This is a genomic window from Apilactobacillus kunkeei (genome assembly GCF_001421115.1).
Classification (GTDB): Bacteria; Bacillota; Bacilli; order Lactobacillales; family Lactobacillaceae; genus Apilactobacillus; species Apilactobacillus kunkeei_F.
On sequence record NZ_JXCW01000004.1, the window covers coordinates 230,686 to 288,356 of the forward strand.

A 57,671-nucleotide genomic window follows, 5' to 3' on the forward strand; every position below is an offset into this window, starting at 1 on the left:
CGCATGATAATCCCTCCGCAAACTTTAATAACTGAATAAAAAAAGCCCCTGTCTAAATAAAATCATTTAGACAAGGGCGCAAAAGCACGGTACCACCTTTTTTTAACTCTTATGTAACGTATAATTACGAATGGCTTAGCCATTAGCCTCAAAAGTGTCTTTCCAGGATTTCTTTCGTCGTTATTTCACCAAACTAACGCTCTCTTATACCTAAGAAAATTCCGTACTCTTCTTTTTTCATCAGCGAGTATTCTATTCATGTTTTAGATTAATGTAATTTACTTAAAAAGTCAAGAACTCACATATTTTGCTTCATTCTAAATCCATTGTAGAATGGAATAGAGGTGATATATATGAAGCAATTAACACAAGAATGGCTTGAACAATTACCAATTAAAAACGTAACTAAACTAACCCCTGTTTCAGGTGGTGATATCAATGATTCATATGAAATCATTGCTGATAACCAAAAATACTTTATGAAAGTCCAACCCAATAAAGGAAAGGAATTCTTCGAACACGAAGTCGAAGGAATCAAACTTATCGGTCAATATGCGACCGTCCCAACCATTATTGACTATGGTGAAATTGATGGCGACGGCTTTCTAATTCAAAAATGGATGAACCTATCACCATTTGGTGATCAATATCAATTAGGTCAAATGTTAGCCAACGTTCACAAGCACCACAATGACCGTTTTGGTCTAGACAAGGACTTTAAGCTAGGTCGCGTGCCAAAGACAAACACATGGCAGGATAATTGGACCGATTTCTTTATCAAACAACGTCTAAATCCACTAATGGATATGGCAATTAAAAATCGTGAAATCTCCAAAGAAGATTTAAACCACTTTGAAAACCTAAAGGAAGCTTTCAAAAAGGATATGGATAATCATCATAGTGATGCATCCCTTCTTCACGGTGACCTATGGAGTGGTAACTTCTCATTTCTAGAAGACGGCAATCCAATCTTGATTGACCCGGATGTCTACTACGGTGACCGTGAATTCGACATTGGTGTAACAACCGTATTTGGTGGTTTCAATGCCGACTTTTACGAAGGTTACAACGATACCTATCCACTAGACACCGGATGGAAGAGAAGAATTCAATACTATCAATTCTTCTATCTACTTGCCCACTACGTCATGTTTGGTGGCGGCTATGGATTAGAAGTAAAGAGTATTCTTAGTCAATACTAGTCATTACGATGTAAGAAATCATAATAGTTGTTGATTGTCATTTCGGGGTTACCAGTGGAATTTATCATTCCATCTGGATTAAATAAGCAGGCTTTGATTCCGGCATTATGAGCGGCATCAACGTCTAGCTTTCTGTCCCCCATGAATATGCAATCGTCACGATTAATATCATTATTTTTAATTAAATAATTAACAGATTCTGGATCAGGTTTTCTCTTGAAAGCCTGATTTTTTGTTACCATTTCGGTGAAGTAATCCTTTAATCCGGCATCTTCCAACATTGCAATGGCGTCATCATCACGGTGAGTTAGCAAAAAGTTTCTCCCGCCATCATCGACATTTTGCGCTAACACCTTATCTACATTCATAAAGATGTGAGCGTCTTTGACATTTTGTTTTTCATATTGACGATACTTATCATTAATTGTGTCGGCATCAATATTGAAATGAGCAGAGTACTTTTGCACGCATGTTGCTAGAGAGTGGCGACGCATCACTTGATTGATTTCATAATCATCAATCTCAAACTCATCAATTCTCATATCAACTAAAGCATCAACAAATGCATCAACCATAATTGGATATGTATCCATAATCGTTCCATCAAAATCCCAAATTAAATCCATGTCTTTCTCCCCTAATTAAAAAAGAGCTTTCACAAGCTCTTTTTATTTGTTTTCTGTATCAAAAATAATTGTAAACGGACCATCATTTTGCAAATCCACTTGCATATCGGCGCCAAAACGTCCAGTTTCAACGTGATTACCAGCATCCCTTAAAGACTGGTTAAACTGGTCATACATATCTGATGCAAAATCTGGTTTTCCCGCCTTGGTGAATGAAGGACGGTTTCCCTTCTTGGTATCAGCATACAAAGTAAATTGAGATACTGATAAAATTTCACCGTTAATTGATTGTAAGCTCAAATTAGTCTTACCATCTTCGTCAGCGAAAATGCGTAAGTTACTAATCTTTCGAACTAAGTAATCAATATCGTCTTTGGTGTCGCCATCTTTAATACCAACTAATAGCAAGAAACCTTGGTTAATTTTACCAACTTGTTTTTTATCAATTGATACGCTCGCATGACTGACTCTTTGAAGTACAACTCGCATAATTAGCTCCTTACATAAATGGTCTTTTTACTACGTAAACATCAGGAATATTCTTCAAGTGGTCAATAATCATATCCAATTGTTCTAGGTTACGAACTCCCACCTTCAATGAAATAACGGCTGTCTTATCATGATCCACTTTTCCTTCAATTGAATTGATTTGTTTGCAAATGGTGCTGACCTTCTTGATAACATCGTTTAACAAGTTATTACGGTTGTATCCTTGAACTTCGATGTTTGCACTGAAGGAAGCATGATTATCTGAAGCAATGTTCCAAGTAACACTTACCAAACGTTCGTCATTATCGTTAATGTTTGGACAGTCCTTACGGTGAACAGATACCCCACGTCCTTTGGTGATGTATCCGACCACTTCATCGCCTGGAACAGGTGAACAACAGTGACTCAAACGAACTAATAGGTTGTCGACTCCTTCGATTACAATTCCATCTGAAGGTTTCTTATTCTTATTAGTCTTGTTAACCTCATCGGTTGTCTTTTCAATTGTTTGGTGGTTTTCCAAAATATCTTTTTGTTGTTGTTCAATTCTCTTCTTTTCAGCTTCATCTCTGATGCTGGCAGTTAGAATGTTAACAATTCCGTTTGGCTGTTTATTACCAAACCCGATTTCAGCAAACATATCATTAACTTGATTGTAATATGTGCCCTTGATTGCATCTTCAAGATGTTCTTTGGTCATGATTTCATTAACATCATAACCGGCATCCTTAACAGCCTTGGTCAAGATTTCTCTTCCGGCGTTAACGTTCTTTTCACGATCACGTGTCTTGAAGTATTGACGAATCTTGTGTTTAGCACGGCTTGTTGATACCAGACTAATCCAGTCTTGGCTAGGCCCAGCAGAGCTAGAAGATGTCATGATTTCAACAATGTCACCGGTTTTAATTTGGTAATCCAATGGTTCAATTTTTCCGTTAACACGAGACCCAACGGTATGATTACCGATATCAGTATGAATTAGGTATGCCATATCAAGTGGTCCGGCACCCTTTGGTAATTCCAAAACATCCCCTTGAGGAGTAAATGCATATACGTGGTCCCCGAATAGGTCACCCTTTACGCCGTCCATAAAGTCAGAGGCGCTATCGGTATCTTCTTGTAATTCAATAATGCGCTTAAACCAGTTCAAACGGTTGTTGTCTGAAGATTCCTTAACTTCATCTGTAGCTCCTTCTTTGTAAGCCCAGTGAGCAGCAACCCCATATTCAGCGATTTGATGCATTTCCTTAGTTCTGATTTGAACTTCTAATGGACGTCCACCAGGTCCAACAACAGTCGTATGCAACGATTGGTACATGTTAGCCTTAGGCATTGCAATGTAGTCCTTAAAACGACCAGGCATTGGTGACCACTTCGTATGGATAGCACCTAAAACTGCATAACAGTCCTTAATAGAATCAACAATACATCTAACGGCCAAGAGGTCATAGATTTGTTCGAATTGCTTCTTTTTAATAACCATCTTGTGATAAACGGAGTATAAGTGCTTTGGTCTACCGTAGACTTCCACATTCTTAAGTCCCATTTGTTTAACCTGTTGGTTAACCTCTTTAACGGCTTCGTTAATGTATGAAACACGTTCGTCTCGCTTAGAGTTCATTAAGTGAACAATGCGGTAGTATTGTTGTGGGTTAAGGTATCTAAGTGAGATATCTTCTAGTTCCCACTTAATTGTCCCAATCCCCAAACGATCGGCAAGTGGTGCGTAGATTTCCAATGTTTCATTAGAAATACGACGTTGCTTTTCTGGTTTTAAATGCTTTAGTGTACGCATGTTATGCAAACGGTCAGCCAATTTGACAATCATGACACGAATATCCTTACACATTGCTAACAATAGCTTACGGTGGTTTTCGGCCAATTGTTCTTGGTTAGACTTGTACTTGATCTTACCAAGCTTGGTAACACCGTCTACGATTAGTTCGATATCGTTTCCGAATAATTCAGCGATATCAGATAATTCTGCTCCGGTATCTTCAACAACATCGTGCAATAGGCCCGCACTAACGGTTTCTGGGTCCATTTTTAATGTTGCTAAAATACTAGCTACTTGAATTGGATGAACAATATAAGGTTCTCCGGATTGTCTAAATTGGTCTTTATGACAAATTGACGAAAATTCGTATGCTTTTTTAACAATTCCTACATGTTGTTCATTCATGTAACTGGAAATTTCTTTAAATAAGTCTTCTTTAGACCAAATCTTATGTTCAGACATTTCCAAAACCTTCTTCCAATCATTTATTTTCTATATTCTATCATTAATTTAATGAGTTTAATTCCATATGAACTGATAAAGCTGATAAAAAGTAAAATGGTGCTGTTTCAGTTCTTAAAATTCTAGGACCTAATCCACAAGTCAAGTATCCCATTGATTGTAAAGTTTCAACTTCCTTAGGAGATATGCCTCCTTCAGGTCCAAAGAACATTGCGACACTTTCACCCGGTTTGGTCTGATCTAGTGTCTTAATTAAATCAGATTTTTCTCCATGCTTAGCTGATTCTTCGTAAGCAATTAAACGATGGTCAAAATCATAGTTAGCTAGTTCCTTGATTGAATTAATATATTCAACTTCTGGAATCACATTTCGGTGTGATTGTTCAGCAGCACTTCTAGCGATTTTTCTAAAACGTTGTAACTTCTTTTCTGCTTTATTGTTCCATTTAGCAATGGCCCAATCTGTTGGGGTAAAGATAATCTTTTTTACCCCTAACTCAGTGGCTTTTTGGACCACTAATTCGGCCTTTTCCTTCTTTGGCAAACCGCAAATGATAACAGCATCAGCTGGTAGTTCAACATTCTTATCAGATACTTCCACTACTTTAGCTAGATTGTTTTCATTATCGGTTAATTCAGCAACAAAAAGTTGGTGAATTCCATCAACGATTTCGAAACGATTACCTTCTGTGGAACGTAAAACACCCATAAAGTGATGAGCGATATCAGCACTAACCTCAAATTCAGTATCATTACTCAATATTTGGTCTGTAAAGTAGTGTTGCATCTATTCATCATCCCTTCTTAAATGTGCTGTAATTCCGCACCAATCACCTAACATTGATACTTGATCAATCACGAAATCGTTGTCCTTAAGTGTTTGATTGGTAATATCTAGTTTTTCCTTAATAATACCGGAAATGATAATTTGTCCGCCAGGATTTAGATTATTAACTGCTTGTGGAATTAATGGTAATACCGCTTCTGGAAGCATGTTCGCAAAAATGATATCTACCTTTTTAGTAATGCCATCTAGCAAACTGTTCTTGCCAACCTTAATGTCGTCAGCAAAGCCATTTAAGTCCACGTTTTGTTTGGCAGATGTAACGGCATCGTCATCATAGTCATAGGCTTCAATATCGGAAGCACCTAATAATTTGGCACCGATACTTAAGACCCCAGAACCAGTTCCAATATCTAAAATGCTTTGACCTTCTCTAATGATGTTTTCAATTGCTTGAAGACATAAAACAGTGGTTGGATGTACCCCTGTACCAAAGGCCTTCTTTGGATCTAGTTTGATTACCAATTCATCATCTGATTCTTTCTTATAATCTTCCCATACTGGTGAAATTGTTAAGAACTTGGTAATACGTTTTGCATGGTAGTACTTTTCCCATTCAGTGTTCCACTTGTCATCATTTAAGTCCTTGGTAACGACCTTACCCATCCCTGGATTTAGTCCAAAGCTCTTTAATTGATCTACTCTTTCTTGGATTGCTGGCACCTTTGATTTAATGTCAAAGTCTTCTGGGAAATATGAGTTAATACTCAATACTCCATCGTCTCTTGAATCTAATTCCACACCTAGAGATCCAAATTCCATCAAGATGTTAATAACCGCATCTTGAGATTCATCATTTGTTAATACTGATATTTCAGTCCATTCCATTTCAAACACCCCTGTTAACTTTTACAAAAAAGGTGCATCCCTCTTATAGGACACACCCCCCGATTAATTTAGCGTACTATTTAGATTCTGTCTTTTCTTTTTCTTGAATCTTTAGCTGCTTAAGTTTTTCCTCATGTTGTTGCAAGTGAGATTCCAAATAAAGCATCAATGAATTTTCATCCTTAAAAATTCGTGGATGTTTTTGTTTATGAAGTCTTAAATCAATTTCATTAATTTTTTGTCTACCTGTCCATTTGTGACCGTATCTGATAATCAAACGGTTATCTAAATGTTTCTTTCCGAATCTAAACACGTAAACATTATCTGGAGTAAGCAATGGTCTAATGTAAGTCTTTTTGTAGTAGTATCCATTATCTCTTAAAAACTTTTTAGTTCGATTAAGCATTGTTTGTACACCTCCATTTTTAATATTTTGCAATTGCTTTTTAATAAAGCATAATCTGTCCATAAATCATTCTATATAAATTTTATATTAAGTTTGCTAAATTGTCTACCTATATTAGACATAAATAAAAACGCCAAATATCTGTTGTTTACACAGAAATTAGGCGTTTAAGATTTATTATTTTACTTCTCCAACATCAAGAGCTTGATGCTTTAGCTTGGTAAAGACATGCTTATCAGCAATTCCTGTGATTCCTCCTTGGAAGAAGAATGCGAACAAGGTTCCTAATCCAAAGTTATTGAATTGGTGAGTAATTACAATAGCGATAATTGCCATGATAGTTGGTGGAATGTATGAGAACCACATTGCCTTTGAGGCATTTCCATCACAGTATTTAAATCTTAAAATTTGCATTAAATCATCAGCAGGATGTAGTGCAATGTTAACTCTTTGGTAAATTGAAATTGCGATTGCAATAAATGAAACACCAACGAAGTTAAGTAATACGTATGCTAATGTCATTCCAATTCCGTGTGCTTCTGGTAACCAGTTACTTACAACACCGTTGAAATAGTTAATCAATAATGAGAATGGTCCTAAGAAAGCAGCGTTACCAATAACTCTGCTCCAGCTCCATTTTCCAACTAGAATTGAGTTAAGAACTGTAATTAACATTCCTAGTCCAAAGAATGCCCAGAATAAAACCCATTTACCATCACCTAAAACGGCGTATCCTAGGTTGTTTTCAGCAGCTGTCCAGTATGCTGATCCTAGAAATGATGGATGAATTTTGGCACTAGTTACTAGTGTTAAAACATTCCCCAATGAGTTAATAACTAGTGAGATTAAAAAGTAAATAATAGAGCTTGTCCAAGAAATGGTTCTTTTTGACTTAGTAGCACTTGCACTAATTTGCATGATAGAAATACCCCTTACCTGTAAATTTTAATATTATTTTTAATTGTGAAAAATTTATCTAGCATTTGAAAGCTAACAAGCTATCAAAGACTTAGTGCAATAAAGCACAAACTTAATTAACAAATAAATAATAACATGAAATATTATAAAATCAAGTTAATCGCCTCGCATATCGATTGGCTTGATATGTCTTCGCAAATGATTTTTGTAATAATCATCACTTGTTTTTGTTTGTGAACTTTATAACAAAATAAATTATAAACCATTTTAAAAATAAAATAAACCCCTTTCATAAAAAAGCTCAATCTTTTTTTCAGCAAAAAAAGAAGCACCAACGATAAACCGTTGATGCTTCAATCTTATTTGCTTAATTCTTCTGTATTAATCCAGTAATTATGATTGTCTAAACTTACTAATGCGTATTTAGCACCTAAAAATTCTTTGAATTCTCTATCACATAATTGAGCTGTCTTAATTACTTTCACTTCTCTATCACCATCGAGATACTTAACAAAATGATTATCACGATAGTTAGCGAAGTCCTTATCTTTTGCCCAAAGGGTTGCACAGTCTTTGGCAATCATTTGATCACTTAATCCTTGTGTTGATAAATCATCACTGTAGAATGTTTCAAGACTATGATCACTTAGCATCTTTTCAACAGAACGTTTAGATGCATTCCCATCCATCCAAGATGAATACTTCTTGTAGAATGCTTCATACTTATCATCAGGAGTCCATCCGTTGTTGAATATATCATCAAGGCTTTCGATTACTTCATCATTAGTCTTAACGATTGGACCTGGAGCTTCCTTAATGAAGTCAAAGTAGAATCCACGAATGGCATTCGCATAATCTTCTAAATCATAGGTAAAGAAGATCATTGGACGTTTTAATGTTGCGTAATCAAACATTACTGATGAGTAGTCGGTAATCAAGACATCACTGATTAGATACAATTCAGCAATATCTGGATAGTTGCTTACGTTTAGTGCAAAACCTTCGTAATAACTTAAGTCTAGATTGTTAGATATTAAGTAATGAGTTCTAACTAATACGTATGCTTTACCTTCATAACGTTCGCGTAGCTTTTGTAAATCAAGGTGTAGCTTGGCGGTAAATTCATCGTTTTTAATGTATTCATTATCACGCCAAGTTGGAGCATATAAAATAACCTTCTTGTTGTCTTCAATGCCCAAGTCTTCCTTGATTTCTCTGATATCGTTAGAAGTATAGTTTACTAAGATGTCATTTCTTGGGTATCCATCCAATTGAATTTGACTGGCTTGCATTCTAAAGCAGCGTTGCATGATTTCTGCTGAATACATGTTAGGTGCAATCAATCTAGTCCATCTTCTGTTATCCTTAAAGACTTCTTCGTGATACTTAGCAACGTTTACACCAGGCATTGTTACCTTCATAACGTCGGCACCAATGGTCTTTAGTGGTGTCCCATGCCAAGTTTGTAATACGACAGTGTCCTTACTTGGGTGCCATCTGAATGGACGACGTGAATTGGTTACCCAGTACTTAGCTCTAGCTTGTTTTAAGATTCCCTTGAAGCCGAATCTGGTTACATAAGGAATTTGGTTTAATTCAAATATTTCACAATCTTCCTTGTTTACATTCCAGTAAAGTTTAAAGCCAGGATAGTTTTCTTTCATGTATTCATAAATCGCCTTAGGATTGTCTGAATATTGAGTTCCAAAGAAACTATCGAATATTACGATATCCTTCTTAGCAAGGCGTTTTGATAGTTCGTTTAACAACTTAGCTTGGAAGAAGTTAGTATCCCAGAAATGACCAATCTTCTTAAATAGCAAACTCTTGGCTGGTTCTTGGTCTAAATCTTCTCTTTGGGTGTTCAATACTGTTTCAACAACTTGTTGAGTGGCATTCCCATTACGACCGTATTGAGCAAACTCATCACAGAATGTTTTCATTTGGTCTGCATAATTGTCAGCGACTGAATCGATATGTCTGATGCGATCAATCAATTCGTCTTCAGTCTTAACAATTGGTCCAGGCATTTGCTTGTAGTAATCTAGGTAGACACCACGGTTAGCTTCGTCTAGATACCAGTCAGCATCGTATGCGTAGAAAATCATTGGACGTTTTAGATGTGCGTAGTCAAACATTACTGATGAGTAGTCGGTGATCATTGCATCACTGATTAGGTATAAATCATTAATGTTGTCGTAGTCACTAACATCGTATACGAATCCAGGATTGTTGTAGAAACTATTTGAGTGAGCTACAAAGTAATGCAAACGAACAAGTAGCACGTAACCATCTGATAGTTTTTCTTGTAACTTGTCTAAATCAAGTTTGAAATCAAAACCACCATCTGCTCTAAATGTTGGTGCATATAAAATCACACGCTTATTTAGCGGAATACCAAGTTTGTTCTTAATTGAATTAATGTAATCAGTATTGTTGTGAGTGTATAGCTCATCATTTCTAGGGAAACCTGATTTAATAATCTTTTGACTGTAGTTAAATGCGTGCTTAGCAGTCTTTTCCATGTAATCAGAAGGTACAACCAAGTAGTCCCAACGACGGTTTCTCATTGCAAAACGATTTTGTAACTTGTTGGATCCAAACTTAAAGTGTGGTTCATCAAATCCCATGTGCTTTAAGAATGTTCCGTGAAGTGTTTCTACTTCGATTTGGCCCTTACGTTTAGCGTAACGGTTAGGCATGTTGGTGTTTTGAATAATGTATCTAGCAACAGCTAAGTAGTACCAGTACTTAAATGTGTTTACTCGAACCTTTTCACCGTCTCCGGTAATCTTGGTTTCGATGTTGTTGAAAATCCATACTGGTTTAATTTCAGGATGATTTTCTTCAACGTATTGGTACATCAACTTTTCGTTACTATCAAACTTACTTGACCAATAAGAGTCAAAGACCATCACGTTTCTAAGTGGTAATAATCTCATCAATGGATATAAAACAGAGTAAGAAATGGCACGTAAGCCCTTCTTAGCATCCATTGCACCAAAGAATGGTTGATCTACCTTGAAGATAAGATTCATGCTCTTATCCTTCTTTACAGCGTAGAAAATTTGAGATTTACCATTGAAAGGCAATTCAGTAGTCTTAATACGACACTTCTTGGCGTACTTGATGCGGTAAGTATGCGCCTTACCAGCAACTTGAAGATAAATCTTAAATTGATAGTCACCTTCAAGTAAGTCTAGTTGTTCATTGTTGTTTGAAGTTAGTGCAAAGTCAAATTCGAAGCTATCACCATTAATTTGGAAATGGTTAGATACTGGATTTAATACCTTTCTAGTTGCCTTGTCAGCACTAATTAATTCAACGTGAGCTTGTGATACCAAGACACTGCTTGGATCAGCTGCTTTGTTCATTTTGGCAGAAACATGTAGAACGTTGTTGGCATCCACAGTGACCTTCTTAGCCTCAAACGGTGCTTCTTCAATCATTAGTTGCACGTTTTTGATATCACCATAGAACAATGAAATGGCATCCCCATCGTCTAGATTAATTTGTTGATTAATCTTGTTTGAAGAGAATGAGTAGTTCATTTCAGCATGGGTAAAGTTATCCAAGATAATTAACTTAAGTTCTTGGTTACGAGCTTTATCGTTAATTTCCTTAACGTTAAACGCAAAACTGTTTTCATTTTGGTCAATTGAATGAATGGCAGTACCATTTGCAGCCATTAAAACGGCATTGTAACCAGATACATCCATGTTATCAACGTTAAAACTTAGTTCTTGTTTATCGTCGCTGACGGTTGGATAGCTAACTACCGGTCTTCTTTCAGAATCTGAGTTTAAATCAATTACTTCAAAGACTAGTGAACCAACACTGTTAAATCTAGTAATCACTTTTACCCCATTGTATTCAAACGGTAAAATGGCTTTTTGAGTTAGCTTTTCAATTGGATCAGTAGCAAAATCCTTTACCATGATGTGGTTATCCACGGTGTTTTTGATTTGGACCTTCCAAGTTCCAACACCTAAAGTGTCGATAGCTTGTTTAATATTAAACTTAACCTCGTAATCAGCATTGTTGTACTTAGCATTTGGCTTTAAAGTTCTTCTAACAAAAGGACTTTCTACCCTCTTGATTTGAACCTTAATGGTCTTTTGATTTTTAACGTTAATCAAGCTGGCTTGTAGTGATTCGTTCTTGTTTCCGTCACCAAATGTTTGTTTAACAAGGTGAAGCTTATTAATCTTGAATGCTCCATCGATTCTAATATCACCGTTATCAACATTGGTAAATTCAACGTCTCTAATATTTTGGTTAAAACGACTGTTGTTATCGTTTAAATTAACATTATTAACTAGTTGCTTTTTATCACCTAATTCAGGTGCAATTAGTCGGTAGTTTGATCCACCAATTGAATGCTTAAATTCACCAATTTGCTTTTTATAAGAAATGTCGTTAATGACATCGACATCGTTATATCTAATTGCTGAATATAGGATTTGTTGTTTGACTGGCAAACGATAGAAGATTTCTGAATCCCATAAGTGCCAATCTCTTAGAAACTTGTAAACCATTTCTTGAGCTTGGTAGATATAGTCACTGCTATTATCACCTAGACTTTGGGTAAAGATAAATAGATCTAGGAACAATGCCTTATATTTAAAGTCTTGAACAAATGAATCTTCCTCACTAAAGCCATTATTCAAAATGATTTGCAGAGTTCTTCTAAGTGAACTTAATCGACTTTCAAAGTTAGAAAGCGCACTTCTGGTTTGTGTGATGGAATCGGCACTTTCACGCCATCTCCATTCATAAACGTCATCTTCTACAACTGAGGTCTTATTTGACTTCAAGTGTGCTTCCATTGAGAATGGAATATCTTCGTAGATGATGCCTTCCACAAACTTGATGCTGTTATCAAGTAGGAAGGAACGCTTGTATAGTTTATTCCAACTGGTTGTGTCGTAAATCAAGTCATGGTTGGTTGTAATGTGCGTATTATCGTAATCATCATGCACAGCAAAAGAATGTAGATATGAGTTTTCATAACGATCCTTATCAAATCGTTTAACAAAACCTACAACTAAGTCTGAGTCGTTTTGACGTGCTTTAAACGCCATTGAAGGATAAGCATTAGCAGGAACAATGTCATCACCATCAACGAAGGCAATGTACTTTCCTCTAGCGTGCTTCATCCCATAATTTCTGGTGTTACTTAAACCACCATTTTCTTTATGTAGTGCTCTAAAACTATTATATTTATTTGCAAATTCATCAATAATTTTGCTTGTATTATCAGTTGATCCGTCATCAATCATCAATACTTCAAGGCTTTCCATAGGGAAATTAGTATTAGCAATGGATGACAAACATTTTTCAATGTAATCTTGTACGTTATAGCAGGCCACTATCACGGATAGATATGGTTCATTCATATTTAAGTGCCTCTCTCATAATATTTTCCAATAAAAATACCAATTAAAACTTGGTATATCAGTCTAATAATGCGGCAAACTCTCTCTAATTTACCTATCTGCATTATATCACTAAAAGCACTGTTTTTAATTGGTATTTATTAATCTTTACTAATTTTTAGGTAATACAATATTCAATAAAATTCCTAGGATTACGGACACAGCTAGTCCATTTAATGGCAATGTTCCAATTTTAATCATGAAACCACCGACTCCAATTACCAAAATGGTGGAAACAATCATCAAATTACGCTTATTTGCTAAATCAATTTGATTTTCAATCATGATTTTAATCCCGCTAGAAGCAATTGTTCCAAATAATAGGAAACTGATACCACCGATTACAGGTAGTGGCATTTGCATAATTAGCACATTTAACTTGTTCACAAATGAGAATAAAATGGCAAACACTGCGGCACCAATCAATACATAGACACTGTGAATCTTAGTAATTGCCATCACTCCGATGTTTTCACCATAACTAGTTACGGCTGGACCACCGACTAATCCAGCAAACATTGAAGCTAGACCGTCACCTGTTAGGGTTCTGTTCAAACCAGGATCCTTAAAGTAGTTTCTGCCTGTTAATTCATCTAGTACCATCAAGTGACCTAAATGTTCTGTAATGGTAACGAAGGCAATTGGCGCGATGGCGATGATTGCACCCCATTCAAATTTCACATTGTATGAAACGAACGGAATTTCAAACTTAGGCATTGAAAACCATGGTGCATTGGCGATTGTACTTAGATTAACTAATCCCATTGCAATTGATATAACATATCCGCAAACGATGGCTAATAGAATTGGCATAAAGCCTAGAAAGCCCTTTAGGTACATGTTAAAGAAGATTGCTAATAGTAGCGTTATCAATGCGACAAACACGTATTTGTAGTCATAATTTCCCTTGTTTAGCATCGCATCATTGGCAGCACTAGATGCTAATGATAAACCAATTACGATTACAACCGGACCAACCACGACTGCTGGAAGTAACTTATCAATCCATTCTGAACCAATCATGGCAACAATCAGTGCAACAATTAAATAAATTACACCAACCGCGATGACCCCTTGGGCAATTCCCGGATAGCCAGTCACTTGCATTAAATACTTCATAGGTACGATGAACGCGAAACTAGATCCCATGTAAGCCGGAATCTTCTTTTGTGTTACTAGAATGTGAATTAAAGTCCCCACTCCTGAAGTAAACAAAGCGATGCTTGGGCTCAATCCTACCAATAGCGGTACGATTACTGTACTTCCAAACATTGAAAACATATGTTGTAATGATAAACCGACCCAAAGCCAGAATCCTGGTTTATCGTTAACATCTAAAATGGTGTCTGAATTTTTATTCATAACCAATCCCCCTAAATGATTTCAGAGCTTTAATCTAGCAAAAAAGGTCCATTCATCCCTAGACGAATAGACCTTCACAAATTTTTATTAAATTCGCTAATCTTATCAGCCTCACGGGACTAAATTAAAGACTCTATATTTTTAATATATCATACTGATAATTTCTTATGAAGTCAATTACTTTTTATCGCTTTCTTCTTCATCAGTTTGTAGAACAGCCATGAATGCGGCTTGTGGAATCTCCACCTTACCAACGGCCTTCATACGTTTCTTACCAGCTTTTTGCTTTTCTAATAGCTTCATTCTTCTGGTTCTGTCACCACCGTATAGGTGAGCGGTAACATCCTTACGGTATGCCTTGATGTTAGTTCTAGCAATTACCTTAGCACCAATTGCGGCTTGGACAGGAATTTCGAAGTTTTGACGTGGAATAATCTTCTTAAGTTTTTCAACGATTACTCGAGCACGGCTAGCTGAGAATTGACGGTGAGAAATAAAACTCAATGCATCGACTTTTTCACCGTTCAATAGGATATCAATCTTAACTAGATCAGAAGGCTTGTAGTCCCCTAATTCGTAATCAAGTGATGCATATCCTCTAGTGGTTGACTTCAACTTATCGAAGAAGTCAAAGATGATTTCTGACAATGGAATTGAGTACATGATGTTAACACGGTAATCATCAATATATTCCATCGTTTCGAATTGACCACGACGTGATTGGCAAAGTTCCATCACGGCACCAACGTAATCATTAGGCACCATTACAGTTGCTTTTACGTATGGTTCTTCAACCGCTTTGATTTCTGAAGCATCTGGCATTTCAGATGGGTTTTCCACATCTTTTCTTTGACCATCGGTAGTAAAGACGTGGTAAGTAACGGATGGAGCAGTAGTGATTAAATCTAGATTGAATTCTCTTTCTAGACGTTCTTGCACAACATCCATGTGTAGCATTCCTAAGAATCCACATCTAAAACCAAATCCAAGTGCTTGTGATGATTCAGGTTCGAATTCCAAGGCAGCATCGTTTAGCTTAAGTTTTTCAAGTGATTCTCGTAAGTCACCAAACTTAGCATTGTCGGTTGGGTATAAACCAGAATATACCATTGGTTCCATTTCACGGTAACCTGGTAATGGTTCATCAGCTGGATCATCCGCATTAGTAACAGTATCCCCAACACGGGTTTGGTTGATATCCTTAATACTTGCAGTGATGTAACCAACGTCTCCTGCCATTAGGTATTCTCTTTGAACAGGATGTGGTGAGTTCACACCCACTTCGGTAACTTCGTATTCACTACCACTGTTCATTAAGCGAATCTTATCTCCTGGTTTAACAACACCATCACGTAAACGAACACTCAAAACAACTCCACGATAATCATCGTAAACAGAGTCAAAGACAAGTGCCTTTAGTGGTGCATCTAAATCACCTTGAGGTGCAGGTACTTCTTCTACGATTCTTTCCAATAAGTCTTCAATTCCGATTCCCTTTTTAGCACTAGCTAAAACGGCGTTTTCGGCATCGATACCAATGATATCTTCAACTTCTTTTTTAACCATATCTGGTTGTGCAGAAGGTAAATCAATCTTATTAATTACAGGAACAATTTCCAAGTCATCATCGATTGCCAAGTAAACATTGGCTAGAGTTTGGGCTTCAACACCTTGAGCAGCATCGACAACTAAAACGGCCCCTTCACAGGCAGCCAAACTTCTTGATACTTCGTATGAGAAATCGACATGTCCCGGTGTATCGATAAGATGAAATTCATAGTCATGACCATCCTTAGAATGGTACTTTAGCTCAACTGCATTCAACTTAATTGTGATTCCACGTTCTCTTTCTAGTTCCATGTCATCCAATAATTGGTTTTGCATATCTCTTTTTGCGACAGTATCTGTCATTTCTAAAATTCGATCGGCTAAAGTAGATTTACCATGATCAATATGAGCAACAATCGAAAAGTTACGAATGTATTTTTGATGTTCCTTCATTTTTGCTATGTCCATGTTTATTCCTACTTTCAACGTAATGTATTAATACAATTATAACAACCAAAAAGACAATGCACAAACTAAATCATGCTATCAGAATTCTTTTCGGCAACAAAAAAGAGTCGCATAAGCGACCCTTAATTTATTTCTTGCCGTTCATAGCATCTTTCATCTTTTCGAAGAATCCACCATTCTTGTATTCTTCTTCACCAGATGCTTCAGCAAAAGCTTTTAGAGCTTGTTTTTGTTGTTTGTTTAAACTCTTAGGAGTGACAATCTTAACAGTAACTAGTTCATCACCTTTTGAACTGCTGTTAATCTTAGGCATTCCCTTACCTCTTAGTCTGAAAGTAGTGTTTGATTGAGTTCCAGCTGGAACCTTCATTTCAACATCACCATATACGGTCTTAACCTTGATGGTGCTACCTAGAGTAGCTTGAGTAAATGAGATGTTTTGTGAGTAATGTAAATCAGCGCCATCACGTTCAAAGTCACGACTAGGTTTTACTCTAAATACGATGAATAAGTCACCGTAAGGTCCACCGTTTTCACCGGCTTCACCTTGACCTTGTAATCTCATTTGTTGTCCATCATCAACACCGGCAGGAATGTTTACTTCTACCTTGTGACTTTCGTGCATGTGACCTGAGCCACCACACTTAGGACACTTGTCCTTAATTTCTTTACCAGTTCCACCACAAGTAGGACATGGATGTTGAGTTTGCATTTGACCTAATGGTGTATTTTGAACTGATGTTACGTAACCACTACCGTTACATTGGTGACAAGTTTCTGGATGAGTCCCTGGTTTTGCACCTGATCCATCACAGGTATCACACTTAGCTTCACGGTCGTATCTGATAGTAGTCTTCTTACCGAAAACGGCATCTTCAAAATTGATTGTCATTTGGTATTGAAGATCTCTACCCTTAACAGGAGCATTTGGGTCTCTTTGAGCACCTCTTGCACCACCACCAAAGAATTGGCTGAAGATGTCGTCGAAACCGCCGCCACCGAAACCAGAGAATCCTCCAGCTCCGCCACCGAAGCCGCCGGCACCTCCGCCGAATCCACCGGCTGGGCCATCAGCTGAACCAAATTGGTCGTAATTACGACGTTTTTGTTCATCACTTAGTACTTCGTAAGATTCGTTAATTTCCTTAAACTTCTTTTCAGCACCGGGTTCTTTGTTGATATCAGGATGATACTTCTTAGACATTTTACGGTAAGCGTGCTTAATGTCATCTTGACTGGCGTCTTTTGATATTCCCAGAATTGAATAGTAATCCTTATCTGCCATTTTTATCCCCCATAACCTTCATTTTGAAATAAAAGGCCAAAGCCCAACAAGTCAGACTTTGACCCTTTTTAAAGTAATCTAATTACTTATTGTTTTTGTCATCATCATGAACTTCATGGAAATCGCCGTCAACAGTGTTGTCGTCTTTACCCTTGTTGTCTGATGAATCGTTTGCGTTACCTTGTTGATCTGAACCTTGTTCTTGTTGTTGTTGGTATAACTTAACAGCAAGTGCTTGAACTTGTTGGCTCAAATCATCCTTCTTAGCCTTCATTTCGTCTAAGTTGTTGTCTTCTTTAGCCTTCTTCAATGCATCTTCAGCTTCTTTAGCCTTCTTGATTTCATCTTCAGAAACCTTACCTTCAACATCCTTTAGAGTCTTGTCAGTTTGGAAGATTAATTGATCTACTTCGTTCTTCAAATCAACTTCTTCTTTACGCTTCTTGTCTTGTTCTTCGTTCTTCTTAGCTTCATCCATCATACGGTTGATTTCATCATCTGATAGACCGTTTGAATCCTTGATGGTAATCTTTTGTTCCTTACCGGTACCTTTGTCCTTAGCAGAAACGTTTACAATACCATTCTTATCGATATCAAACTTAACTTCGATTTGAGGAACACCACGAGGTGCAGCAGGAATGTCAGTTAATTGGAATTGACCTAAAGTCTTGTTGTCAGCTGCCATTGGACGTTCACCTTGTAGTACGTGAATATCTACGGCTGGTTGGTTATCAGCGGCAGTTGAGAATACTTGTGACTTAGAAGTTGGGATAGTTGTGTTTCTATCAATTAACTTAGTGAATACACCACCCATAGTTTCGATACCTAATGATAGTGGAGTAACATCAAGTAATACAACGTCCTTAACATCACCAGTTAGAACACCACCTTGAACAGCAGCACCTAAAGCAACAGCTTCGTCAGGGTTGATTGAGTGGTTTGGTTCCTTACCAGTCCAGCTCTTAACAGCTTCTTGAACGGCTGGGATACGAGTTGAACCACCATTTAGGATAACTTCATCAATATCTGAAGTGCTTAGACCAGCATCCTTTAGAGCATTGTCAAAAGCAACCTTAGTCTTGTCAACTAAGTCAGAAGTTAATTCGTTAAACTTAGCACGTGATAGTGTAGTTTGTAAGTGAAGTGGACCATTTTCACCTGATGAGATGAATGGAAGACTGATTTCAGTTTCAGAAACACCTGATAGATCCTTCTTAGCCTTTTCAGCAGCATCCTTTAGTCTTTGTAATGCCATCTTGTCTTGTGATAAGTCGATGCCATTTTCGTTCTTAAATTGTTCTACTAGGTAGTCCATAACTCTCTTATCAAAGTCATCCCCACCTAAGTGAGTATCACCATTAGTTGATAGTACTTGGAATACACCGTCACCTAATTCAAGAACGGAAACATCAAAAGTACCACCACCAAGGTCATATACAAGAACTTTTTCGTCTTTGTCTTGCTTGTCTAGACCGTAAGCTAATGATGCAGCAGTTGGTTCGTTGATGATACGTTTTACATCTAAACCAGCAATCTTACCAGCATCCTTAGTTGCTTGTCTTTGTGAGTCATTGAAGTATGCAGGAACAGTGATAACAGCTTCGCTAACAGTGTCACCTAAGTAGTCTTCAGCGAATCCCTTGATGTATTGTAGGATCATTGCTGAGATTTGTTGTGGAGTGTACTTCTTACCATCAACATCTACAGTGTAACCTTCTTCACCCATGTGACTCTTAATTGAAGCAATGGTGTTTGGGTTAGTGATCATTTGACGCTTAGCAACTTCACCAACTTGTGGTTCACCATCTTTAAATGCAACAACAGATGGAGTTGTACGTGAACCTTCTGGGTTAGTAATGATTTTTGGTTCTTTACCTTCAAGAACAGCAACAGCTGAGTTAGTAGTACCTAAATCGATACCGATAATTTTATTACTTGCCATAATTTATTATCTCCTTGATTATTTTTTATTGAGCAACTACAACCATGCATGGTCGAATAACACGATCAGCTAGTTTGTAGCCTTTTTGTAAAATTTCTACAACAGTGTCTGCTGGATGATTATCATCTGCAGGAACTGTTTGAACCGCTTGACACTCGCTTGGGTCAAATGGTTTGTTTAAGACATCAATTTCTTCAATGCCATTTTCAGATAATGCTTTGTTGAAATGCTTTAGAACAAGTTCAACACCTTGTTTTAATTGCTTTCCACTATCATCTGAAACTTCAACACCCAAAGCACGTTCCAAGTTATCCATTGCAGGTAAGATACTAGTTGCTAGTTTTTGACCATCATACTTGTAGATATCTGCACGTTCACGCTTGAATCGTGTTTGCATGTTTTGCATTTCTGCTTCAGCACGAAGATACTTGTCAGAGAAATCTTCAACTTGTTGTTGAAGTTCTTCAACTTGCTTTTCTAATGAATCTTTTTTATCTTTCTTAGCGTCCTTCTTTTTGTCGGCGCCTTTGCCCTTAGCAGCTTCTTTCTTTGAAGTTGCTTTTTCTAGGTCTTTTTCATCATCCTTCTTGCTAGCCAAATGAATGCCTCCTTTTACTGATTATATTTATCATAATAATTTCTCAGTTTCTTTGATAATTCATTTCTAAATCCATCAACGATTCCAATTACTCTCGAATATGGCATCCTAGTAGGACCTAGAACGGCGATAACACCCTTTCCATATGGTCCAACATCATAGGAACCAGTAATAATACTGTAATCCTTTAATAGATCATTGCTTAATTCCGGTCCAATTTGAACGGAAATCGAATTATCCGAACTCTTGATGAACTTCGCAGCATCATCAGTATCATTTAACAATGAGTAAATTGGCTTTAGATAACTGATGTCATTATTATCAGTAAAACTCAATAGATTCAATTCACCACCGATATAAAACTGATTAGTAGAAGCTTGCATCAAAACATCATCAAGAGTTTGAACTAAGCTATCAGGGTTCTTCACGTACTTGAGAATTTCAGGTACGATTTCTGTCTTCAACTTAGTGATAACTTCGTCTAAAGGCTTCCCTGCTAACTTGTCATTGATCATTCTGACAACGGCATCTAACTTGTCACCGCCCAAGTCACCATCAATATGGAAAACCTGGTTAACAACTTCATCATTATCAGTGATTAGAATTGCCATCACCTTATGATTGCCAAGTGGAACTAAACGAAAGCTCCCCAAAATGGGAGTTGTTTCTTGTTCCGGCTTTAAAGTCAATGCAGTGTAATTTGTTAAGTTAGATAGAATGTCAGCTGATTGTTGAACAATTTCATCAATTTGTCTAAACCTTCCTGATAGTGAGTTTTGAATCATCATCATATCACTATTATCAATTGGATTTGGATTCAACAAGTTATCAACATAGTAGCGATAACCTTCGATTGATGGAACACGTCCCGATGAAGAATGATTCTTGGTAATTAAACCAATTTCTTCTAGAAATGCCATTTCATTTCTGACGGTTGCTGAACTGACATGTATTGGTAATTGACTGGATAATGCCTTTGAACCAACAGGAACACCTGATTTTGTGTAATCATTAACGATGATTTTCAAAATCATTTTTTCTCTTTCAGTAAGCACACCCGATCACTCCTTATCGATTAGCACATTTAGCAGTCATCTGTGTTAAGTGCTAACCACAATTATTAATTTACCAAAGCCATCTATATAAGTCAAGAAAAAGACTAGTTGTTTTCGAAATATTGACGGGTAAAATCTTCGTCAGATTGAAGTTGCTTAATTAGCTTATCAATCCCTTCAAACTTCACTTCACCACGAATACGATATAACCAATCTACCTTTAATACTTCTCCATATATATTGTCATTAAAGTCTAAAATATTAATTTCCACTGTGATTGGGTTCTTATCACCAAAGGTGACGTTTCGCCCAATCGATGCCATCCCATGGTACTTTTGATCACCAATAATCACATCAACTACATAGACACCGATAGTTGGTAGCCATTGTAGTTCATCGTGTTCGATGTTGGCGGTTGGGTAACCTAATTCACGACCACGGGCAAAGCCATGGACAACGGTGCCACCAGTTTGAAATGGTCTGCCCATCAAATGGTTCACTGTTTGAATGTGACCTTCGTCTAGATTCTTTCTAATTCGAGTTGAACTGATCTTTTCCAATTGGTAATCTGCCAAGTCAACGGCAACTACGTCAAATCTGTCTTTCGCATAATTGGGTAGTAAGTCCATTGTTGCGTCCTTGGCACCATAGGTATGATCTGTTCCGGCAATTACGGTGTCGGCATTAAATCTAACTAGGTAGTTATCAACAAATTCTTGTGGTGTTTGGTTTTGAAAACTAAAACTATAGTTAACCACGAACACCTTGTTAACACCCAATGATTCAAACATTTCATTTTTACTATCTGGCATAATGATGTTTCTTCTATCATGTGGTGATAATTGTTTATATACTACAGCAGGTTTATGGTCATAAGTTAATACTGCCAAAGGTAGGTTCTTTTGCATGGCAATATCGCGCGCTTTTTCCAATACCTTTTGATGGCCTAAATGAATTCCATCGAAGTAGCCCATTGCTAAAACTAGCTTTTCTGATTGATGAAAATCAGAACTCAATGGATGATGTAATTTGATTATTTCCATAATTTCATGCCTTTCGATTATTGATTGCTAAACATTTTTTCTGGTTTGTAAATTTGTTTGTTTTCGTCAAAGAAGTACAAAGCCTTAACTTCGTTGTTAAACGTTAACACACATTTATCGTCATTTATACCTAAAGCACCTGAATCCAAGAAACCACCATTTTGGACGATTTTCCATTGGCCTTCATTTAGTTCAACGTGCTTAAAGTCGGTCAATGCGTAATCAATTGATTTAACGATGTCATCGATAGTGCCATTGTCTAAGGCTGATTTTACGTCACTAATCTTAAAAGTATCTTCAATTGTAAAACCACCACTCTTAATTCTAGTTAAACTAGACATCACGGCTGGCATATCAATCTTTTTGCCAAAGTCAACAGCAAGCGTTCTTACATATGTTCCCTTACCACAACCAACTTCAAAAAAGATAGTTTGTTGTTTTTTGTCTTCATCATAAATGCTGTCTTTGATTTGTTTAAAGTAATGAATTTGAACGTGTCTCTCTGGACGTTCTACTTCCTCACCATTTCTGGCGTATTCATAAAGCCTCTTACCATTTACTTTAACAGCTGAATACATTGGTGGGATTTGAATTAAATCTTCAGAAACAAAACTGTTAAGTAGTTCATCAATTTCATCATCTGTTAGTGGCTTTTCTAGTGGTTTAGTACTGACCACTTCACCGTCTAAATCTTCGGTAGTGGTATCAAAACCTAAGGTAATGCTACCTTGGTATACCTTTCCTGAGTTCATTAGGTATTCCACTAGTTTGGTACCCTTACCTAAACAAATTGGTAAAACTCCTTCTACGTTTGGATCTAGTGTTCCACTGTGACCAATTCGCTTCATTTTTAAAATGCCTCGTAATTGACTAACGCAGGCAAAACTGGTCATACCCTTTTCTTTATATAATGGGATAATTCCGTCCATATTACACGACTCCTCAGATGTTATTTATATCTTAAATTATATCATAGACGCCTTTTTTCACTAAATCAGAGCAAACAAAAAGAACCCATAACATCAGTTACGGGTTCTTTTTTATTAACGATCTTCTTGTTTTAACTTGTTGATTAATTGATCAATCTTACTTCCATATTGAATTGATTCATCCAATTTGAATGTTAATTCAGGTGTACGGTAGATACTCAAACGAGAACCTAATTCACCTCTGATTAACGATGTTGCCTTATCCAAACCTTTTTGGGTAGTTTCTTCATCATTATCGTTATCAGATAAGATGCTGTAGTAAATAGTAGCTTGTTGTAAGTCACCAGTTACGTCAACACCAGTAATAGTTACACCTTGAACTCGTGGATCTCTCACACGCTTTAATAAGATGTCATTAACTTCTTTTTGAATTTCTTGTTCTAGTCTTCCAACTCTGTATTGAGCCATACCAATTCACTCCTTTACTTAGCAGGAACTTCTTTCATTTCGTAGGCTTCTACAACGTCACCTTCCTTGATGTCGTTGTAGTTTTCAATAGTAAGTCCACATTCAAATCCTTGCTTAACTTCCTTAGCATCATCTTTGAAACGCTTCAAACTATTTAGTTCACCGTTGTAGATAACAACATTATCACGAATTAAACGAATCTTACTGTCACGTTTAATTACACCATCGGTAACCATTCCACCTGCAATTGTACCAATCTTAGAAGCTTTGTAAAGTTGTCTTACTTCAACTTCACCAGTAACTTCTTCTTTGTACTTAGGTGCTAGCATACCCTTCATAGCTGATTCTACTTCATCAATAGCATCGTAGATAACTTGGTGTAGACGAATGTCAACGTTATCAGTTTCAGCTTGAGCCTTAGCTTGTGAAGTAGCACGAACGTTAAATCCAACGATGATAGCGTTACTTGCTTCAGCCAATGCAATATCACTTTCGTTAATTGCACCTACAGAACTGTGGACTATGTTTACCTTAACACCTTCAACATCAATCTTTTGTAGACTTGATGCAAGTGCTTCAACAGAACCTTGAACGTCAGCCTTAATAATTACGGCAACTTCCTTCATTTCTCCTTCTTTTAGAGATTCGAATAAGTTATCCAAAGTAACACTGTTGTTCTTCTTACGTTCTTCCATTTGAGCTTCTTTAGCTCTTTCTTCACCAGCAGCACGGGCAGTCTTTTCATCATCGAATACTACGAAACGGTCCCCGGCTTCTGGAACATCGTTTAAACCAGTAATTTCAATTGGAGTTGATGGTTTAGCACCATCTAAGTCCTTACCCTTTTCGTTAGTCATAGTTCTAACACGACCGAATGTGTCACCAACTACGATTGGGTCACCGACATGCATAGTACCTTGTTGAACAAGTAATGTTGCAACTGGACCTCTACCACGATCTAGACGAGCTTCAATAACTGAACCGGCAGCATGTTGCTTAGGGTTAGCCTTTAATTCCATCACGTCTGATTGTAGAAGAATCATGTCTAGTAATTCATCAACGTTAGTACCCATCTTAGCTGATAGTTCAACGAAGATAGTGTCACCACCCCAGTCTTCTGGGATTAATTCGTAACTTGCTAGTTGTTCAATAACGTGGTTAGGGTTTGCACCTGGTTTATCAATCTTGTTAATTGCAACGATAATTGGAGTCTTTGCGGCCTTAGCATGGTCGATAGCTTCAATTGTTTGTGGCATAACACCATCGTCTGCGGCAACCACTAGGATTGTGATATCAGTGATATCAGCACCACGAGCACGCATAGCAGTAAAGGCAGCGTGTCCTGGAGTATCCAAGAATGTGATAACCTTACCGTTTCTTTCAAGTTGGTAAGCACCGATTGCTTGAGTAATTCCACCAGCTTCACCATCAGTGATGTGTGAGTTTCTCAAGTAATCCAATAATGTTGTCTTACCATGGTCAACGTGTCCCATGATAGTAACAACTGGTGCACGGTCTTCTAGGTAGTCAGTGTTTTCTGCTTCTTCTTCGAAGATCTTATCGATATCAGAAACGTTTACTTCAACCTTTTCTTCAGCCTTAATACCGTAGTCAGCAGCTAGAAGTTCGATCGTATCCTTATCCAATGAAACGTTTTGATTAACCATTACTCCTAATAGGAATAACTTCTTAACGATTTCAGCTGGTTCTCTATGGATAATCTTACCGATTTCTTGAGCGTTCATACCAACTGTGTATACCAATGTTTCTGGCAATGGACGTTCTTTTCTTTCTGGTGCTTTGTTGTTCTTGTGGTTTTGTCTGATACGTTGGTTCTTAGTGTACATACCAGCAAACTTGTTGTTACCACGGTTGTTTTTCTTGTTGAATTTCTTCTTGTTCTTCTTACCACCCTTTTTGAAGTTTGAAGAACCATTGTTGTTTGGTTTGTTTGTGTTGTTGCTGTTATTACTGTTGTTATTGTTCATAGATTGCTTTGCCTTATTGTTAGAATTTTTGTTTAAAGTCTTGTGTGGCTTTTCGGCAGGTTTCTTAGAATTATTGTTAGCTGGTTTGGTTGCATTAACCGGCTTTTTCTTTGGAGCAAAGTGGTCTCTGATAGCCTTTTCTTCGTTAGCATCTAGACCTGACATATGATTTTTAACGTCATATCCCTTCCTCTTTGCTTCATCAATAATTGTCTTACTAGCTACATTTATCTCTTTAGATAACTCATAAATTCTTTTCTTACCCATACCATCACGTTCCTTTACAATTAATTTGTCATTTCTTTCAAACGTTTGGCAAATCCATTGTCTGCGATCCCAATAATGGTCCGCGGCATCCCAATTGCATCACTTATCTCTACTTTAGTAAACATTTGATTGGTAGGAATGTTATATGAATTTGCCTTATCTGTAAATTTCTTCAAGCTGGCTTTTCCAGAGTCAGTAGCGATAATCAGAAATTTAATTTTATTCTTCTTGATTGCGTTGAGCAATATATCTTCACCAGTAGTTATCTTTCCGGCTCGCTTTGCTAAACCAATAAAGTTTAATATTTGTTCTTTATTTGTCATTTTCGAAAAGTTCTTTTCTGGCTTGTTTGTGGTCTACGTAAGCAATTAAATCATCGTAAAATTCATCACTTAAGTCAACTGAAAATACTTCGTTTAGTTTCTTTTCATCCTTGGCTTTTTGTGCGACTTTTACGTCAATTGAAACGTATGCCCCTCTACCTGATTTTTTTCCAGTTTCATCGATAGTAACGTTATTTTCCTTGTCCTTAACGATTCTAACTAGATCTTTCTTGGGAGCCATTTCACCAGTAACAATATCTTTTCTCATTGGAATTTTTCTTGTTCTCATTGAGTTAACACTCCTTAATCTTGTTATTATTCGTTATCGATTGCGTCGTCACTATCTTCTTGGACGTCTTCAGTTAGACCATCAGCTTCTGATTCAGACTTGATATCAATCTTGTAACCAGTCAACTTAGCAGCTAGACGTGCGTTTTGTCCACGCTTACCAATTGCTAATGATAGTTGGTAGTCAGGTACGATAACTGTACATGCACGTTCATTTTCTTCATCAAAGATAACATCCACTACTTCTGATGGGTTTAATGAATTGGCGATGAATTCGGCAGGATCTTCAGTCCATTGAACGATGTCCATGTTTTCGCCACCTAGTTCGTTAACGATAGTTTGAACACGTTGACCTCTTGGTCCAACAGTTGTACCAACTGGGTCGATATCATCGTTGTTAGATCTAACGGCTACTTTAGCACGGTCTCCGGCTTCTCTAGCGATTGATACAACTTCAACAGTTCCATCGTAAATTTCAGGAACTTCTTCTTCAAATAGTCGTTTTAATAAACCAGGAGCAGTACGACTAACGAAGATTTGAGGACCCTTAGTAGCGTCTTCAACACGGTTAACGTAAACCTTGATTCTGTCTTGTGGTCTGTATGTTTCATTTGGCATTTGGTCATTCTTAGGCATAACTGCTTCAACCTTACCTAAATCAACATATACAAAACGATCATCTTGGCGTTCAATTTCACCAGCGATTAGTTCGTCTTGGTACTTGCTGTACTTGTTGTAAACAATTGTTCTTTCAGCTTCTCTAACTCTTTGCATGATAACTTGCTTAGCAGTTTGAGCAGCGATTCTACCAAAGTTCTTAGGAGTAACTTCAAACTTAATTTCGTCACCTAATTCGTAACCACGGTTTAATTGTAATGCATCTGATAGACTGCATTCTAGTCTTGGGTCAACTACATCTTCAACAACAGTCTTAACAGCGTAAACATGGATGTTACCCTTCTTGTCGTCAAAAGCAACTTCAACGTTTTGTGCTTGGTTGTAGTTTCTCTTGTATGCTGAAGTTAATGCAGCTTCTAAAGCATCAATAACAGTTTCTTTAGAAATCCCTTTGTCGTTTTCTAGGGCATCTAGTGCACCTAAAAGTTCTTTACTCATTTTTGATTGTCTCCCTTAGCTAAAATTTAATTGCTAATCTTGCTTTGGCAATTGATTTTCTTGGTATTGTTAGATCCTTAATTCGACCTTTTAAATTAACAGTCAAAACTAATTTATCTTCGCTTAATTCTTTTAAAGTCCCTTCGTAGACTTTTTCACCGTTAATGGGTGCATACAATGAAACATGAATGTATTCATTAACAGCTTTTTCATAATCTTCTGGTTTCTTTAGAGGTCTTTCAGCTCCTGGAGATGAGACTTCTAGAAAGTAAGCTTGTGGAATTGGATCCGGATCCATTGAATCTAATTTTTCACTTAGTTCGTCAGATACTAACGCACAGTCTTCAATATTGATACCACCGTCCTTATCGACATAAACCCTTAAATACCAATTCTTGCTTTCTTTTACAAATTCGATGTCATATAAATAAAAGTCATGACTATCTAGAATTGGAGTTACTACTTCTTTTATCACTTCTGTAACTTCGCTCAATGATACGCCTCCTAAAAAAATCCAATAAAAAGAGCGAGCATTTCTGCTCACTCCTTTCTCTCAGATATAAATCATAATGTATCATACCATACTATCTGAGATTGTTCAATACATACTACATCATATCAAATAAACTTAGTTGGTTTTCATCAGGTAAGTTATCAATGATATGGTTTTCTGTCATAAATTCGATTAACTTCTTAGAAACCTTTCCACGTTTGGATAAGTCTTCTTTAGAGATAAATTCTTTATCTTCACGTGCTGCAACAATTTGTTTAGCAACGTTTAAACCAAGACCAGGAATAGCTCTAAATGGAGCAATCAACTTGTTACCGTCAATTAACCATTGTTCGGCATCGGAACGGTTTAAATCAACCATTTCGAATTCAAAACCTCTTTCAATCATTTCGTTGGCTAATTCAAGAACAGTTAATAGATTCTTATCCTTGGCAGATGCATCGTTTCCAAGATCGTTAATTTCTTTCATCTTGGCCTTAACGGCATCCTTACCGTGACACATTGAAACAATATCAAAGTCATCGGCTCTAACTGAGAAGTATGCACAGTAGTATACCAATGGGAAGTACACCTTAAAGTAAGCCACACGTAAGGCCATTAAAACGTAGGCTGCGGCATGGGCACGTGGGAACATGTACTTAATCTTTAGACATGAATCAATGTACCATTGTGGAATATTGGCTTCGTGCATCTTCTTTTGCCATTCGTCCTTAATTCCACGACCCTTACGAACATATTCCATGATTTGGAATGATGTTTCTGAGTCTAGACCCCAGTTAATCAAGTCGGTCATGATGTTATCACGACAACCAATAACGTTGGCGATGGTTGCTTTACCTTCCTTGATTAATTCGTCGGCGTTTCCTAACCAAACGTCGGTACCATGGGATAGACCTGAAATTTGTAGTAGTTGTGAGAAGTTTGCCGGATTAGTTTGTTCTAGCATCCCTCTAACGAACTTGGTACCAAATTCAGGAATTCCTAGCGTCCCTGTCTTTGATTGAATTTGGTCTTGGGTAACGCCAATTGTGTCTGTACCGGAGAATAGTCCCATAACTCCAGGGTCATCCATTGGAATTGATTGAGGATCAATTCCTGATAAATCTTGAAGCATTCTGATCATGGTTGGGTCATCATGTCCCAGCACATCCATCTTCAAGATGTTGTCATGGATAGAATGGAAATCAAAGTGGGTAGTTTCCCAAGCTGCGTTTTGATCATCAGCTGGATATTGGATTGGTGTGAAATCAAAGATATCCATATCGTCTGGAACAATGATAATTCCGGCCGGATGTTGTCCGGTCGTTCTCTTAACACCAGTATCACCCTTTGATAAACGATCAATTTCGGCAGAACGAATAGTTTGTTGAGTATCTCTTTCGTATGCCTTTACATATCCATAAGCGGTCTTATCGGCAACCGTACCGATGGTTCCGGCACGGTATACATTTCCTTCACCGAACAATACCTTTAGGTAGTTATGGGCAATTGGTTGATAGTCACCGGAGAAGTTCAAATCAATATCTGGAACCTTGTTACCACTAAATCCAAGGAATGTTTCGAACGGAATATTATGACCGTCACCAACCATTAATGTTCCACATTCTGGACAGTTTTCATGTGGTAAATCATATCCTGAACCATATTCACCCTTAGTGAAGAACTTAGAGTACTTACAGTTTGGACAACGATAGTGTGGTGGCAATGGATTAACTTCAGTAATCCCCGCCATTGTGGCTACCAAACTGGAACCAACGGAACCACGGGAACCTACCAGATATCCATCCTTATTACTCTTTGCTACAAGACGCTTAGCGATTAAGTAAATTACTGAGAATCCGTTACCAATAATACTCTTCAACTCACGGTCCAAACGGGCCTGAATTAACTCAGGTAGTGGATCTCCGTAAAGTTTATGGGCCATATCCATAGTTGAGTTTCTGATTTCATCTTCGGCACCCTTCATGTGTGGTGTGTATAGTCGGTCTAAGACCGGATGAATTTCATCATCAACCATGTTGGCAATCTTTTGGGTATTATCAACAACGATTTCCTTGCTGACGTCTTCACCTAAGTATTCAAAATCACTCAACATTTCATCTGTGGTTAAGAATGGCACCTTAGGTAATTCTTGTCTATTTAATGGGTTAGCCCCACCTTGTGAATGAATCAAAATCTTACGGTAAATATAGTCTTGTGGATCCATGTAATGAACATCTCCAGTTGCAACAACTGGTTTATCCATTTCATGACCCATATCAACCATGTTTTGTACTAATTCTTGTAGGTGCTTTTTACCATGAATTAATTCTGAATCAATCATTGGTTGATAAGCGGCACTTGGTTGGACTTCAAGATAGTCATAGAATTCAGCCTTCTTCTCGGCTTCTTCTTTACCTTTTTGTAGCATTGCGGTGAATACTTCACCGTTTGCACAAGCAGAACCAACTAGGATTCCTTCACGGTACTTTTCAAGCACACTTCGTGGAATTCTTGGCACTCTGTAGAAGTATTCAACATTAGATAATGAAACCAACTTGAACATGTTCTTTAATCCAGCTTGTGTTTGAGCCATCAAGATGGCATGGAATGGACGCGCATGTTTATATGCATCATTATCAGACATATGTTCATTTAGTTGATTTACCTTGGTAATGTTATAACGTTCTTCGGCATCCTTGATGAACAAGTAATTCAAATGACCTGTTGTTTCGGCATCATATACGGCACGGTGATGGTGTTCCAAAGCAACGTCAAACTTCTTAGCCAATGTATTCAAACGATAACTCTTATAGTTTGGATATAAGAAACGAGCTAATGGCAATGTATCAATGATTGGGTTTTGAATTTCTTCCATCCCATATCTTTGGTAACCAACATTCATAAAGCCAACGTCAAAAGTAACGTTGTGCCCTACAACAATTGAATCACCACAGAATTCCCTAAATAACTTAAAGACTTCTTCTTCAGACTTAGAACCTTTAACCATATCATCAGTGATGGATGTAAGTTCAGTCGTAAAGTCTGATAAGTGGAAACCAGGATCAATAAATTCTTCAAATTGGTCCAAGACGTTATTATGTTGCATTCTAACGGCTGAAACTTCGATTACCTTATCGTAAATTGCAGAAAGACCAGTTGTTTCAATATCGAAAACAACGTAAGTAGCGTCAGCTAAATCACGGTCATCTTCGTTAAATGTAATTGGAACACCGTCGTCTACAACATTTACTTCAACACCGTATAGCATCTTAATGTCATTCTTTTGTGCAGCAGTGTAAGCAAATGGGAAACCTTGAACAGCAGCGTGGTCGGTAATCGCTAATGCCGGGTGCCCCCATTCTTTAGCTCTAGCCACGTATTCTTCAATACTATTAGTTGCATCCATTTGACTCATCTTAGTGTGTAGATGTAGTTCAACACGTTTTTCTTCTGCATCATCATGACGACCTTCATGGTGTAGTGGATTAATGTCATAAGCATTCAATGTTAATTCATGACTGTAGTTATCTTCTTGGATACCACCACGAACCTTAATCCAATCGCCTTCTTGCAATGCGGAAAAGTTAGCTTCATCGTTTTCGTTGTTAGAGAACTTCTTAACTTCGATTGATGATGAATAATCGGTAATCTTTAAGATCATCAATTGACGACCTGACCTAAGTGAACGAATTTCCTTACTAAAGATGTGACCATTTACAATCACTAGTTTTTCTTCTTGAACGATATCAATTAGTTTAGTAACTTCTAGGTCATCCTTAATCTTCTTACCGATTTGTACTTTACCCTTTGGAACAGCATTCTTTGAGTTCTTTTGACGTTTAGCAGATGATTCTTGGATTGCTTGCATCGCCTTTTGAGCTAACTCAGCATCCTTCTTTTCCTTTTCAGCTTTAAAATCTTTGATTTTTTCTTGAGAAGCAGTTTCATCAACAAAAACAGAGATGGTAAAGTGTGGAAAACCTAATCGTTCATACAAATCTTCAATTGGACTAACTGCTTTGTCCACAAGAAAGTTCTTAACGATTTCATTATCAGCACTAAGTTCGATTTTATGATCAACAATCTTTGGTGCATCACGTCTTAATAATTCATTTTTAATAGCATCAGTGATATCAGCATGTTTAACAATCCATTCCCAGTAATTGCCTAATTGCTTGTTATCAAATTGATTGTCGTTTGCTTTGATATTAATTTTAGTAGTAGCGATTTCATCAAAAGTCGCTTGCATACGACTATAAAAATCCAAGAAGACTTCGTAATCTAAAATTCGTGGAAGTGTAAGGTGGAATTCCCAAATTTTGGAACGTTTGTGGATATCAATCTTCTCAATCTGACCGCCTTTAAAATTATCGGAATCAATTTGGTCTTTTAACTGTAATTGATTCAATAATTTTGTAAATAATTCTTCTTGGTTAGACAATCTAATACCTCCATCCTAAGTCAGCTAAAAAAGGTCAGTCTCTTCAACTGACCCTTTTTTATTTCAAATCTTTAAGTAAGATTTTTACAGTGTTAACAACTTCTTCTTGCTTAACTTCAACAGTTTCGCCAGTTTTTCTAATCTTAATTTCTACGATTCCTTCACTAGCCTTCTTACCAACAGTAACTCTGATTGGTAATCCAATTAGATCTGAATCGGCAAACTTAACTCCGGCTCTTTCTTTTCTGTCATCAGTTAAAACATCAAAGCCTTCATCCTTAAGTTCTTTTTCAATACCATCAGCAACACTTACTTGAGTTTCATCCTTTGTGTTAACAGGAATCAAGTGAATGTCGAATGGTGAAATTGACTTAGGCCAAATTAAACCATTGTCATCAGCTTGTTGTTCAGCAATAGCAGTTAGTAATCTACTAATACCGATACCGTAACAACCCATTACAACTGGTTTTTGACGACCATTTTCATCTAAGACGTTTGCATCTAAGTCCTTTGAGTATCTAGTTCCTAGCTTGAAGATATGAGCAATTTCAATACCACGAGTGAACTTCAATACACCAGAACCATCTGGTGAGATTTCACCTTCTTCAACTTCTCTAAAGTCACCGTAAGTAACGTTTTCAAAGTCACGTTCTGGGTTAACGTTAGCAAAGTGGTAACCATCTTCGTTAGCGCCAGCAAATGCATTAGTCATATCTTTAACGTAGTTATCTGCTAATACAGTTACAGATTCATCTAGGTTAAATGGACCAACGTATCCTCTTGATGTGTTTGTAAATTCTTTGATTTGTTCATCATTTGCCAAGTCAAAGAATGAAGCACCAAGTTGACCCTTAACCTTAACGTCGTTAACTTCGTGATCACCTCTAACTAGAACCATAACTGGTTTTTCGTCAGCAATGAATAGAACACTCTTAATAACGTTTGAAGCATCTGTGTCTAATAGTTCCACATCATCTTCGATTGATTTTACGTTTGGAGTACTAATCTTTTCTAGGTCTTTTTGAGTTTCGTTAGACTTTTCAGGCACGTACATACTCTTAGCCATTTCAAGGTTAGCAGCATATTCGCTATCGTCTGAGTAAACGATGGTATCTTCACCAACAGCAGCTGGTGCAGAGAATTCGATTGAATCAGAACCACCCATGGCACCACCATCACCAATGATAGTACGGTAATCTAAACCAACTTGGTCGAAAATCTTACGGTAAGCATCTTCCATTTGGTTGTAGATACGATCTAGGTCAGCATCATCAATTGAGAATGAATAACCATCTTTCATGATAAATTCACGTCCACGTAGTAAACCATTTCTTGGACGTTCTTCATCTCTATATTTTGGTTGGATTTGGTATAACACTAAAGGAAGTTTTTTATATGACTTAACTGAGTCACGAATGATTTCTGTGTAAGTTTCTTCGTGAGTTGGTCCTAGAATGAAATCAGTGTCATGTCTGTTCTTTAGCTTAAATAAAGCTGGACCGTAAGTTTGTAATCTTCCTGATTTTTCCCAAAGCTCCGCAGGTAATACTGCCGGCATAAGAGTTTCATTCGCGTCAATTTCGTCCATTTCCTTACGAATGATGTTTTCAATTTTTGAAATTACTTTGTATGCCAAAGGCAAGTATGCGTACATCCCTGCTGAAATTTGCTTAATGTATCCAGCTCTTAACATTAACTTATGACTAAGAGCTTCAGCACCCTTTGGCGCTTCTTTTAGCGTTGGGATTAACATTTTTGATTGCTTCATAAAAATCTCCTTAAATATGTTCTTAATGGATAAAGTATCTTTGAATGTCGTTAATTGTTACCAGTAGCATTAATACAACTAAGAATGCGAAACCAATAAGGGTAACAATTGTTTCAACTTTTTCAGAAGTTGGTTTTCTTCTAACGGCCTCAATTATGTTCATTAATATTTTACCACCATCTAGGACCGGAATTGGAATTAAATTCATAATCGCTAAGTTAATTGATAAGAATGCGATAAAGTAAACAACTCCTTGTAGTCCTAACTTAGTAGCTTGTGATGTGGAAGCGTATATTGCAACCGGTCCACCTAAGTCGTTTAAGCTAAAGTGACCAGTTACCATGTAAACTAATTCAGACACAAGTTGCTTAGTCATGTTCCATGTTCTGGTAAAACCAGAGAATAGCTTGGTTGTAAAACTAGAATCGACAGTATTTTTAATTCCAATCAATCCATATTTTTTTCCATTGTTCTTTTGTGATTCAGTGGTTAATTTAATTATTTTAACTTGACCATCTCGTTTAACAACTAAAGTTAACTTTTGATCTGGTCTATCTTGAATTGCTGAGCTTATTTCATTCCAATTGTTAGTCTTTTGATTATCGACTTGAACAATTCTGTCACCATTCTTAATTCCGGCATCCCTTGCAACAGAATGTCCTTGAATTGGAGTAGCTGTGTTTTGATTTGAAGCTACCCCACCTTGCATGAATGTCAAAATTGTAAATGCAACAATTGCTAGAATCACGTTATTAACAATTCCAGCAGCGTTGGTTAATAACTTTTTGAATACTGGTGCATTTTGGAATTGAACATCTTCAGGTGCAATTTGGACCTTTGTTCCGTCGTGTTCAACCATTAGCGCATCGTGATTTACTTTAAATCGCTTAACCTCTTCATTGTTATCTTGGTAACCTTCGATAAATAACTCGTGTTCAAGATCAACGTTTGAAACCTCAAGAGGTAACCCATCTAAAGTCTTTTGCTTTTGACTGGTATTAATTAAAATAACTTCATTTTGTTCATTAAATTTAAGTGTAACTGGAGTACCAGGATCTAGTTCCTGTGAATCGTTATCGGCAATCCCAGCCATTCGAACATATCCACCTAAAGGAAGAATACGAATTGTATACGTGGTTTGATTGTGACGATAAAAGAAAATCTTCGGACCCATTCCAATAGAAAATTCTCTAACCATTATTCCTGATCTTTTGGCAACGATAAAGTGGCCAAATTCATGAACAAACACTAAAATTCCAAAAACAACAACGAAAGCTAGTATTGTGATAATCAATTAAATCACTCCTTTACATCTAAATAATGCCAAATAGGTGAAGAAGTGGCAAAACAAATAGTAAACTATCAAATCTATCTAAAATTCCACCGTGTCCAGGTAAAATTTTTCCAGAATCTTTAACTTGGTAGTATCTCTTAAGAGCTGATTCAACTAAATCACCAAATTGACCAGCAATTGATAATACAAGAGTTACGATAACAGCAACAAGTAGTGATGTATGACCAACTGAGAAGTAGTACATCCATGCAGTAGCAATGATAGTTGCTAATAATGATCCACAGATTGAACCTTCCCATGTCTTATTAGGACTTACATGTGGAGCTAGCTTGTGTTTACCGAATTTCTTACCGAAAATGTATGCACCTGAGTCGGTTAACCAAACGATAAATAGTGCGTAGAACAACACTGCAATTCCAACATGTCTAGCAGAAATAAAGTAATGGAAACCCATTCCAATGTATAACATTGCTAGTGTGATTACACCGGCATCATCAAATGAAAAAATGTTCTTAGTAACAACATTTCTTAACATCAATAGCATTACTACTAAATAGAACAAAAAGTTAACTGATAGAAATGATGGTAGATCATTAAACCAGTCGCTTGGCGCAATTAATAAAGTTACACCAATAAATGATAGGATTGCTTCTGGTGAAATTACTAACTTTTTCTTCATGATTAGTACTTCAGACATCGCAACAATTCCTAAAGCAATTGCTCCAATTTGAATAAAAATGCCACCCAATAAAACTATTGGCACAAATAATAATAAGGCAATAATTGCCGTTAATACTCTTGTTTTCATAATAATCTCCTAATGTTACTTGTTTTTTAATCCCCCAAAACGACGATGACGTCCTTGGAATTTAGCAATACAATTCATTAAATCTTCTTTAGTGTAGTCAGGCCACTTAGTGTCGTCAAATACGAATTCACTGTAAGCAACTTGCCATAATAAGAAGTTAGATAATCTTTCTTCCCCACTTGTTCTAATTAATAAATCTGGGTTAGCAAATTCACCAAGTGATGAAGTCATTAGATTATCACTAACAACGTCCTTATTAATGTCGTCGACGTTTAAACTACCGTCAGATACCCTTTGAGCAATTTTTTGAACGGCAGTAACGATTTCATCTTGACTTCCATAGTTTAAAGCAAAGTTCAAAATCATTCCATCGCATTCCTTGGTATCCTCAATAGCATCATTGATAGCTTTTTGTGTAGATTCAGGTAATTGATCTACATATCCCATAACGTTAACTTTAACGTTATTCTTTACTAAATCAGGAACAAAAGTAGAGAAAAATTTCTCTGGTAAGTCCATCAAGTAGTTAACTTCTTGATCCGGACGTTTCCAGTTTTCGGTAGAAAAGGCGTACAAAGTTAATGCCTTCACACCTAAATCACTAGCTGCTTTTGTAATGTCCTTTACCACATTCATTCCCTTTTTATGTCCAGCAATTCTTGGCAAATGTCTTTGTTGGGCCCATCTTCCATTTCCATCCATGATAATGGCAATATGTTTGGGAATATTATTGTAGTCAAGTTCTGTGGTAGTTTTCTTCTTAAACTTAAACATATATACCTCGCCTATTAATACAAATAAAGGATGAGAAATAATCCTCATCCCACATTTGTAAAGTTATTTTATTGGATTAATCTCCATTCGCCACGTTTAGCTTCTACTAAAGTTTCGAAATATTTTAATAATTGGTTAGCGTCGTTTGGACTATGTTCACCTAAAAGATTTAATCCTTCACCCGTAGGAATTGGATCACTTAAATCTGTAATTTCAGTTTCATTTTCAATTGTTGCTTCAGTAAACGCAACAATCCAATCATCTTCAATTAATTGTGAAACCACAAAAAAGATGTTGAAATCGTCAGTAACATATACCGGCATAACATAGATTCCATCTTGAATTTCTTCAAGTTGATTACCATTGTAAGACAATGCTTGCTTGGTATCATCGTTCATACTTTCAGATAGTTTGAAAACCATCTTATTGAATTCCTCTGTACCTGGTGTAACTTCTTGTTCTTGCATGGTGACATCCCCTTTTATTAATTTATCCGTTTAGTACTTCCTTTTCTTTGGCAGCAATAACGTCATCTAAATCTTTGATTTGTGAATCTGTCAACTTTTGAACCTTGTCTTCTAGTGCGTGAGTTTCATCATCTGTAAAGTCATCGTTCTTGTTACCCTTCTTTACAGCGTCCATAGCTTCACGACGAACATTTCTAATAGCGACTTTACCTTGTTCACCGGCAGCCTTAACCTTCTTAGAAATTTCTTTTCTACGTTCTTCAGTTAGTTGTGGAACAACTAAACGAATGTTATCACCATCGTTAGCTGGGTTAATACCAATATCAGCTTCAAGGATTCCCTTTTCAATATCATCTAAAGCTGATTTATCATATGGAGTAACCATAATAACTCTAGCTTCAGGAACAGTGATTGAAGCAATTTGGTTTAATGGTGTTGGTGCGCCATAGTATTCAGCAGTAACACCGTTTAATAGACTGGCGTTAGCACGACCTGCTCTAATACTTGCTAATTCTTGTCTTAATGATGCAATTGACTTTTGCATCTTTTCTTTTGCTGTATCTAAAATTTCATTTTGAGTTGCCATACTTTATTTCCCCTTAACTGTAGTTCCGATTTTTTCGCCCTTAACAACTTTTTCAATGTTGCCGGATTCATTTAAGTTAAACACTACTAATGGAATATCATTATCCATTGATAATGAACTTGCTGTAGTATCCATTACTTGTAGGTTCTTGTTAATGATATCCATTTGAGTTAATTCATCAAATTTAACAGCATTTGGATCCTTGTTAGGATCAGCTGAGTAAATACCATCAACTCCGTTTTTAGCCATTAAAATAGCATCTGCATGTACTTCAGCAGCACGTAAAGCAGCAGTTGTATCTGTTGAGAAGAATGGGTTACCTGTTCCACCAGAGAAGATAACAACACGATTCTTTTCAAGATGACGAACTGCCTTTCTACGAATATATGGTTCAGCAATTTGTCTCATTTCGATTGAGGTTTGAACTCTTGTTGGAACACCAAGTGATTCTAAGTTTTCTTGTAATGCTAAACCGTTCATAACAGTTGCTAACATTCCAATGTAATCAGCTTGTGTTCTTTCCATGCCCATTTTTGAACCAGATACTCCACGCCACATGTTACCGCCACCGACAACAATAGCAATTTGAATTCCTAGTTCGTAAACATTTTTTACTTCTTGCGCAATTTTCTTGATTACAGGTGGGTTAATACCGTGACCTTCATCACCAGCAAGTGCTTCACCACTTAGCTTTAAAACAATACGCTTATATTTTAAGTCAGACATCGAATTTCCTCCATTACATGATCGTTAGTTTAATTTTAGCATAATATGAAATTTAAAAACAGTTTATAACTGCAATTATTTAATTATAAATATGTATAAAAAAAGGATACGTATCCGCATCCTTTTTCATTAATTATTTGATTTGTGAGTTAACTTCGTCAGCAAAGTTAGTTTCTTCTTTTTCAATACCTTCACCGACTTCATAACGAACAAAGGCCTTTAGTTGACCGCCGTTTTCCTTAACGTATTCAGCAACAGTCTTGTCTGAGTCCATAACGAATTCTTGGTCAGCCAAACTAATTTCAGCAAGGAACTTGTTTAGACGACCTTCAACCATCTTTTCAACGATGTTTTCAGGCTTGCCTTCTTGTAGGGCTTCCTTCTTTAGTTCTTCTCTTTCAGCTTCTAGTCTGTCTTGAGGAACATCGTTTCTATCTAGGTATTCTGGCTTAGTAGCAGCAATGTGCATTGCAACGTGCTTAGCAACAGTTTCGTCAACACCTTGGATTTGAACTAAGGCACCAATTAGACCTTGGTTGTGTAGGTAGTGACCAAAGCTTTCGTCATCGTTCTTAGTTAAAACAACGAAACGACGTAGAGTGATCTTTTCACCAGTAATTTGAGTAGTGTTGATGATCTTGTCGTTAATAGTTTCACCATCAACGTCAAGTGCTAAAGCAGCTTCAACATCAGCTGGCTTAGCTTCAACAATTTTAGCTGCGATTAAATCGATTAGGTTTTTGAAGTCATCGTTACCTGAAACGAAGTCAGTTTCAGCGTTAACTTCAACGATAGCAGCATCGTTACCGTGAGTAACAACACGAGTTAAACCAGCAGCAGCAACACGGTCACTCTTCTTTTCAGCTTTTGCGATACCCTTTTCACGTAAGTATTCTAGAGCTTTCTTTTCGTCACCATCTGAAGCAACTAAAGCTTTCTTAGCATCCATCATACCTACACTTGTCTTTTCACGTAATTCTTTTACTTGAGCAGCAGTAATCTTTGCCATTGTTATGGCCTCCTTAAGTTTTATATTAAAAAAGGCCGACTCATCCCAGGCCTTATCGGTCCAAAAACATGAGTCAGCCTAAGTGTTCAAACAAAATCAATATTTAAAAAATATTACTTGTCTTCACTTTCATTTTCATCTTTAGTGTCTTCGAATGTGCTTTCGCTAACATTTTCTTCACCTTGGTTACCTTCAATGATAGCGTCAGCCATCTTAGCAGTAATTAGACGAACGGCACGAATAGCGTCATCGTTTGATGGGATAATAACATCAACGTCATCTGGGTCAGTGTTAGTATCAACCATAGCAACGATAGGAATGTTTAACTTGTGAGCTTCGTGAACAGCGATTTGTTCTTTACGAGGGTCAACGATGAACATAACATCTGGAATCTTAGGCATGTCTTCGATACCACCAAGGAATTTTTCAAGCTTGTCAGTCTTCTTCTTTAGAAGAGCAACTTCCTTCTTAGGTAGTCTTTCGAAAGTACCATCTTCAGCCATCTTCTTAAGATCCTTTAGGTACTTGATACGGCTTTGGATAGTATCCCAGTTAGTTAAAGTTCCACCTAACCAACGGTGGTTAACATAGAATTGACCTGCACGTACAGCTTCTTCTTGGATTGAGTCTTGAGCTTGCTTCTTAGTACCAACAAATAGTACAGTAGCGCCCTTAGCAGCTTCATCCTTCATAAAGTTGTATGCTGAATCGATCATCTTAACAGTCTTTTGTAAGTCGATGATGTAGATTCCGTTACGTTGGGTAAAGATGTATTTCTTCATCTTAGGGTTCCAACGACGAGTTTGGTGACCGAAGTGGACACCAGCTTCTAGTAATTGTTTCATAGAAATAACAGCCATGTTAATAGCCCTCCAAAAATAGTTTTTTCCTCCCCGTCAATCTATCAATCCAAAAACTATCAAGAAATAGCACTATCTGAGTTGTCATGACAGGTGTGAATTGGTAATAAATACCGAATATTATTGTATATTAAACTCCAATATTTATCAAGCTAAATATTACAATTTAACAATCTTATCTGATTTACCTGTGTTGATAAGGTCTCTGTTAGCATCCAATGATAGTGTAACCATGTTTCTAACCGCTGTTTCAGTGTAGAAAGCAATGTGTGGAGTAATCAAAACATTGTCTCTGCTCATTAGGTTCTTTAGACGATCATCTGAAATATCATCGAAACTATCAAAGTTAACATTGAAGACACCTACTTCTGATTCATAGGTATCCAAAGCAGCACCTGCTAGTTTACCTGAATCTAAAGCCTTGATTAATGCATCAGTATCAATTAGTGAACCACGAGCAGCGTTAATAATGTATGAACCATCTTTCATTTCTGATAAAGTCTTGTCGTTTACCATGTGTTCATTTTCTTTAACGGCTGGTGCGTGTAGTGAAATGATATCAGCTTGTTTGTATAAATCGTCTGGAGTATCAACGTAGATACCTTGTTTTTCTAGTTCCGGGTTTCTGAATGGATCATATGCAATCACTTTTGCGCCGAATCCACGACAGATATCAACTAATACGCGACCAATACGACCTGTTCCGAAAACACCAACGGTCTTTGAATTTAATTCTTGACCAATTTCAGGAGCCCATCTTAAGTCACCTGAACGTTGCTTGTCTTCAAAACGTTTTGTATTTCTTAGTAATCTCATAATTTCAGTAATTGCTAGTTCAGCAATTGCGTTTGGAGAATATGCTGGAACATTTGTTACAGTAATTCCATTTGCTTTTGCAGCATCAGCATCAACGTTATCTACCCCAACATTTCTTAGTGATAGGTACTTGATGTTAAAACTACCTAATTTATCTAAAATTTCTTTAGTGTATGGTTTTTGTTGGTAAGCAACCACACCATCAAATCCATTAGCTTCTTCAACAGTTGATGAATCAAGTAATTTGGTTTCAACCTTTACTTCTACTTCCGGATTTTTTTGTTCCCATTCTTTTAAATATGGCATTTCATCATTTCTGATTCCATAAGCAATAATTTTCAATACAAAAACCTCCAAATATTCATCGTTACAGTTAGAATTATAACACTTAACTCCGTGTCTTAAAGGCTTAGACCGTATTTAGATAAATTTACCCCATTTTCATTTAGGTATTCTAACTTCTTTACTCTACTTTGATGTTTAAAATGATACTCGGCACTCAAAGCATCATGTTTATTGTCAAAGCTCTCGGAGTATATCATTTCGACTGGTAAATGATTGCGAGTGTACTTGGCACCCTTTCCGCTTTGGTGTTGTTCTAATCGATGTTTCAAATTGGTCGTGTATCCACCATATAGTGAATCATCCCCGCACTTTAAAACATACATATAAAACTTATTCTCCATATAAAATCTTCCTTACAAAATCTGTATATTCGTTTGAATTATCTTTATAAACAAAAATTGGTGGTAGTACCTTGGTTCCACCATTCTTCCCTGCTTTGATTCCTTCAACTAGAATCATGTTTGATTCTTTTCCCTCACGTGGATAAATGTATTGAATCCTTTTTGGCATTACATTATGTGATTGCATGGCATCAAATAGTTCTAGCATCCGATCAGGACGGTAAACAAAGAACGCTTTAGCGTTTGTCTTTAAAAGTCCCTCGCACACGGTTAGGATTTTGTCTAGATTAGTTGTGATTTCATGTCTAGCAATTGCTAAATATGGATTTGGATTTTTCTTACTATCCTCTAAATCTGGAAAATAAGGTGGATTACAAGTTATCACGTCAACAGAATCCTTTTGAACATAATCAAATGTATTATCAAGGTCATCGTTTATCACGGACAACTTGTCATCTAAGTTATTTAGACTAACACTACGTTTTGCCATATCAGCCAGCTTATCTTGTAGTTCGATTTCGTAAATATGCCCATTGGTTTTATGTGACATAAATAACCCAACTGCACCATTGCCGGCACACAAATCGACAGTCTTTGAAGCACTCTTCTTCGGCAACCTAGCAAAGTCTGCTAAAAGTACCGCATCCAATGAGAATGAGAACACATCTGGATTTTGAATTATCTTTATATCATTACTATATAGTTGATCTATTCTTTCGTTTTCCTTTAAAACATCGTCCACTTGAATATTCCACCTTATTTTTTTCTTGCATAAATCAATAATAATAGAATACTATTAAATAATAAAGTACGAGAGGAGTTTATTTAATGTATTCTTTTTTAAAGTTATTATGTAGAATCATTTTATATCCAATTAACGGAATGCCTAAGTTCGAAAACAAACAAAGAATTCCGGAAGGCAATTACATATTAGTTGCACCGCACCGTACATGGTTTGACCCATTGTACTTTGCCCTAGCAGCAAGTCCTAAAGAATTTGCTTTCATCGCTAAAAAGGAACTATTCAAAAATCCACTTTTAGCATACGTATTAAGACATGCAAACGTATTAAGTGTTGATCGTGAAAATCCTGGCCCATCAGTAATTAAGGAACCTGTTAAGATTCTTCAAAACTCTGACAAGTCACTAATCATTTTCCCTTCAGGGACTAGACATTCTCAAGCACTAAAAGGTGGCGCTACTTTAATCGCCAAGCTTTCTAAAGCACCTTTACTTCCAGCGGTTTACCAAGGTCCACTTACATTTAAGAGTTTGTTCTCACGTAAGAAAGCTGTCATCAACTTTGGTGACCCTATCTACTTGGACAAATCAATCAAGCTAAACGAAGAAGGTCAAAAAGCAGTCGAACAACAAATGCAAGATGCTTTCGATAAGTTAGATAAAGAAATCAACCCTGACTTTAAATACGTTGACCCATCTTCAGAAAAATAAGCAATAAAAAAAGACTTAATCTTTGAATTAAGTCTTTTTTTATTTATTTGGCGTTAGCCTTCATACTGTTCATCATTTGATTTAACTTCTTAGCTGAAGGTTTTTGACCCATTTGTAGCATCATTGCTCTTAATTGATCCTTGTTAATTGGGGGATTATCTTTAAGATATTTTTCCATGTACTTACGTGCCATGAAGAATCCACCGATCAAACCTACGATTAAAGCTAAAAGAATTAGGATAATCCATAAGAATGTTGACATAATTCTTCCTCCTCCCGTTAGTTACTATTATTAATTTTACACAACTTAATTATTAAATTCAAAAAAAGTTTTAATCGTCACGTAAACCTTTTTTACGTTGAACTTCCTTAACCTTTTCTGGTGTAACTTCTTTACCTTCTTTATTGAAAACTTGAACCATTTCAATTTGGCTTCTCATGTTTTCTTTAAAGCGTTTTAGGTATTGTTTTCTAAGGTCAGCTCTTTCAGCTTCTTCTTCCTTAGTCAATCCACTTTCCTTAGCTTTGTGTGCTAATTCATTAATACGTGGAATAAGTTTCTTTAAAATTGGATCTTCTGCTTCTGACATTTAATTATCTCCTTTGCGAACATTTGTTTTTATTTTCCCGTTATGCTATATTAAAGCTATTATATTACAAGAAACGGGGTATTTATGTGACTTTTTCAAAAGAAGAAAAGACTTCTAAACAATTAGCTATTTTAGAATTTATCTGGAAAAGAATCAATAGCCAAGGCTATCCTCCTACAGTAAGAGAAATAGGTGAAGCCGTTAATCTTTCATCCACATCAACCGTCCATGGTCATTTAAGTCGCCTTGAAAAGAAGGGTTTTATCGTTAAAAACCCCGCTAAACCAAGAGCACTTGAAATCACCGAAGATGGTCTTAAGAAAATTGGTGTTAATACACACCCTGGTGAAATCCCTGTTTTAGGTACCGTTGCTGCTGGTGAACCAATCCTAGCGGTTGAAGATACATCCGAATACTTCTCAATGCCTGACCAATACGAAAACTCAGATGATGTTTTCATGTTAGTCATTCAAGGTGAAAGTATGGTCAACATCGGTATTTTAAACGGTGATAAAGTCATCGTTAAAAAGCAATCAACTGCTGAAAATGGTGATATCGTTATTGCAATGACTGATGAAAACGAAGTCACTTGCAAACGATTCTTCAAGGAATCTGACCACTATCGCCTACAACCTGAAAACGATAACTTAGCTCCAATCATCTTGGATCAAGTATCAATCGTTGGTAAGGTTGTTGGATTATACCGTGACAGTATTTTTTAAAATACTTCACCTTCATAGTGATATTCAGGCATTTCTTTGAAATCAAACTTTTCAACATCGTCTACCTTTGTTAGATATGATTTTGAGCCGTTTGATAACATCAAGTTAACAATCGCATCTTTTTCATGGAATAAAACAACTGGTTTATCAATTGCATAAGCATACCCAATTTCGAAAGCTGTACCGCTGTCAACATTGTCGTCTACAAAGTCGATAATCGCGATAACGGCATCAGCTTTTTTTATTTCATCCACATCAAGTTGGAAAACATCTTTAGACCATTGGCTACTACCAATTTCTGCCCCGTCATTTACATTTGAGTTTCTTGGGCTAAAGTATTCTGAAACTGAAGGATTGTTATCCAATGCCTTTTCAATTCTTTGAATACGGTCAATTTGTTCATCATCAAAAAATGGTCCTGCTAAATATAATTTCATGTCAGTCTCCTACTTTCTTCCATAAATTCTTTGGTGGTCTTTTACCCCTTCAAGGAAAAATTCCGCCTTATCATTACTAGTATCCAACTTGATATCACCATCAGCGATTGGAATCCAGTTAGTAAAGATTTCTTCGTATTCTTCAACAGAAACTTGTTTTCTTGACTTCAAAGCATTATCTAATGATTTGGCTAATTCATCGTTTCTGAAGTTATCCTTTAGTTTCATTGGGAAGAATTCACCCTGTGCACCTGAACCATAACTGAATAACGCAATACGATCACCAGATTGTAAATCATCTGAGTTATTAATTAATGATAGGAAGTTCAAGTACAATGAACCGGTGTATAGGTTACCAACATTTTCGTTGTAGATTCGACCTAGTTCGAATTCTTTCTTCAAGTTAGCTTGTTGTTCTTCATCGGCTTCATCAATGATTGATCTTAGTGCCTTAATCCCCATCTTTGGATAAGGTAAATGGAATGTCATTGCCTTAAAATCAGAAATGGTTTGACCAGTGATTTCCTTGTATTCATCCCATGTCTTCTTGAAGAAATCAACGTAAACATCGTTTGAATAATGACCATCAACAACGGCTTCTGTTCTGTACAATGGTCTCCAGAAGTCCATTACATCATCAGAATAGAATGTGCTTGGGCCATCGAATTCGGCAATTGAAGGATTGGCAGAAATTACCATGGCAACGGCACCCCCACCTTGAGTAACTTCACCAGGTGTCCTAATACCGTATCTAGCAATATCGGCACCAATTACTAGGGCTTGTCTTTCAGGATGGTTTTGCACATATTCTTTGGCCATTTGAAGACCAGCGGTTGCACCATAACAAGCTTGCTTGATTTCAAAAGCACGAGCTCGACGGTTTAAACCTAACATGTTTTGTAAGTAAATAGCGGCAGATTTGGAGTTATCTACCCCTGTTTCTGTTCCAAAAATAATTAAATCAATTTTTTTACGATTATCATCATCAATAATCTTGATACAAGCATTTGCTGCCATTGTGACAACATCTTGGGTATTTGGAATTACAGCTTGCTTCTTTTGGCCAATTCCAATCAAATACTTGTTTGGGTCTTCGTTTCTAGCGTTAGCTAGATCGACCATATCTAAATACATATCTGATGAGTAAAAACTCATCTTGTCAATTCCAACATTCATAATGATAATCCACACTTTCATATAAATATTATTTTAATTGTACTATGAAACAACATTCTTCACAAAAGAAATAACAAAAAGGCGCACCGTTAAGTGCGTCTTTTTATTTTTCAAATTGCTTTTTAGCCTTTAGAAATGCGTTAGCATAGTAATAAGTTTTTTGGTAGGTTTGTTCACCTGTGTATTGGTTAGGATATTCACCCCAGATTGAGAATGCCGCTCCAATATTGTTCTTGCTCTTAGCAAGATTCTTCTTGGATTGGTCATTCCACATGCTCATCTTCCACTTCTTAAATTCACTAGTCCAAATTTTCTTTGATTCTTTTGTGAATGAAGTAGGATCTGTAATCATGTAAAGGTAGTAATTATTGTAGTTGATTGTCTTAAAGCCAGCCTTGTTTAGTTCAGGCAAAGTGGCACGCATTCTGATGTTATCCTTACGGTCCTTACTTGAACTAACCTCACCAGTTAAACTCCAGTAATTAATCAAGATATCCTTGTGATACTTGTTTAAAACCGCTTTATGGAAGCTATCATTCCACATTTCAAGCTTCAAATTATGTTGCTTAACGTAATCATCAATTGCATTGATGTATTTAACAGCAGCATTTTGGTCACTACGATTATTAATGGTGATTTCATCGGAACCAACAATAATGTGGTATCCCTTTGGTAATAATCCAACATATTCACTCAAAAGTTTCTTAGAAAAATCTAGTGTCACCTTCTTGTGGTAGTACATTTCGTTATAACCATCTTTGTTATCTAATTTTTTAGCTAACTTCTTACCAGCAGATGTGTATGAAAGAAGTTTGATGATTGATTGGTCATGACCAGGAAGGTCAATTTCTGGAATAACTTCAATACCATTCATGTAACCATATTGAATGATATCCAATAATTGATCCTTGGTTAAAAACGCTCTCTTGGTCTTTTTGTTGTAGTAAACACCATTTTTTTCATATGAGTTCTTAACGGTTTGACCCAAAGTAGAACTTTCCACACCATATCTTTCATTATCATTTAAGTGAAGTTGAAGATATGTACCGTGATCTTTTTTAAGTAAATCAATGTACTTCTTGATTGTTGATGGTGCGTAGTATGTTCTTGAACAGTCCAATGATAAACCAATTCGTTTAGTATTGTTATTAGTTGCTGCTAGGGTCTTTTTAGAAAGTGAACCCATTTGAACAAAAATCAAAATTAGAGCAAGGACTGCTCCTAGGATTAAATATCTTTTTTTCGGCATAATCACCACTCTTTTCTTTGCGATTATTATATTTTTTAGTATAGCATTAAAATTTCATAAATCTATCTATTTTCATATTTTGTAATCATTATGAAATAGTTACATGTTAATAATAGTGTTTTAATCTTAAATCTAATTTAAATGTTTGTTTCATTGTCACCTATAAAGATATGGTCAAATATGCTATCATTATATAAGAATAATAGTAATATTAGATTGGGGTATTTGTTTATTTATGAAAAAAACGTCATCAATTTTTATTAAACTAATCTGCACATTGATAAACTTATCATTAATTTTATTTACAATGTTTGGAGTTTGTTCTAACTGGTACTCAGCTGAAACTTACTCAAATAATTTAAAAATAGATTCACTAATTATTATTCAAATCTTGTTTGTATTATTAGCATTAATTCAAATCATTTCATTCTTTATCCGTAAAATAGATTTGAAAAAAGAAGCAATGATTTCTGTCGCATTATTCATATTAGGTATTATCCTTTACATATTACAAACATCAACAATGCAATTTCTTGCATGTATTTTAATTGTTCTTATTTTAAGAGTAATTGATAGAAAATATTTAGTTTAAGTTGAAATACCTAAATAAAAAGCACCCTACTATCTGTATAGTAAGGTGCTTTTTATTTTACATTTATGATCATGAAAATATCGAAAGGAGAGTACAGGAGTCGAACCTGCCCGCCGGTGTTACCGGGTCGTCGGATTTCGAGTCCGATGCATTACCGCTCTGCCAACTCTCCATAAAAAAGGATGCACTAAGCATCCAATAAATTTAGTATTTTAGTAAGCTAAGAATATCGTAATCCTTAATCTTTTCTCTACCCTTTAATGCTTCAATTTCAACAATGAAAGCAGCTCCAACAACAATTCCGCCTAGTTGTTCAACAAGCTTTATTGTTGCTTCAATTGTTCCACCAGTTGCAAGTAAATCATCAGTGATAAGAACTCTTTGGCCAGGCTTTACAGCATCAGAATGTAGGTAAAGTGATGACTTCCCGTATTCTAATCCGTAAGAAGCACTAACTGTCTTACCTGGTAATTTACCTTTCTTTCTAGCTGGTACGAATCCAATGCCTAAATCATAAGCAACTGGACAACCAACAATGAAGCCACGCGCTTCGGGGCCAACGATTAAGTCGACTTTCTTTTCTTTAGCATATTTTACTATCTCATCGGTAGCTTGGTGATATGCTTGTCCATCTTCCATTAATGGTGAGATATCTCTAAATAAAACACCTGGTTCTGGAAAATCTTCGTAACTTGCAATGTAGTCATGCAAATCAAGTGCCATTAGCCAATAACTTCCTTTCATTAACCCAAACAAATGCGAATAGCTTGTTTAAACTTCTCTTTACTAATTGTCAAAAGTTGTTTTTCAGCTTCGATTTGTTTCTCTCTATTCTGGTATGCGTGACTGTTTGATAAATCACTGTTAACCAGATCAGGATTATAATTCATAATTCCATCATTAATATAAACGAAATTTAATTCATTAAATACATCTACCATGAAGATAAATATATCACGGTCAATGCCTAAATAGCGACTAATTTCATCTACTTTATCATGTATCTGAATGTTGTTATGCGTCTTAATGAACTTAAATAGTTTAGCATATTGAGCACGGTTTGGCATCCCCTTTTTAAAAATATAATGATTTTTGAAAAGGTAAAATGTCACGCTATTAAAACTAATTTCACTTAAAGCATCCTGCAAATGTGAAATATCACTAGGACAATCAACAATTATTATATTATCAAATTTATCAAATGAAGACAAATCAGGATATAGGCCAACAGTGGAGTCAGAGCCTACAAATGGACGCAATTTATTGTGTAGTTTTTCGTTAAAGAACAAGTATGCAGCAGCTGGTTCAAACATTTCTTTTGCAACAACTTGTGTTCTTTTATCAACAATTTCAACACCACTGCTGTACATATCATCCAACATGATTTGAATGGTTGTGCGACCCTTCCAGGTATTCTTTTCCAAGTGACCAGCAACCTTCATTGCATCGCTGTTAGCCAATAAGTCATCGGCCAGTGCACCGTTCTTAAACGCTAGTACATTAACCCTACTACCATGATCAACCATTTGGAATTTTAGATGACTATTATCCTTACCCATTGTCTGAACGTTAGTAACGTTTTGTGGTGTAAATTCGAATACTGGGAATTCATTATCAGTACCAAATGGTGCCAATAATTGAACTTGATTAAACAAGTCTTCGTTTACATCACTGCAACTTAAGTCAGCAAAAATGTTTAATGGTGCTTTGACTTGGTCGGATAATTCATGTTCTTTAGCGTATTTATCTAAATGCTCGGTTAAGGCTGTAACATCATCTTCTTTGATGCTTAGTCCAACGGCCATTTCATGGCCACCAAATGACACCATTTGATCTCTCATACCATTGATTGCATCGAATAAATTAAATCCTTCGACACTTCTACCTGACCCCTTTAGGATTCTAGTATTAGTATCCAAGTTCATGACGATGCTTGGTTTATGGAATTGTTCTACCAAACGACTGGCAACAATTCCAACAACGCCTTCGTGCCAGTTTTGACCATATACGACCAACACTGCACTTTCTGGTTGAGTTTGCGCTTGAATGATTGCTTCGGTACTGATGTCTTCGACAAACTTACGACGCTTTTTATTTTGGTCTTCAGTGTCCTTAGCTAATTCTTCGGCCTTGATATCATCAAAGGTTGTTAATAATTCAACTCCGGAACTGGCACTACCCATTCGACCTAATGCGTTCAAACGAGGTGCTAATCCAAAACCAATGCTCTGTTCGTTAACAACTTCTTTAATCCCAGCTAGCTTAGCTAAGCTGTATAAACCTGGGCGTTCAGTGTTAGCAATCATTTGTAGACCATACTTTACAATCACTCTGTTTTCATCGGTTAATGAAACCAAATCGGCAACAGTTCCAATTGCGGCTAAATCCAAGAATTCTTCTGGTAGTTCACCCAATAGTGCAGTGGCTACTTTAAAAGCGATTCCTACTCCTGAGAATTCACCAAATGGGTATTCATGACCAGGATATCTAGCATGCACAATCGCATAGGCATCAGGTAGTTCGTCTGGCATTTGATGGTGATCGGTAATGATGACATCGCATCCCATTTTGTTTGCGACATCAACAGATTCTTTACCGGAGACACCGTTATCAACGGTCACCATTAACTTGGTCCCGTCATTAATTAAACGCTTGTATACTTCAGGATTTGGACCATAACCGTCGGTGAAACGATTAGGAACAAAGTATTCAACGTTGGCACCCAAATTTTCTAGTGTTTCATACATCACCGATGTACTTGTGATTCCATCAGCATCGTAATCCCCGTAAACGGTGATTTTTTCATCGTTTTCGATGGCACTAAAAATTCGTTTACATGCCTTTTCCATGTCGTGCAACAAAAAAGGATCTCTTAGATCACTCAACTGAGGGTTTAAGAAACCATTTATCTTGTCTTCACTGTCGTATCCCTTCTCAATCAATGATTCGACAATTCTAGGGCTAATCGATAGTGATTTCCCAATTGTCGTAGCATCGTTTGAGAGTTTCGTATTCATATGTTTCCAATCAAAATTAGCGGAGATCATCTAATCAATCCTTTTGTCTTAATTATTTTTTTCAAACGGTATATCGACTATATCAAAGTCCTTAACAACCTTGGTGTTATTAAAGACAGTCTTTGCTTGATTTTGTAATTCGTAAGCCATCTTACCAGTGTATCTTGCTGAAACGTGAGTAAGTAATAGACGGCCAACATTAGCCTTAGTTGCTAACTTAGCAGCTTGCATGTTGGTTGAATGGTAGTAGTTGTGAGCCAATCTGCTTTCGCCCTTACCAAATGTACTTTCATGAACCAATACATCGGCATTTTGTGCCAAGTTGTAGCTGGTTGGGTTGCTTCTAGTATCACCAATAATGGTAACTGTTCTACCCTTTTGAGCTGGTCCAATGAAGTCTTGGCCATTAATTTCTCTACCGTCATCTAAAGTAACAGTTTCACCATTCTTAATCTTTCCATATACCGGACCAGATGGAATGTTTGCTGCTTTTAACTTATCGACTAGTAGTTCACCTTGGTGGTCTTTTTCTTCAACTCTAAAGCCATAACAAGTAATTTGGTGATCTAATTCACCCATGGTTACCTTAAATTTATCATCTTCAAAAACAACACCTGGTTGTGATAATTCTTCAAAATTAATCTTGTAAGAAAGTTTAGTTTGAGATACTGATAAACTCACACGAACAAAGTCGGCGATTCCTTTTGGTCCATAAATTGTTAATGGAGTGTCACCACCTTGGAATGAACGTGAACTTAATAGACCTGGTAAACCAAAAATATGATCACCATGTAAGTGGGTAATGAAAATTTTATTGATTTTACGAGGCTTTAAGTTAGATCTCAAGATTTGTTGTTGAGTACCTTCACCACAATCAAACAACCATACTGAGTTGCATTCATCCAATAGTTTTAATGCTGTTGCAGCCACATTTCTAAATTTACCTGGAACCCCTGATCCAGTTCCTAAAAATTCTAATTGCATAAATTCATTTTTCCTTTTCTATTCGTAATATTCGATATATAAATTGTAGCACATAAAAAAAGATGGGATTAGTCCCATCTACTTTTATTAGTCCACAAATGAGAATGTGAAGTCTAGAATTGAAACCATGTCGCCGTCTTTTGCACCATGTTCTCTTAATGCGTCATCTACACCCATTCCCTTAAGCTGTCTTGCGAAACGTAGCATACTTTGGTCGTGAGTTGTATCTGTCATTTGGAATAGACGTTCAATCTTCTTACCGTATAGAACCCAGACACCGTCTTCATCACGTCTGATGTTGAATGGTGCTTCTTCATCATCAGCATTGTATTCAACTTCTTCATCAACGTCTTCAACGTCAGTGATTGGGAACTTAGGAGTAGTTTCCAATAGGTCTGAAGTCTTAGAAATTAATTCCTTAAGGCCTTCATGGGTGATTGAAGAAATAGCCAACACTTCGTGAGCTAATTCGTCATCCTTGATTTGTTCTTTAAATGTTTCTAGATTTTCAGCAGCATCAGGCATATCCATCTTGGTTGCTACCACGATTTGTGGTCGTTTTAGCAGATTTTCATCGTACTTAGCTAATTCATCGTTAATCTTCTTGTAGTCAACGTAAGGATCTCTTCCTTCTTGGCCACTCATATCAACTAAGTGCAAGATGACACGTGTTCTTTCAACGTGACGTAGGAATTGGAAACCTAAACCAATTCCAGATGATGCTCCTTCAATTAATCCAGGTAAATCGGCAATTACGAAGTCTCTACCGTCGTCTAGTCTAACCATCCCTAGGTTAGGTACCAATGTTGTAAAGTGGTATTCAGCAACCTTAGGTTTTGAACTAGTGATTGTAGATAGTAGTGTTGATTTACCAACTGATGGGAATCCAACTAATCCAACATCAGCTAATACTTTAAGTTCTAAACGAATGTTTAATTCTTCACCAGGTTCACCGTTTTCGGCAATTTCTGGTGCTGAGTTCTTAGCAGATGCGAAGTGGGTGTTTCCACGACCACCACGTCCACCTTTCAATGCAACATATTCATCATCCGGATTTACCAAGTCAAATAACAATTGGTTGGTATCATCGTTATATACTGATGTTCCTTCTGGAAGATAAATATATAAATCATCGGCACTCTTACCGGTCATTCGTTTATTTCCACCGTCTGCCCCGTTTTTAGCGGCAAACTTACGCTTATATCTGAAGTCCATCAAGGTGTTCATCCCTGTGTCCACAGCAAAAATAACGCTTCCTCCGCGGCCACCATCACCACCGGCAGGTCCACCGTTTGGAACGTATTTTTCTCTTCTAAAGGCAACGATTCCGTTACCACCTTTTCCTGACTTTACATTAATTTTTACTTGATCAACAAACATGTTATCTCCGCTCTACTTTTTATTTTATACATAGTATAACTTTATTTTTAAAGACCGTAAACAGTCCACATCATTTTTCAATATTATTTAATGAGTATTTGATATTCTTTGCTGTTTTGGTATTAATCCCTAACGCCTCAATTTCGTTAATTGGCGCGTTGGCGATTTTCTTCATTGTCTTAAACTTGTTCAACAACTTACTTCTAGTCTTTGGTCCAACTCCCTCGATTGTATCAAGTTCTGAACTAAGTGAATGCTTAGTGTGAACTTGGCGATGGAAGTTAATCGCAAATCTATGAACTTCGTCTTGAATTCTTTGAACAAGATAGAATGCCTGACTCTTTGGATTCAATGAGATATGTTCATCCAATTGTCCAAACAATAAATCAGCAGTCTTATGCTTATCGTTTTTAACCATTCCGGCAACCGGAATTTCCAAACCTAACTCGTTTTCCAAGACATCCTTAACGGCATTCAATTGGATTTCTCCACCATCCATTAGGATTAAGTCTGGTAAGTCAGCATGTTCCTTCAAAAGTCTTGTGTATCTTCTTCTAATAACTTCTCTGGTACTTGCTGATTCATCAGCGTGATCTTCGTTTTGGAGTTTGTATTTACGATAAGCGTTCTTATTTGGTTTCCCATCCACAAACTGAATCATGGCTGAAACAATGTCAGCCCCTTGAATATGTGAGTGGTCAAAGGCTTCAATCGTTTTGGCTGAAGAAATGTTCAAGGCCACCGCTAATTCATCGGCAGCACCCTTAGTCTTGATGTTATCTAGTTCCATTAAACGGAACTTTTCATCCAAGACTAACTTGGCATTCTTTTGGGCCATATCGATTAAGTCCTTCTTTTGTCCCCTTTGTGGAACCCTCACCTGTGTCCCAATCGCTTCTGAAATCAAATCAGCATCCAGTTCTTCTGGAATCAAGACTTCCTTTGGTGTTTGGTGATTTTCTTCAGAATAGAACTGACCAATAAAATCTTCCATTGTTTCGACTGGGTCATCGACAATTGGGAAACTACGCTTAACTCGTTTCAATAAACGAGCTTGTCTGATAAAGAATATTTGAATTGAAATCCATCCGTGGTTCACATAGTAATTGAAAATGTCACGAGGTGTGGTGTCATTTGAAATAATCTTTTGTTTTTCCACAGTGATTTCGATATACTTCAATTGGTCCCTGATTTCAGCAGCACGTTCATATTGTAATGAATCAGCCGCAATCTTCATCTTTTCGGTCAACATCTTCTTGGCAATTCCCACATCACCATTTAAAAATGACTTAATGTGGCGAATTTGGTTTTGGTATTCAGACTTAGGAACCTTTTTAAAACAAGCTCCCAAGCATTGTCCCATGTGATAGTAAAGACAAGGTCTGTGTTGATAACCATTACATCTTCTCAATGGATAAACCTTTTGCAAGAAGTGCAAAGTTTCATCAGCAGCATATACGTTTGGATAAGGACCAAAGTAGTATCCACCGTCTTTTTTAATGGTATTAACAATCTTTAATTGTGGATCACGTTCGTTTGTAATCTTGATATATGGGTATCCACCATTACCTTGTTTTAACTGAATGTTATAGTAAGGTCGATGCTTTTGAATCAATGTAATTTCTAGTAGGAATGCTTCTTTGTCATTAGTTGTAATAATGGTTTCGAAGTCCCTAATTTGTGAAACCAGCTTGGCTGTCTTTCCCTCATGGCTACTCTTAAAGTATGATCTAACACGATTCTTTAGATTCTTTGCCTTACCAACGTAAATAATCTTACCTAGTTTATTCTTCATCAAATAACATCCAGGTAAATCTGGTAATAATCTAAGTTTATGCTCAATGTGTGAAGTTGCCATTTTATCACCTCGTTTGAAAACACTTCAATATGACAAATTCGATTTAATTTGCTATCATATACCATAAATAAGGAGATGCATAATTATGGGTTTAAATATTCAACGTAACAACGACTTAAATGCTATGTTCGATAAGTTTGCCAAACTGGACACTAAGAACGAAGATCGCGATAAATTTTTAAAACGTAAAGATAAAAAATCAACCGATAAAAAGAAAGAAAAATAATATAATTTAGGCATCACAATTAAATTGTGATGCCTATTTTTTATTGTTTATTTAGGCGGTTAATATTGAATTCAGCAATTTCTTCAAAATCAATATTGTTCCATTCTGCAACTTGAGATAGGTACCAAAGTACGTCACCCATTTCCTTAACTAGCTTTTCACGATCTAGTGAATCGCCATGGAAAGTGTACTTCTTAACTAGGTCAACAACTTGACCAGTTTCACTAGCTAAACCTAGTGCACAGTTAGTTAAGACTTGTTCATTTCCGTGTAATGTTTTGTTTGCAGCTTTTTGGTAATCGTTAAATTCCACTTATTTTACCCCCGTTTTACTTTCAATCCATTTCCAAACTTCTTCTTTTCCGTACTTACTTAAAGCAGAGAATAATTGTATTTCATCACCGTCGTTTAAGTCAACAGTCTTGTTTAAAATACTTACTTCTTTATTCCACTTGCTCTTAGGAGTCTTATCCATCTTAGTAGCCAAGACTAAAGTTGGAATGTCATAGTATTTTAGAAACTCGTACATTTGCAAGTCATCTTGACTTGGTGCACGTCTACCGTCAATTAATAAGACAACCCCTTTTAGTTGTCTTCTAGTGGTTAGATATGTTTCAATCATTTCTCCCCATTTAGCACGTTGTGCCTTTGAAATTTTCGCATAACCATAACCTGGAATATCAACAAAGAATAATTTTTCATCTAAGTTATAGAAGTTCAATGTTTGAGTCTTTCCTGGTTTGTTAGAGGTTCTAGCATAACCGTTACGGTTAATTAACACATTGGTTAAAGAAGATTTTCCCACATTGGAGCGACCAACCAATGCAATTTCTGGATATCCATTACTTGGGTATTGTTTTGGTTCCACCGCACTGATATCGATATTGACGTTGTGTACATCCATCTTAATTCACTCGTTTCTGTAATTTTATAAATTAATTTTACCATAAAAAAGGCACCTTCATAAATGCATTTACCACAAAAATACCTTTTAATTATTTAAAAAAACAAAAGGCCCTACAGTGTTAAACACTGTAAGGCTTTTTATTATTGAGCTTCTTTTACAATCTTTGGTTCTGATTTTTTCAAAACAGAGTCAGCAGTAACGATAACTTTCTTAACGTCCTTATCGCTTGGTACTTCATACATGATATCTCTCATGGTATCTTCCATGATTGATCTCAATCCACGAGCACCGGTCTTTCTTTCAATTGCTGTGTGAGCCATTTCCTTTAGCGCATCGTCTTCGAATTCTAGTTCAACACCATCGATTGACATTAGTTTCACGTATTGCTTAACCAATGCATTCTTAGGTTCGGTTAGAATTCTAACCAAGTCTTCTTCACTTAACTTGTTTAAGGCAGTAAGAATTGGTAAACGACCGATAAATTCGGGAATTAGACCAAATTGTAGCAAGTCACTTGGGATAACGTGTTGCATGATGTTATCATCGTTAACTTTAGCTGCTTCACTGGAATCAGTACCAAAACCAATGGTCTTGTCTCCTAAACGGTGTTTTACGATGTCTTGAATACCGTCAAAGGCACCACCAACAATGAATAAAATGTTCTTAGTATCAATTTGAATCAT

Annotated in this window: 54 protein-coding genes and 1 tRNA gene (2 of these 55 only partly in view); 5 read left to right on the top strand and 50 right to left on the bottom strand. The window is 36.6% G+C overall.

All coding sequences use genetic code 11. From position 1 onward, the window contains the following. Positions 1-5, bottom strand: the 5' portion of a protein-coding gene (gene hisS / locus RZ55_RS03925) for a histidine--tRNA ligase (RefSeq protein WP_054483499.1). 1,285 nt of this gene lie to the left of the window's left edge; the window shows 5 of its 1,290 coding nt (coding positions 1-5); its start codon is at positions 3-5; its stop codon lies off the left edge, out of view. A gap of 348 nt (positions 6-353) precedes the next feature. On the opposite strand from hisS, the gene RZ55_RS03930 reads away from it, so the two are divergent. After that, on the top strand, positions 354-1,202 hold the full coding sequence (locus tag RZ55_RS03930) for a fructosamine kinase family protein (RefSeq protein WP_054483501.1): 849 nt from the start codon (positions 354-356) through the stop codon (positions 1,200-1,202). On the opposite strand, the gene RZ55_RS03935 is transcribed toward RZ55_RS03930, so the two are convergent. From RZ55_RS03935 to RZ55_RS04105, 35 genes are all read right to left on the bottom strand, one after another. Next, positions 1,199-1,828 (bottom strand): HAD-IA family hydrolase, encoded by a 630-nt coding sequence (locus tag RZ55_RS03935; RefSeq protein WP_054483503.1) that lies wholly within the window; start codon positions 1,826-1,828, stop codon positions 1,199-1,201. The two genes, RZ55_RS03930 and RZ55_RS03935, sit on opposite strands and share 4 nt — an antisense overlap. A 42-nt stretch (positions 1,829-1,870) precedes the next feature. Next, positions 1,871-2,317: a D-aminoacyl-tRNA deacylase gene (gene dtd, locus RZ55_RS03940; RefSeq protein ID WP_054483505.1), complete on the bottom strand. Its 447-nt coding sequence runs from the start codon at positions 2,315-2,317 to the stop codon at positions 1,871-1,873. Positions 2,318-2,327: 10 nt separating this feature from the next. Beyond that, on the bottom strand, positions 2,328-4,556 hold the full coding sequence (locus RZ55_RS03945) for a RelA/SpoT family protein (RefSeq protein ID WP_054483507.1): 2,229 nt from the start codon (positions 4,554-4,556) through the stop codon (positions 2,328-2,330). A 43-nt stretch (positions 4,557-4,599) separates the two neighbouring features. Next, a complete protein-coding gene (locus tag RZ55_RS03950; protein WP_054483509.1) occupies positions 4,600-5,343 on the bottom strand; it encodes an RsmE family RNA methyltransferase in 744 nt (247 codons plus the stop codon). Continuing rightward, positions 5,344-6,228, bottom strand: a complete 885-nt coding sequence (gene prmA / locus RZ55_RS03955) for a 50S ribosomal protein L11 methyltransferase (protein ID WP_054483511.1) — start codon at positions 6,226-6,228, stop codon at positions 5,344-5,346. It abuts the gene before it with no gap. Between the two features lie 76 nt (positions 6,229-6,304). Then, entirely contained in the window at positions 6,305-6,634 is a 330-nt protein-coding gene (locus RZ55_RS03960; RefSeq protein ID WP_034531650.1) for a hypothetical protein, read from the bottom strand. A 177-nt stretch (positions 6,635-6,811) separates the two neighbouring features. Beyond that, the gene (locus RZ55_RS03965) at positions 6,812-7,552 is read right to left on the bottom strand and encodes a hypothetical protein (protein ID WP_053792770.1); all 741 of its coding nucleotides are present in this window, start codon (positions 7,550-7,552) and stop codon (positions 6,812-6,814) included. Between the two features lie 359 nt (positions 7,553-7,911). Beyond that, complete coding sequence (locus tag RZ55_RS03970; protein ID WP_057175828.1) at positions 7,912-12,951, bottom strand: CDP-glycerol glycerophosphotransferase family protein; 5,040 nt, start codon at positions 12,949-12,951, stop codon at positions 7,912-7,914. Between the two features lie 150 nt (positions 12,952-13,101). Beyond that, positions 13,102-14,352 carry a uracil-xanthine permease family protein gene (locus RZ55_RS03975; RefSeq protein WP_054483515.1) on the bottom strand — a complete coding sequence of 417 codons (1,251 nt, stop codon included), beginning with the start codon at positions 14,350-14,352 and terminating at the stop codon, positions 13,102-13,104. 177 nt (positions 14,353-14,529) lie between these two features. Beyond that, on the bottom strand, positions 14,530-16,368 hold the full coding sequence (lepA, locus tag RZ55_RS03980) for a translation elongation factor 4 (protein WP_054483517.1): 1,839 nt from the start codon (positions 16,366-16,368) through the stop codon (positions 14,530-14,532). Positions 16,369-16,495: 127 nt separating this feature from the next. Then, positions 16,496-17,653 carry a molecular chaperone DnaJ gene (gene dnaJ / locus RZ55_RS03985; RefSeq protein ID WP_057175829.1) on the bottom strand — a complete coding sequence of 386 codons (1,158 nt, stop codon included), beginning with the start codon at positions 17,651-17,653 and terminating at the stop codon, positions 16,496-16,498. An 82-nt stretch (positions 17,654-17,735) separates the two neighbouring features. Next, positions 17,736-19,595, bottom strand: a complete 1,860-nt coding sequence (dnaK, locus tag RZ55_RS03990; RefSeq protein ID WP_034531659.1) for a molecular chaperone DnaK — start codon at positions 19,593-19,595, stop codon at positions 17,736-17,738. Between the two features lie 25 nt (positions 19,596-19,620). After that, positions 19,621-20,193: a nucleotide exchange factor GrpE gene (grpE, locus tag RZ55_RS03995; protein WP_057175830.1), complete on the bottom strand. Its 573-nt coding sequence runs from the start codon at positions 20,191-20,193 to the stop codon at positions 19,621-19,623. A gap of 14 nt (positions 20,194-20,207) precedes the next feature. Continuing rightward, a complete protein-coding gene (gene hrcA, locus RZ55_RS04000) occupies positions 20,208-21,248 on the bottom strand; it encodes a heat-inducible transcriptional repressor HrcA (RefSeq protein WP_034531663.1) in 1,041 nt (346 codons plus the stop codon). 104 nt (positions 21,249-21,352) lie between these two features. Continuing rightward, a complete protein-coding gene (gene ribF / locus RZ55_RS04005) occupies positions 21,353-22,291 on the bottom strand; it encodes a riboflavin biosynthesis protein RibF (protein ID WP_057175831.1) in 939 nt (312 codons plus the stop codon). 17 nt (positions 22,292-22,308) lie between these two features. Next, positions 22,309-23,220, bottom strand: coding sequence for a tRNA pseudouridine(55) synthase TruB (gene truB, locus RZ55_RS04010; protein WP_057175832.1), 912 nt, complete (start codon positions 23,218-23,220; stop codon positions 22,309-22,311). A gap of 114 nt (positions 23,221-23,334) precedes the next feature. After that, positions 23,335-23,688: a 30S ribosome-binding factor RbfA gene (gene rbfA, locus RZ55_RS04015; protein WP_034531668.1), complete on the bottom strand. Its 354-nt coding sequence runs from the start codon at positions 23,686-23,688 to the stop codon at positions 23,335-23,337. A 14-nt stretch (positions 23,689-23,702) separates the two neighbouring features. Further along, positions 23,703-25,943 (bottom strand): translation initiation factor IF-2, encoded by a 2,241-nt coding sequence (infB, locus tag RZ55_RS04020; RefSeq protein ID WP_057175833.1) that lies wholly within the window; start codon positions 25,941-25,943, stop codon positions 23,703-23,705. Between the two features lie 20 nt (positions 25,944-25,963). Further along, positions 25,964-26,266: a L7Ae/L30e/S12e/Gadd45 family ribosomal protein gene (locus tag RZ55_RS04025; protein ID WP_034531672.1), complete on the bottom strand. Its 303-nt coding sequence runs from the start codon at positions 26,264-26,266 to the stop codon at positions 25,964-25,966. After that, on the bottom strand, positions 26,256-26,555 hold the full coding sequence (gene rnpM / locus RZ55_RS04030) for an RNase P modulator RnpM (RefSeq protein ID WP_034531674.1): 300 nt from the start codon (positions 26,553-26,555) through the stop codon (positions 26,256-26,258). The genes RZ55_RS04025 and rnpM overlap by 11 nt, the downstream gene beginning before the upstream one ends. 26 nt (positions 26,556-26,581) lie before the next feature. Continuing rightward, on the bottom strand, positions 26,582-27,670 hold the full coding sequence (nusA, locus tag RZ55_RS04035; RefSeq protein WP_057175834.1) for a transcription termination factor NusA: 1,089 nt from the start codon (positions 27,668-27,670) through the stop codon (positions 26,582-26,584). 19 nt (positions 27,671-27,689) lie between these two features. Next, positions 27,690-28,163: a ribosome maturation factor RimP gene (rimP, locus tag RZ55_RS04040; RefSeq protein WP_057175835.1), complete on the bottom strand. Its 474-nt coding sequence runs from the start codon at positions 28,161-28,163 to the stop codon at positions 27,690-27,692. 115 nt (positions 28,164-28,278) lie between these two features. Continuing rightward, the gene (locus tag RZ55_RS04045) at positions 28,279-32,604 is read right to left on the bottom strand and encodes a PolC-type DNA polymerase III (protein ID WP_057175836.1); all 4,326 of its coding nucleotides are present in this window, start codon (positions 32,602-32,604) and stop codon (positions 28,279-28,281) included. Between the two features lie 58 nt (positions 32,605-32,662). Continuing rightward, positions 32,663-34,372, bottom strand: coding sequence for a proline--tRNA ligase (locus RZ55_RS04050; RefSeq protein ID WP_054608230.1), 1,710 nt, complete (start codon positions 34,370-34,372; stop codon positions 32,663-32,665). Between the two features lie 22 nt (positions 34,373-34,394). Continuing rightward, positions 34,395-35,666, bottom strand: coding sequence for an RIP metalloprotease RseP (gene rseP / locus RZ55_RS04055; protein ID WP_057175837.1), 1,272 nt, complete (start codon positions 35,664-35,666; stop codon positions 34,395-34,397). Between the two features lie 19 nt (positions 35,667-35,685). Continuing rightward, complete coding sequence (locus RZ55_RS04060) at positions 35,686-36,474, bottom strand: phosphatidate cytidylyltransferase (RefSeq protein ID WP_057175838.1); 789 nt, start codon at positions 36,472-36,474, stop codon at positions 35,686-35,688. 15 nt (positions 36,475-36,489) lie between these two features. Further along, on the bottom strand, positions 36,490-37,248 hold the full coding sequence (locus RZ55_RS04065; protein ID WP_053792787.1) for an isoprenyl transferase: 759 nt from the start codon (positions 37,246-37,248) through the stop codon (positions 36,490-36,492). A 68-nt stretch (positions 37,249-37,316) separates the two neighbouring features. Next, positions 37,317-37,715 carry a hypothetical protein gene (locus tag RZ55_RS04070; RefSeq protein WP_034531688.1) on the bottom strand — a complete coding sequence of 133 codons (399 nt, stop codon included), beginning with the start codon at positions 37,713-37,715 and terminating at the stop codon, positions 37,317-37,319. Positions 37,716-37,737: 22 nt separating this feature from the next. Further along, a complete protein-coding gene (gene frr, locus RZ55_RS04075; protein ID WP_034531690.1) occupies positions 37,738-38,301 on the bottom strand; it encodes a ribosome recycling factor in 564 nt (187 codons plus the stop codon). A 3-nt stretch (positions 38,302-38,304) separates the two neighbouring features. After that, the gene (gene pyrH, locus RZ55_RS04080) at positions 38,305-39,027 is read right to left on the bottom strand and encodes a UMP kinase (protein WP_034531692.1); all 723 of its coding nucleotides are present in this window, start codon (positions 39,025-39,027) and stop codon (positions 38,305-38,307) included. A 133-nt stretch (positions 39,028-39,160) separates the two neighbouring features. After that, positions 39,161-40,036: a translation elongation factor Ts gene (tsf, locus tag RZ55_RS04085; protein ID WP_034531694.1), complete on the bottom strand. Its 876-nt coding sequence runs from the start codon at positions 40,034-40,036 to the stop codon at positions 39,161-39,163. 113 nt (positions 40,037-40,149) lie between these two features. Then, positions 40,150-40,896, bottom strand: coding sequence for a 30S ribosomal protein S2 (rpsB, locus tag RZ55_RS04090; protein WP_034531696.1), 747 nt, complete (start codon positions 40,894-40,896; stop codon positions 40,150-40,152). Between the two features lie 159 nt (positions 40,897-41,055). Beyond that, positions 41,056-42,054, bottom strand: coding sequence for a D-2-hydroxyacid dehydrogenase (locus RZ55_RS04095; RefSeq protein WP_054483538.1), 999 nt, complete (start codon positions 42,052-42,054; stop codon positions 41,056-41,058). Between the two features lie 59 nt (positions 42,055-42,113). Next, positions 42,114-42,398 carry a GIY-YIG nuclease family protein gene (locus tag RZ55_RS04100; protein ID WP_057175839.1) on the bottom strand — a complete coding sequence of 95 codons (285 nt, stop codon included), beginning with the start codon at positions 42,396-42,398 and terminating at the stop codon, positions 42,114-42,116. Then, entirely contained in the window at positions 42,388-43,140 is a 753-nt protein-coding gene (locus RZ55_RS04105) for a tRNA1(Val) (adenine(37)-N6)-methyltransferase (protein WP_057175840.1), read from the bottom strand. Before RZ55_RS04105 ends, RZ55_RS04100 begins: the two co-directional genes overlap by 11 nt. An 86-nt stretch (positions 43,141-43,226) precedes the next feature. Here RZ55_RS04105 and RZ55_RS04110 point away from each other — a divergent pair, with 86 nt between their 5' ends. Then, positions 43,227-43,850 carry a lysophospholipid acyltransferase family protein gene (locus RZ55_RS04110; RefSeq protein WP_054483543.1) on the top strand — a complete coding sequence of 208 codons (624 nt, stop codon included), beginning with the start codon at positions 43,227-43,229 and terminating at the stop codon, positions 43,848-43,850. 43 nt (positions 43,851-43,893) lie between these two features. On the opposite strand, the gene RZ55_RS04115 is transcribed toward RZ55_RS04110, so the two are convergent. Both RZ55_RS04115 and RZ55_RS04120 read right to left on the bottom strand, forming a co-directional pair. Next, positions 43,894-44,112: a YneF family protein gene (locus RZ55_RS04115; RefSeq protein WP_034531707.1), complete on the bottom strand. Its 219-nt coding sequence runs from the start codon at positions 44,110-44,112 to the stop codon at positions 43,894-43,896. Positions 44,113-44,182: 70 nt separating this feature from the next. Beyond that, the gene (locus RZ55_RS04120; RefSeq protein WP_034531709.1) at positions 44,183-44,440 is read right to left on the bottom strand and encodes a DUF896 domain-containing protein; all 258 of its coding nucleotides are present in this window, start codon (positions 44,438-44,440) and stop codon (positions 44,183-44,185) included. Positions 44,441-44,526: 86 nt separating this feature from the next. On the opposite strand from RZ55_RS04120, the gene lexA reads away from it, so the two are divergent. Beyond that, the gene (gene lexA, locus RZ55_RS04125) at positions 44,527-45,162 is read left to right on the top strand and encodes a transcriptional repressor LexA (RefSeq protein WP_057175841.1); all 636 of its coding nucleotides are present in this window, start codon (positions 44,527-44,529) and stop codon (positions 45,160-45,162) included. Here lexA and RZ55_RS04130 read toward each other — a convergent pair. The 3 genes from RZ55_RS04130 to RZ55_RS04140 all read right to left on the bottom strand — a co-directional run bounded on the left by RZ55_RS04130 (position 45,159) and on the right by RZ55_RS04140 (position 48,024). Beyond that, entirely contained in the window at positions 45,159-45,599 is a 441-nt protein-coding gene (locus RZ55_RS04130; protein ID WP_034531712.1) for a nucleoside 2-deoxyribosyltransferase, read from the bottom strand. The genes lexA and RZ55_RS04130 overlap by 4 nt on opposite strands. 9 nt (positions 45,600-45,608) lie before the next feature. Next, positions 45,609-46,775 (bottom strand): hydroxymethylglutaryl-CoA synthase, encoded by a 1,167-nt coding sequence (locus tag RZ55_RS04135; protein ID WP_054483549.1) that lies wholly within the window; start codon positions 46,773-46,775, stop codon positions 45,609-45,611. A 103-nt stretch (positions 46,776-46,878) separates the two neighbouring features. After that, the gene (locus RZ55_RS04140; RefSeq protein WP_034531716.1) at positions 46,879-48,024 is read right to left on the bottom strand and encodes a family 20 glycosylhydrolase; all 1,146 of its coding nucleotides are present in this window, start codon (positions 48,022-48,024) and stop codon (positions 46,879-46,881) included. A gap of 235 nt (positions 48,025-48,259) precedes the next feature. Here RZ55_RS04140 and RZ55_RS07235 point away from each other — a divergent pair, with 235 nt between their 5' ends. Continuing rightward, positions 48,260-48,616, top strand: a complete 357-nt coding sequence (locus tag RZ55_RS07235; RefSeq protein ID WP_054483553.1) for a hypothetical protein — start codon at positions 48,260-48,262, stop codon at positions 48,614-48,616. Between the two features lie 85 nt (positions 48,617-48,701). On the opposite strand, the gene RZ55_RS04145 is transcribed toward RZ55_RS07235, so the two are convergent. The 6 genes from RZ55_RS04145 to uvrC form a co-directional block, all read right to left on the bottom strand. Beyond that, positions 48,702-48,788, bottom strand: a tRNA-Ser gene (locus RZ55_RS04145). A 32-nt stretch (positions 48,789-48,820) separates the two neighbouring features. Then, positions 48,821-49,339 carry an adenine phosphoribosyltransferase gene (locus RZ55_RS04150; RefSeq protein ID WP_034531719.1) on the bottom strand — a complete coding sequence of 173 codons (519 nt, stop codon included), beginning with the start codon at positions 49,337-49,339 and terminating at the stop codon, positions 48,821-48,823. A gap of 20 nt (positions 49,340-49,359) precedes the next feature. Beyond that, on the bottom strand, positions 49,360-51,633 hold the full coding sequence (gene recJ / locus RZ55_RS04155; RefSeq protein WP_171823255.1) for a single-stranded-DNA-specific exonuclease RecJ: 2,274 nt from the start codon (positions 51,631-51,633) through the stop codon (positions 49,360-49,362). A gap of 48 nt (positions 51,634-51,681) precedes the next feature. Next, the gene (gene rnz / locus RZ55_RS04160; protein ID WP_034531722.1) at positions 51,682-52,617 is read right to left on the bottom strand and encodes a ribonuclease Z; all 936 of its coding nucleotides are present in this window, start codon (positions 52,615-52,617) and stop codon (positions 51,682-51,684) included. An 87-nt stretch (positions 52,618-52,704) separates the two neighbouring features. Continuing rightward, complete coding sequence (gene obgE / locus RZ55_RS04165; protein WP_041152372.1) at positions 52,705-53,997, bottom strand: GTPase ObgE; 1,293 nt, start codon at positions 53,995-53,997, stop codon at positions 52,705-52,707. 70 nt (positions 53,998-54,067) lie between these two features. Further along, the gene (gene uvrC, locus RZ55_RS04170) at positions 54,068-55,855 is read right to left on the bottom strand and encodes an excinuclease ABC subunit UvrC (protein WP_057175843.1); all 1,788 of its coding nucleotides are present in this window, start codon (positions 55,853-55,855) and stop codon (positions 54,068-54,070) included. An 85-nt stretch (positions 55,856-55,940) separates the two neighbouring features. On the opposite strand from uvrC, the gene RZ55_RS07265 reads away from it, so the two are divergent. Continuing rightward, positions 55,941-56,081, top strand: a complete 141-nt coding sequence (locus tag RZ55_RS07265; RefSeq protein ID WP_167540463.1) for an SPJ_0845 family protein — start codon at positions 55,941-55,943, stop codon at positions 56,079-56,081. A gap of 40 nt (positions 56,082-56,121) precedes the next feature. On the opposite strand, the gene RZ55_RS04175 is transcribed toward RZ55_RS07265, so the two are convergent. From RZ55_RS04175 to clpX, 3 genes are all read right to left on the bottom strand, one after another. Beyond that, positions 56,122-56,394, bottom strand: coding sequence for a nucleoside triphosphate pyrophosphohydrolase family protein (locus RZ55_RS04175; RefSeq protein ID WP_034531728.1), 273 nt, complete (start codon positions 56,392-56,394; stop codon positions 56,122-56,124). Continuing rightward, positions 56,395-56,985, bottom strand: a complete 591-nt coding sequence (yihA, locus tag RZ55_RS04180; RefSeq protein WP_034531730.1) for a ribosome biogenesis GTP-binding protein YihA/YsxC — start codon at positions 56,983-56,985, stop codon at positions 56,395-56,397. It abuts the gene before it with no gap. A 143-nt stretch (positions 56,986-57,128) separates the two neighbouring features. Next, positions 57,129-57,671, bottom strand: the 3' end of a protein-coding gene (clpX, locus tag RZ55_RS04185) for an ATP-dependent Clp protease ATP-binding subunit ClpX (protein ID WP_034531733.1). Its footprint extends 693 nt past the window's final position; only the last 543 of its 1,236 coding nucleotides appear in the window; its start codon lies beyond the right edge, outside the window; the stop codon is at positions 57,129-57,131.

Excerpts from the sequence above, each read along its gene's own strand:
- RZ55_RS04140 (WP_034531716.1), bottom strand. The coding sequence starts at position 48,024 with ATGCCGAAAAAAAGATATTTAATCCTAGGAGCAGTCCTTGCTCTAATT.
- rnpM (WP_034531674.1), bottom strand. The coding sequence starts at position 26,555 with ATGAGAACAAGAAAAATTCCAATGAGAAAAGATATTGTTACTGGTGAA.
- RZ55_RS04050 (WP_054608230.1), bottom strand. The coding sequence starts at position 34,372 with ATGAAGCAATCAAAAATGTTAATCCCAACGCTAAAAGAAGCGCCAAAG.
- dnaK (WP_034531659.1), bottom strand. The coding sequence starts at position 19,595 with ATGGCAAGTAATAAAATTATCGGTATCGATTTAGGTACTACTAACTCA.
- dnaJ (WP_057175829.1), bottom strand. The coding sequence starts at position 17,653 with ATGGCAGATAAGGATTACTATTCAATTCTGGGAATATCAAAAGACGCC.
- yihA (WP_034531730.1), bottom strand. The coding sequence starts at position 56,985 with ATGGATGTACACAACGTCAATATCGATATCAGTGCGGTGGAACCAAAA.
- RZ55_RS03950 (WP_054483509.1), bottom strand. The coding sequence starts at position 5,343 with ATGCAACACTACTTTACAGACCAAATATTGAGTAATGATACTGAATTT.
- RZ55_RS04150 (WP_034531719.1), bottom strand. The coding sequence starts at position 49,339 with ATGGCACTTGATTTGCATGACTACATTGCAAGTTACGAAGATTTTCCA.
- truB (WP_057175832.1), bottom strand. The coding sequence starts at position 23,220 with ATGGACGGAATTATCCCATTATATAAAGAAAAGGGTATGACCAGTTTT.
- tsf (WP_034531694.1), bottom strand. The coding sequence starts at position 40,036 with ATGGCAAAGATTACTGCTGCTCAAGTAAAAGAATTACGTGAAAAGACA.
- RZ55_RS07265 (WP_167540463.1), top strand. The coding sequence starts at position 55,941 with ATGGGTTTAAATATTCAACGTAACAACGACTTAAATGCTATGTTCGAT.
- RZ55_RS07235 (WP_054483553.1), top strand. The coding sequence starts at position 48,260 with ATGAAAAAAACGTCATCAATTTTTATTAAACTAATCTGCACATTGATA.
- RZ55_RS04100 (WP_057175839.1), bottom strand. The coding sequence starts at position 42,398 with ATGGAGAATAAGTTTTATATGTATGTTTTAAAGTGCGGGGATGATTCA.
- RZ55_RS04130 (WP_034531712.1), bottom strand. The coding sequence starts at position 45,599 with ATGAAATTATATTTAGCAGGACCATTTTTTGATGATGAACAAATTGAC.
- RZ55_RS04115 (WP_034531707.1), bottom strand. The coding sequence starts at position 44,112 with ATGTCAACATTCTTATGGATTATCCTAATTCTTTTAGCTTTAATCGTA.
- RZ55_RS04070 (WP_034531688.1), bottom strand. The coding sequence starts at position 37,715 with ATGCAAGAACAAGAAGTTACACCAGGTACAGAGGAATTCAATAAGATG.
- RZ55_RS04060 (WP_057175838.1), bottom strand. The coding sequence starts at position 36,474 with ATGAAAACAAGAGTATTAACGGCAATTATTGCCTTATTATTATTTGTG.
- uvrC (WP_057175843.1), bottom strand. The coding sequence starts at position 55,855 with ATGGCAACTTCACACATTGAGCATAAACTTAGATTATTACCAGATTTA.
- RZ55_RS03935 (WP_054483503.1), bottom strand. The coding sequence starts at position 1,828 with ATGGATTTAATTTGGGATTTTGATGGAACGATTATGGATACATATCCA.
- prmA (WP_054483511.1), bottom strand. The coding sequence starts at position 6,228 with ATGGAATGGACTGAAATATCAGTATTAACAAATGATGAATCTCAAGAT.
- RZ55_RS04025 (WP_034531672.1), bottom strand. The coding sequence starts at position 26,266 with ATGACAAATAAAGAACAAATATTAAACTTTATTGGTTTAGCAAAGCGA.
- RZ55_RS03975 (WP_054483515.1), bottom strand. The coding sequence starts at position 14,352 with ATGAATAAAAATTCAGACACCATTTTAGATGTTAACGATAAACCAGGA.
- RZ55_RS04120 (WP_034531709.1), bottom strand. The coding sequence starts at position 44,440 with ATGTCAGAAGCAGAAGATCCAATTTTAAAGAAACTTATTCCACGTATT.
- RZ55_RS04065 (WP_053792787.1), bottom strand. The coding sequence starts at position 37,248 with ATGTTTAAGTTTAAGAAGAAAACTACCACAGAACTTGACTACAATAAT.
- rnz (WP_034531722.1), bottom strand. The coding sequence starts at position 52,617 with ATGCAATTAGAATTTTTAGGAACTGGATCAGGGGTTCCAGGTAAATTT.
- rpsB (WP_034531696.1), bottom strand. The coding sequence starts at position 40,896 with ATGGCTGTTATTTCTATGAAACAATTACTAGAAGCTGGTGTCCACTTC.
- RZ55_RS03970 (WP_057175828.1), bottom strand. The coding sequence starts at position 12,951 with ATGAATGAACCATATCTATCCGTGATAGTGGCCTGCTATAACGTACAA.
- obgE (WP_041152372.1), bottom strand. The coding sequence starts at position 53,997 with ATGTTTGTTGATCAAGTAAAAATTAATGTAAAGTCAGGAAAAGGTGGT.
- rbfA (WP_034531668.1), bottom strand. The coding sequence starts at position 23,688 with ATGGCTCAATACAGAGTTGGAAGACTAGAACAAGAAATTCAAAAAGAA.
- lepA (WP_054483517.1), bottom strand. The coding sequence starts at position 16,368 with ATGGACATAGCAAAAATGAAGGAACATCAAAAATACATTCGTAACTTT.
- recJ (WP_171823255.1), bottom strand. The coding sequence starts at position 51,633 with ATGAATACGAAACTCTCAAACGATGCTACGACAATTGGGAAATCACTA.
- RZ55_RS04135 (WP_054483549.1), bottom strand. The coding sequence starts at position 46,775 with ATGAATGTTGGAATTGACAAGATGAGTTTTTACTCATCAGATATGTAT.
- pyrH (WP_034531692.1), bottom strand. The coding sequence starts at position 39,027 with ATGTCTGACTTAAAATATAAGCGTATTGTTTTAAAGCTAAGTGGTGAA.
- dtd (WP_054483505.1), bottom strand. The coding sequence starts at position 2,317 with ATGCGAGTTGTACTTCAAAGAGTCAGTCATGCGAGCGTATCAATTGAT.
- nusA (WP_057175834.1), bottom strand. The coding sequence starts at position 27,670 with ATGAGTAAAGAACTTTTAGGTGCACTAGATGCCCTAGAAAACGACAAA.
- RZ55_RS03965 (WP_053792770.1), bottom strand. The coding sequence starts at position 7,552 with ATGCAAATTAGTGCAAGTGCTACTAAGTCAAAAAGAACCATTTCTTGG.
- ribF (WP_057175831.1), bottom strand. The coding sequence starts at position 22,291 with ATGGAAATAATCAAATTACATCATCCATTGAGTTCTGATTTTCATCAA.
- infB (WP_057175833.1), bottom strand. The coding sequence starts at position 25,943 with ATGGGTAAGAAAAGAATTTATGAGTTATCTAAAGAGATAAATGTAGCT.
- frr (WP_034531690.1), bottom strand. The coding sequence starts at position 38,301 with ATGGCAACTCAAAATGAAATTTTAGATACAGCAAAAGAAAAGATGCAA.
- RZ55_RS03930 (WP_054483501.1), top strand. The coding sequence starts at position 354 with ATGAAGCAATTAACACAAGAATGGCTTGAACAATTACCAATTAAAAAC.
- RZ55_RS03945 (WP_054483507.1), bottom strand. The coding sequence starts at position 4,556 with ATGTCTGAACATAAGATTTGGTCTAAAGAAGACTTATTTAAAGAAATT.
- RZ55_RS04110 (WP_054483543.1), top strand. The coding sequence starts at position 43,227 with ATGTATTCTTTTTTAAAGTTATTATGTAGAATCATTTTATATCCAATT.
- RZ55_RS03960 (WP_034531650.1), bottom strand. The coding sequence starts at position 6,634 with ATGCTTAATCGAACTAAAAAGTTTTTAAGAGATAATGGATACTACTAC.